Origin of the sequence: Emticicia aquatica, from assembly GCF_923079645.1 — a bacterium.
GTDB lineage: Bacteria > Bacteroidota > Bacteroidia > Cytophagales > Spirosomataceae > Emticicia > Emticicia aquatica.
Window position 1 is genome coordinate 980,415 of record NZ_CAKLPY010000001.1, and the last position, 57,671, is coordinate 1,038,085.

Consider the following 57,671-nt stretch of genomic DNA (forward strand, 5'->3'; position numbering starts at 1 on the left):
GAACTTTTGGACTTTGTTTTGGCATAAAAACTCGTCCAAAAACGGAAGTTTATGCGTCAATTATGGTTCAAAGAAGACGTTTTAAATTGTTTAATTTTATTCCTTTTTATTTTGTTTATGATATTTCTTATACCGAAGATTTTAATCCGAACGGTCGAACCAAAAAATACTTTGAGAAGAGTATTTTACGATTTAATTTGGCTGAACAATTACGCCGAAATGTATTGAAATACAACAAAATGATTGCCGAAAATGCCATTAAAACAGCAGGTTTACGTGATGACCATAAAGAAACAGAAGTAGAGCGTCCGAGTACTAAAAAAGTACATCAATGCAAACACTGCTTTACCATTTATGATGCTGACTTTGGCGATTTAGTTAATAATATTCCTGCGGGAATACCTTTTTCAAAGCTTCCAACAAGTTATATTTGCCCAACTTGCGAAGCAGAGAAAAAAGATTTTAAAGCCATTGAAGTGAAAATTGAATGGATGAATATGTAATTATTATTGCTGATTAAATCAATCCTGTAAGGTTTTTGTATCCCTGTAGGATTTTTCGTTTTAAATTAATAATCAAGCACAGATTTTCGTTAGTTTTGTAAGCGATAATTAATAAACAAAACTATGTTGAAGCATTTCTTATTTTTATTTCTTTTTCCAGTCTTTTCTTTTGCACAAACAATTGCTTTTTCAAAGCCCGATAGTTCGGATATATTTATTCAATATGGCGATGAAGAAATAATTCAGAAAGCTAATGATCTAATACAAAAACCCGAAAGCCAAGTTTTTTTGACGGAATTTAACAAAAAATTTCCTAATACTTTCGAGAAAGAAATTCGCTATAAACAGCTATTAACTGCTAATGTCGATGATTGGGAAATACAATTGTATGACGAACGTAAAAATCAATTGAATTTTCTTAAAAACTATACAAATCTTTCACCCGAATTTCAAAAGTTAGTAGAAAGTAATATTCGATGGAATTATTGGCATTTGTTACTTTCATACGCAATCATTCGCAGCAACCTCGATACCAAACTTACTAGAGTAGTATCACTTCCAGCAGTAATGACCGAAGAAATAGACCCTACAAAAGTAAATGATGAAACTGCCTTATTATCAGAAAGTTATCGTAATTTTTTACCTTTTTTTGTAACATATTTTAATTCACAAGACCAAAAATTTGTAAAATATGCAGACCAAGTAAAAGCAATTACTGATAAAGGTAATATAGCCCAAAAATATTTAAAAGGTAAAGTTTTAGATTACACATTAACAAAACTAATTCACGATAATTGTGAGAGACTTTCTGCATCGTCAGCCAAATTTTGGATAAGTCAAATTGCTGCGGATAGTTACCGCAAAATGCTGTTGTTACATTGCAAAGAAACGCTTAATAAAAAAGAAGAAATTGCCAAAAAGAAAGATGACAATAAAGATAAACTACCGCTTGGCTCAGGCGATTATCCTGTTTTATATGGACTTGATGGTAAACAATTTAATTTTGCCAAATACAAAGGCAAAGTAATTTATGTTGATTTTTGGGCAAGCTGGTGCGGGCCATGTCGTCAGGAATTTCCTTTTTCTAAGAAAATGCACGATGGTTTTACAGAAAAACAAAAGAAAAATATAGTTTTTTTGTATGTTTCTATTGATGAAGACCCAAATAACTGGAAAAATGCAGTTGATAATTTAAAATTGAACAATGGCGACCATGGGATTTCAAATGGTGGATTTGGCTCTGGTGTTAGTCAAAAATACCAAATCAATAGTATTCCTCGTTACATGATTATTGATAAAAACGGCACAATTGTTCGTCCAGATGCTCCTCGTCCCAGTAATCCTGAAACCTTAGATTTATTATTTAAATTGATTGAATAATTGGTTGAATTTTATTTTTAAAATTTTGTTTATAGTATTGATACAAAAAGATAAATTTGTGTTAATTTTTACGTTTTAAAACTCCCTTTGGGATAAAATACCATGTTTAAATACATTCTGATAATATTTCTTTTAATAGCTTTTGTGCCAGCTATCCGTACTTTTTTGTTTAATATTTTGGTAGGAAATCAAATAGCAAAACAGCAAAAACGCTACAATGACTTCATGGAAAAAGAGCGTGGAAAAGAAGGTGAGATAAAAGTTAAAACCACTAAAACAAGTAATAAAAATACTGGATTTGATAGTGGTCAATATGTTGATTATGAGGAAGTTAAATGATTTTTTGAGCGATAACTTATGTTAAAAAAATATTTAATTCCAGCCTATCATTCAAGTCAAGTAAGTATCGCAATTTTAGTTTTACGACTTGGTTTAGCCTTCTTGATGATACCACACGGCTTTGATAAACTCCAAGAGTTTTTAGCAGGAAATCATGATTTCCCTGACCCGTTACACGTTTCACCAATCATTTCACACGGATTAACCATTTTTGCAGAATTATTCTGCTCAATTTTGCTACTTTTAGGCTTGTTTACTCGACCAGCTTTGATTATTCTGATTGGCTGCACGACAATTATCGCTTTCTCAATTCATGGTCAAGACCCTTTAAGTGACAAAGAACACGCACTTTTGTATCTGTTTGCATATATTGCCATTTTTCTAACTGGAGCGGGCAGATATTCGGTTGATGCTCGTCTTTTTAGATAAACATTTATGCTAAAAATAGCCTTCAATCAAATCTATAAACATCCACTTCCCGAAGGTCATCGTTTTCCGATGCTGAAATATGAGTTAATTCCTGAACAATTATTGTACGAAGGAACTTGTACTCCTGACAATTTTTTTTCGCCAGGTATTGTTGAAGAACATTGGGCGTTAGGGGTACATGAACACCAGTATTTCCACGATTTATTAAAGCTCAGTATTGACCCAAAAATGGAACGCCGCATTGGTTTTCCAATCTCAGAAATGCTCGTGAAGCGTGAACTGATTATTACTCAAGGAACAATTGATTGTAGTATTTTTGCTTTAGAATATGGCATTTCAATGAATATTGCAGGAGGAACCCACCACGCTTATGCCGATAAAGGTGAAGGTTTCTGTTTATTGAATGATGTGGCGGTTGCTTCATATTATTTGCTTGAAAATCAGCTAGTTAATAAGATTTTAGTGGTTGATTTAGATGTTCATCAAGGTAATGGGACAGCCGTTATTTTTAAGGATGAACGGCGAGTTTTTACTTTTTCGATGCACGGAAAGGAAAATTATCCATTGAAAAAAGAAGCCTCAGATTTAGATATTGAACTTCCAACCAATTGTGGTGATGAGTATTATTTGAGTTTACTTTATGAAAATTTACCTCGATTAATTGAACGAGAAAAACCGCAATTTATCTTTTATATTTCAGGCGTTGATATTCTTGCTTCGGATAAATTAGGTAAACTAAATATTTCAATGGAAGCTTGCCGTCGTCGTGATGAATTTGTTTTTGAACAGGCTATTAAATATAAAATTTCAGTAGTAGTTGTAATGGGAGGGGGCTATTCTCCCCGCATCGCTGACATCGTTGAAGCCCATTGTAATACTTTTCGTTTGGCAGAAAAAATGTACTTTTAATTAAAAAAACATGATTAATTTATCAAAATATATTGACCATACACTTCTAAAACCGACTGCAACTGAAATGGATTTTAGAAAACTATGCGAAGAAATTTATCAAAATAGTTTCTATTCTGCTTGTGTACCGCCTTATTATGTCGCTTTTGTTAAAGAGTTATTGGCTTATAGCGATGCAAAAGTTTGTACAGTTATTGGTTTCCCTTTGGGATTCCAAACAGCAGAAGTGAAAATGGCAGAATGCCAAAATGCCCTAAAAGATGGAGCAGATGAGTTAGATGTTGTCATGAATATAAGTGCTTTTAAATCAATGGCTTATGAAACTGTTAAGAATGAAATAAGCAATTTGGTAAATCTGGCACACAATCAAAATGCTTTGTTGAAAGTCATTATTGAAACGGCTTATTTAGATATTTTTGATATTCGCATTGCTTGCGAAATATGTGTAGAAGCTGGTATAGATTTTGTGAAAACTTCTACTGGTTTTGCTACAAAAGGTGCAGATTTGGAACAAGTAAAATTGATGCGAGAAATTTTGCCAAACAATATTCAAATCAAAGCATCGGGAGGAATTCAGACTTACGAGCAAGCAATTTCATTGATTGAAGCTGGAGCAACACGAATTGGAACTTCCTCAGGCGTGTCAATTGTAAGTGGGGGAGTTGGATACAGTGCTTATTAGTGTTCAATAAAAAAGGTTTTATGAAATTATTCATAAAACCTTTTTTTACCAAATTAAATTTAAAAATCAAGCTGCTTCTAATTTTTCAAGAATCAACGCTTCAATATATTCCCTAATTGAATCAATTTTGATTTGAGTGACAACATCTTGGGCAAATGCCAAAAGTTGTAAGCGAATCGCTTCTTTTTTCGGAATTCCTCGTGATTGCATATAAAATATTGCTTCGTCGTTGAGTTGACCTGTTGTTGTTCCATGAGAACATTTTACGTCATCTGCCCAAATTTCCAATTGCGGTTTTGTATTCATAGTAGCTTCGTCAGACGTAACTACATTTCTACAATTTTGATAAGCATTTGTTTTTTGAGCATCTTCTCTTACGAAAATTTTGCCATTGAAAACACCAGTGGATTTATCCATCAAGATACCTTTATAGAGCTCGTTGCTTTCGCAATTTGGTTTTTGATGGTCAACTAAAGTATGATTATCAATGTGTTGTTTGCCATTTGGTACGTATAAACCATACAAATGGCTTTCTATATGTTCGCCATCTAAAACTACATTGAGGTTGTTTCTAACAAACCCACCATTCAAAGTGGCGGTTGCTGCATAAAAGTAGCTACGCCCCTTTTGATAAACTTGTGTTGTTCCGATATGGTATGATTTATCACTCTCATTTTGTACTTTATAATAATCAACCATTGCCGATTCTCCAACGATGATTTCAGTAACAGTATTTACAAAAGCTGCTTCATCGCCAACGGTACGATACGCTTCAGCAATTTTTACTTGAGAGTTTTTACCAACAATAATCAGGTTTCGAGGCTGTGAACCCACATTTGCCACACGAGCATCTGAAATAAAACGAATTATAATTGGCTCTTCAACTACTTTATTATCAGCTACTTGTACAACTACACCATCATTTGAAAGGGCGGTGTTGAGAGCTGTGAAAGCATCTGTTTGGTAGTTAGCATATTTTCCGAAATAACCTTCAATAAGCTCTGGTTGTTGTGCAAGAGCTTCAGAAAAAGGAATTACTTTAAGTTTATCTTCAGGAGTGGAAATTTCTGAAATCTCAGCATTATAAACTCCATTGATAAAATACAAAACATTGCCATTGAGGTGTGGTAATGGAATTTGTTCGAGGTCAGATTTATTAAAATCGGTTTTTGTATGAAAATCGAATGTTTGTTTAATTAAATTACTCACATTCGAGTACTTCCATTCTTCGTGGCGAATGGTTGGAAAACCCAATTTATCGAAGTTTTTCATGGCTTCACTACGCACTTGATGAATGGGCATAGTGCTTTTTCCATTCAAAATTGCCTGTGATAACTGAAAATCAGCTATTAAATGTGCTTTTAAACTATCTTTATTTTCTATGGAATTCATTACTCAAAATTATCTATAATCTTTTTTTGAAAAGTTTATTGGCTATTTCGGAACTTCCGCAATGGCTTCTAACTCTATTTTGTACCCAAAATGTAATTCATTGACTGGTATTATTGAACGTGCTGGTCGGTGTTCACCAAAAAAAGCAGCATAAAGTTCATTGACAATGCCCCAATATTCTCCGCTTGAAATGTAAACGGTTGTTTTTACAACATGATTAGCGTCTAAACCTATTTCTTGTAAAATCTGCGTTAAATTATCAAAAACTACTGCCAATTGTTGTTCAATACTTGATTCAATCGGTAGTTTTTCTGATGATTTGATTTTTATTGGTAAAATCCCAGAAGTAAACAAAAATCCATTACTAACAATTGCTTGCGAGTAATGCCCAACAGGTTTTGGACTATCAGAAACTTGGATTTTATTCATATCACAACAGCATTAAAAAACTTAGGCTACTTCTAAAGCATCCACTTCATTTTTAATCCAATCGTAGCCTTTTTCTTCCAGTTCAAGAGCCAATTCTTTTGTGCCAGATTTTACGATACGACCTTTATAAAGTACGTGAACAAAGTCTGGAACGATGTAATCTAATAAACGCTGATAGTGAGTTACGACGATGAAAGAACGATTTTCGTTACGCAATTGGTTTACACCTTCAGCCACAATGCGAAGAGCATCAATATCAAGGCCAGAGTCAGTTTCGTCTAATATTCCTAAACTTGGCTCAAGCATTGCCATTTGAAAAATTTCATTGCGTTTTTTTTCTCCACCCGAAAAACCTTCATTGAGAGAGCGTTTCAGAAGAGCATCATCAATTTTTACTAATTTTGCTTTTTCTCTCATTCTTTTCAAAAATTGAGCGGCATCAAGTGGTTCTTGACCGTGGTATTTTCTGATTTCATTGAGAGCAGTTTTTAAGAAGTTAATGGTAGTTACTCCTGGAATTTCAACTGGGTATTGAAATGCTAAGAAAATTCCTTCAGCAGCACGTTTTTCAGGAGCTAAATCAAGTAAATCTTTACCATTGAATGTAACAGAACCATCGGTAACTTCGTAGTCTTCACGACCAGCCAAGACCGATGCTAAGGTGCTTTTTCCAGAACCATTTGGACCCATAATTGCGTGAACTTCACCTGGTTTTATCTCTAAATTGATTCCACGTAATATTTCTTTTTCCTCTATTCTGGCGTGTAAATTACTGATAGTAAGCATTTTATTCTTTTGCGTGTTATAAACTGTTTAGCGACTCACGAAAGGGTTTTCGTGTTGTAATTAATTTACAAAGATACAATCAAAATAGCCAAGATGCTATTCTTTATCTATAATAACTCTAAATAATGATTAGTTGTTCCGCGTTTGTAAGAAAAACTGTATTTTTTTTGTACTTTTCTAAGAAACTACTTCATAAACCTTAACTGCAAGTGCCTTATTTTTGAGATTTATCTCGCCAACTTCTTGACAAGTAAATGATTCTTTAACAATCATGTAGGCTTCTTCGCTCAGTAGAATTTGGCTTGGTTTGGCCGCAGATTGAAGTCTTTGGGCTGTATTTACAACATCCCCGATAACGGTATAATCTAGTCGTCTGAGTGAAGCCGAACCAATATTTCCAGAAATGACTTCTCCTGTATTAATTCCGATAGAAACTTTTGGTAAATATGTAATATGACTTGGTAAACTTTCTTCGATTGAATCTATTTTTGTTCTTACTGCTAAGGCAGCTTCAATGGCACGGTCGAGATGATATTCACCTTTAAAAACAGCCATTACTGCATCGCCCATAAATTTATCAATGTGTCCGCCTTGCTCCATAATTTCTTTGACCATTGCATCAAAATATTTGTTAATTAAGTTGACAACAGTGTCAGGAGCTTCTTTTTCGGAAATAGACGTAAAGCCACAAATATCAATAAAAACAATGGTTGCTTCAATCGTTTCGTTAGCTGTAAGCGATGATTCAAATTCATGGCTGCCCATAAACTTTAGAACGTTTTCATCGACATACATTTTCAAAATATTATTTTCTTTGATTGCCTGCAAAGTTTCTCGAATCTGAATCACGTGCCTGAGCGTTTTCTCGACTGTCAATTCTAAATCCTCAAAATTGATTGGTTTGCACAGAAAATCAAATGCCCCACGATTCATTGCCAAACGAATATTATCCATATCACCATACGCAGAAACTATCACTGATTTGAGCAAAGGATTTTGTTCAGAAAGTTTAGTTAGTAGCGTCAATCCATCCATTTCTGGCATGTTGATGTCGCTCAAAACCATATCAATATCAGGGCTATTGTGCAGCAAACGTAGGGCTTCAGCTCCGTTTTGAGCGAAGCAAAATTCGTAAGTTTTTTCTCGTATTTGTCGGCGGAATTTTTGTTTGATGAGGATTTCTAAATCAGCCTCATCATCAACAACCATTATTTTGGCGTTCATAAAGAGCTTTTGAGTTTTTGTTTGAGTTCAGTAAAATCTAACGGTTTTGTCAAGAAATCATTTGCTCCTAAATTCATGGCTTGGTCATGACTTTCCACGTCGCCATAAGCTGTTATCATCATAATAGTTGGAGGTGAAGAAGGAGATTTTGAACGAATTTGTTTCAAAAGTTCGATACCACTCATACCTGGCATATTGATGTCTGATAAAATCAAAATCGCTTCTAAATTCTGACCTTTAAGGTATTCAAGTGCTTCTTCCCCCGAACCGCTAAATGCAAAATCAAATTCACCCGCTTTTATTTCTCTACGGAAGCGTTGTTCAAATAAGGTTCTTACATCTTCTTCATCATCTACAACTAATATTTTCATTGGAAATATTTTTGGGGTTACTAATTTTTAAACATTTATCAAATCATTTTCAAATATAAGGTAATTTAATTACAATTTTTTATACCTTAAGTTTGGTCCAGTCTTAATTAATGTGGCATTTGTTGTTAATCAGAAATTAGGTTCGCCAAATGGTGGACAACTTAGTTTTGGTTCATTCTGACTATCCATTCCATCAAAAGTTGAGAAAATACTTGTTGACAAAGTATTTGTTTCTGAATTGACTCCACGAAAAATCAAATGAAAACAATTGTAGTCATTAGGCGAAACCGCTTTCATAAAACCATACGTTATTCTTAATTTATCACAACCCTGATTTTCCAAAATAATTAAATCGTCTAGTACTTTTTCTAGTCGCATATATGTGCCAAAAATAATGAGATGATTGTCATAAAGTGGCTTAAATGTTTCTTTGAAATGGCTTCTCATTTTATTGAGTTGGGCTTTGGTTTCAATATTATTATCCAAAGAAGCATTTTTACCAGAAAAAACATGAGGAGAAACCCTGAGTGGTTTATCTTGAAGATTTGCAGTGGCCGAATGGTCAAGTCTTACACCCCACATCGAAAGGTCAAAGTTATGTTTATTGCCAATTGTTTCAAGGCCATAAAAAACACCTAAATGCGTCAGTTTTCTTCCGCCACTTTCTTGATTAATAAATTGGGAAATATTGTTTTTTGCCTCTGAAATAGGCAAAATAATGGTTTTAAAAGTAGTATTTGTTCTTGTTGCTTCAGTTGCCAACATCTTTTCTACATTGGTAAGCTTATCCTGCGTGATTGGAAAAATTCCGTCTTTTTCTCGGAGGCTTTCTCGTAGATTAGCAATATTTAAACTCGATTGGGCAAGAGAAGTATAAGAAATAACTAAAAAAACTAAAACAGTCTGTATGATTCTGATTTTAAAATTAGGCATTTCCTTTTATGAGATTTAAAGGTTTATAAGCAATGAAATAAAGTTTTTACAAAACGACTATATTGTGATAATAAACGTAGTTCCTTGACCCTCAGTGCTTTCCACTTCAATTGTTCCACCATGCCCTTTCGTAATTATATCATAAGCCAAACTTAGACCTAAACCTGTTCCCTCTCCAGCGGGTTTAGTGGTAAAAAAAGGTTGAAATATTTTTGCTTTAATGGCCGAAGACATGCCTGTGCCATTGTCGGTAATTCGGATTTCGACCTTTGGTGAGGGATTTGTCAAATAACGCGTACTTACGGTTACTTTTGGTTTAAAATTTTCTTGATTTTTGAGCGAAGCCGACGCATAAAACGCATTATTAAATAAATTCAATAAGACACGGCCAATTTCTTGCGGAATGACTTCGATTTTTGGTAAATTTTCATCGAAATCAGTCTTAAAATCGGCGTTAAAAGTTTTATCTTTTGCTCTTAAACCGTGAAAACTCAATCGGATGTATTCATCGGCGAGTGCATTTATATCAGTCAATTCTTTTTCTCCAGCACTCGTGCGTGAATGTTGTAACATTCCTTTTACAATACTACTTGCTCGCTTACCATGATGATTGATTTTTTCTTGATTTTGGGTCAAATCACCAATAATTTCATCTATATATACTTTATCTTTTTCAGGAATTTCGAGTTTTTCGATTTCTTCTTTCAATTCTTTTGCAATGTCAATGCTTAATTCTGAGAAATTATTCACAAAATTTAATGGATTCTGAATTTCATGGGCAATTCCAGCGGTGAGTTCGCCTAAACTAGCGAGTTTTTCAGATTGAATTAATTGCACTTGCGTAGTTTTTAGGTCGTGAAGTGCTTTTTCTGCTTTATCTCTTTGCGTATCAATTTCTTCCTTTTGAATATGCAATAAATGATTTGCACGATGCTTGTTTTTATTGTTTCGATAAAGGAAAAATACCACAATCAAAACCATAATGAGTAGCACCAAAAGTGCGTAAATTTTTATTTCACTTTCCAACGCTTTTTGATGCACTTCAACTTTACGTTGCACTTGTGACTCTCTTTCTTGTTCTTCATAAGCCAAACGCTCAATTTGTCGCACCTGTTCTTGACTAAAAAGGCTATCTTTATCTGCTGTTGTAATTTTATAGTAATGCAATGATTCTTTCAAATCATTCTTTTTTTCATAAATTTCAGAAAGCAGTTGAGCCGAAAAGATAGCTGTTTGAAGATGGTTATTTTGGTGTGAATGAATTAAAGCTTTTTTTGCGTAAAAGATGGAAGAATCTGTTTGATTAGTAGCTTTAAAAATAGATGCTAGGCCATAAAATACTCGACCTTCATTAAATGCTGCTTTTAAAGAAAGACTTTTTCGAAAATAAAATAATGCCGAATCCTTTTGTTTTAATTCCCAAAATGAGCTGCCAATGTAATAAGTAATCGTTGGTAATTGAAATGTCAAATTGTTTTTGAGCGAATATTTATAAGCATTTTTGAAAAAATAAAGTGCTGAATCATTTTTTTTCATGTCTTTATACACAAAACCCGAAGTCAGATTCAATGGCATTTCACTAGCTGAAATATGCAATGAATCTTGAATTTTCTTAGCTTTTGATAAATATTCTAAGGCAGTTTTGAATTGTTTTCGATTCGTATAAAGTAAAGCAAATTTTAAGTTGATAGTTGTTAATTCTTTTGGCATATTATTTTTTTCACTCAAAAACTTCGCTTCAGTAAGTTTAAAAAGTGCTTCAGAATAATCAGAAGTGCCAAGCATAATTTGAGCTGATGAAATGGCAGAAAGAATTTTTCCTTTGTCGTACCGTAGTTTACTAGCGAGTATCCACGCATCACGGCCATAGCGAAGTGCCAAAATTGGATTAATATTTGTATAAAATCCAGTCAATTTTTCCAAAATCAAAACTTTGGTCGTATCATTTGCTTGCTTGCTCAAAACTCGCTTTAAGCTATCGCCAACGGTTGGGTTTGACGGTTGAGCAAAAGCTATTTTTGTTGCCAATGATATGAAAAATATGTACAAAAATCTTTGCATATTTTATGTTATTTAAGGGGAAGTTTTATTGTGAAAGTAGTGCTTTCGCCTTCAATACTTTCGACTTCGATTGTGCCACCGTGGCCTTTGGTTATAATATCATAGCTCATAGAAAGTCCCAAACCTGTTCCTTGACCCGTCGGTTTTGTGGTAAAAAATGGCTGGAAAATTTTTAATTTCACATTTTCAGGCATTCCACTACCGTTGTCTTGAATCTTAATAATGAGTTCATTATCAATTTTTTCTGTAATAATTATAACCGTAGGTTTGTAGTTCTGAATATTTAATTTAATTTTTTGTTGCACAGCATAAAACGCATTATTGATTATATTAAGCAATACTCTTCCAAAATCTTGAGGAATCACTTCTACTTTTGGTAAATTTGTATCTAAATTTGTTTTGAAATCTGCATTGAAAGTTTTGTCTTTTGCACGAAGGCCGTGATAGGACAATCTTAAATATTCATCAACCAAAGCATTTATATCAATTAATTCTTTTTGCCCTGAACTTGTGCGAGAATGTTGTAACATCCCTTTTACAATGCTTGCTGCACGTTGTCCATGATGCGTAATTTTTTGTTGATTCTGACTTAAATCTGTTAAAATTTCAATGATATAATTTTTGTCGAAATTGTCTTTTTCGAGTTCTTCTGTAATTTCTTGACAAAGTTCAACCGAAACCTCCGAAAAGTTATTGACAAAATTCAAAGGATTCTGAATCTCATGGGCAATTCCTGCGGTGAGTTCGCCCAAAGAAGCCATTTTTTCAGACTGAATTAACTGTGTTTGAGTAGTTTTTAATTCTACAAGAGCTTCTTCTAAAGATTCTTTTTGTTTGGTAAGTTCGGCAGTACGTTCGGCAACTTGGTATTCGAGTTCTTGTTTTTTTGCTTCCAGTAAACGTCTTTCTTCTTCTTCTTTTTGTTTTTCAAGGCGTTCTCTTTTTCCTTGTCTTTGGGCGTAGAAACTAAAACCAATTACCCAAAAAATGGCAAAACTTCGTATTGGGTCAAAAAAATACAAGTTGTTTTTGTGAAAATTTGGTGTGAGAAGGTGAAAAAAATCGTAAATAAATAATACAGCTGCTAAGGGAATAAATGCTATTTCCATCATTCTACGAGCTACGGGTAATTCTTTTGCTAAGAAAAGTATATAAAGCACCACAATCGTGATGAGTTCGTAGAAATAATCTTTGAAAAATGAAAAATTTAGTAATTCTCCCAGTAATAATACCATGAATGTCCATAGCCAAGAAAATTTCAATACACGAAATACTTTCGGATGTCGAGTTTGTATTTCTAAATAACGCCCTAGAAACTGCATCAAAAAATGAGCGATAACCACTGAGGGCATTATATCGGTGTAATCTATATTCATCATAATCTTTAGCTTGGTTTTATAAGCATGATTTTTAACTCAATCCACGTATTTTATCATTTTGAGAGCGAATTCTTTGGCACAAAATTCTCAATACACTTCGAAGCAATTCGTTGCGTTCTTCCATCAAATCAAAGAAATCTTCTTGGTCAATTCTGAAAAGCAGCACATCATTTTTTGCAATAGCTGACGCTGAACGAGGTTCTGCGTCCAAAAGGGCCAATTCGCCAAAAACATCTCCTTTCATAAATGTAGCTAACAGTGTTTCATGGTCATATATATCGATTTCTCCTGCATAAATAATGTACATACAATTGCCAATTTCGCCTTTTTTGAAAATAATCTTTTCTTCATTGAAAGAAATTTCTTTCATAATTGGAACAATCGAAGTCAATACATTTTCGGGCGTTTCGGCAAAAAGTTGTGTATTTTTCAATACAATTACTCGTTCGAGTTCGGAGATTGACGCTATTTCGTGCGAGTGACTCATATCAGTTTTGTTAAAATATTTTTCAAATTCAGGTTGTTGTTTAAAGAAGGCATTAGTTAAAATTGCTTGATGAGCTGCTTCTTTTAATATTTTTTTAGGATGATTGAGGTAGCTTTCAAAAAGTTTGATTTCATGTAAAGAAAATTTACTTTTGGCAGGTTTCCATGCTTGTATAGCTTGTGCAATTGTCCAACAGCCAAAAGCGGTTTCTCCTTTTTCTAAAATCAAATGTACGATTGGTTTTACTTTTACGTCTTTACCTAAATATGCTTTAAAAATGACTGCTTTTTCCTCATTTTGAGTTTCGTCAAGCAATGCATGAAGACATTTATAAATATCTCTAGGAATACTATTATCTAAAATTTCGAGGGCATTAGCTCTTTTTTCTCTTGATGAATGTTCCACACCCAACATAGCATCATGCACAATATCTTTGTCATAAATGAGCATAAGGAGGTAGAAAATTCTATCAGAAGATTGTCCTAATTCGTACTGTAAATTGTCATTGGGAAGCTTCCCAAAACCATTCAATAATTGAAATGATTGCTCTAATTCTGCTTGTAAAAGAGTTAAAAAATAGTCATTATGACTATCAATTTCAGCATAGTTTCCGAGTGCTTTTAGAGCGGATGTTTTTATTTCTAGTGGTTTATTGTGCATAAATGCTAGCAATAAATCATAACTTTCCTCTGATTTGTATTTTTCGCAAAACGTTACTATTTTTTGCAAAATATATATATTTTTATTGTCTTTGAGTTTGACTATTTCGTCTAAACTTTTATCACCCAAATTGATTAATTGATGCAAAGCTTTTTTTGCATGATGATGATTCGACAAAAGTGACGTAAGCTCATTTATCAATAGGGATGTTCCTAAAACTCCTGCCGCCTTAATGCCATTTTCTATTAGATTTTCATCTTTTAAACACGATTGAACAAATAATTCATGTTCTTTTAGTTGCAATGTTTTAATTACATTCAGTGCTGCAATTTTTTCTTCTGGTTTACTTTTCGAATCACAAAGTGCTAATAATCGTTCTTTTGCTTGACTATTTTGTGCTGTCAAACTACCAATTAAAACGCCTTCTGTTAAAGCAATATCATCGGAATAAAGTAATTCTTGCAATCTACCATTATCAAAAATGTTGGCAGCACTTAGTATTTGAATACCTAACTTTCGACAAACATCATTTTGTTCTTGAAAAACATTGTCTAATAAAATCGTTAAAATATTTTTGGCAGGTTTATTTCGCTCAAATTCCAAAAGGATTCTTAATCGCACTTTATCAGACGAGTTTTGCAAGAGTTGTGGCAAATATTTTTCGAGTTTTTTGTGGTCATATTTTGTAATCCAATCAATCGCACTAATTACTTCTTCGGGTTTTTCGCTGCTAATATTTTTCAAAATCACTTGAAAAGCCTCTTTTTGCATCACCAATTCATCGCTTTTCAAGAACCTTTTACTTAAAGCACTTTTTAGTTCAATAATATAATGTTTAAACGCACGACTTAAAAAATAAAAAGCAACAAATGCCGAAAACACCGTTAAGCCAAACTCAACCCAAGTGAAAGAAAAATCGAAATAGTATTCAGCAAGGAGCAAAAGCCCAGCAATTCCCATACCTAATGGTTCGTAGAAACCTTTGGCGAGTGTATGTCCTTTGAGACGTTGGTGCGTTGAAAGCGGTTGAAACATGACCAAAAAAACAGGGTCAAAAAGTGTTCGACGCATGACTTCAAAAAGTAAATAGGCGGCACTAAAATCCATCAAAAGTGAAGCCTCGTCATTTCTGAATGAAGATAAAATTACTAAAACGGCCGAAATGATAACCGTACCAATTGGCAAGAAAAGCAAGGCGTTTCGTAAACCAAATCGGTCAATTGCTCTACTAGAAAGTACCAGTTTTACAATGGTTGAAATAGAATAAGTGATGGCTAAAAGATAACCAACAAACGCAATAACATCATGTTGGCTATGAAATTTATATTTAACGTTTACAAAAAAATTATACTCAATCCAAGTGGCCGAAATTGCCACCGCCACCAAACCAATACACATTTCAAATACTAATCGACTACCACCGAAAAGCTTGGTAATGTACTGAGCTTCGGTTTTTTTTCTGACTCTTTCGGCAGTCATTTCTGGCATTTCGGTAAGTTCAAATGTGCGTTTTTGTGTAAAAAACGCTAATAAAAACGTTACAAATGCAACCGAAATTAATATTGCCAATACTGAAGTAGAATGAATCAAGACTGTCAGAATAGCACCAATTGCTTTCGCTGGAACATCCCCTGAGCCAATTACACTAAAAATCCGCTTGCTTTGACGCACATCAAAAACTACTGCCGAAACACCCCAAAATTCAAGATTCACCAATAAATAAATAATACGAAAGCCAACCATTATTCCGATAGCGGTAAATATTGTATGACTCAAAAAAACCACAATTACCATTATTATTGACATCAACAAAACCGCTAAAAGTACTCGGCTACTGAGTTTTTGTAATAAATAATGATGTTCGTAATATTCGTAAATTTTACCAACGCCCATCATTGCTATTGTTGATAGAATGTAGGCAATTGGCAATGAAAATTCGGGATGATTTTCGAGCAAAATAATATTAGCCGAAACGTATATTAATACCGTTCCGATGCTAATGAAAAAATTATGAAGAAAAAATAAAATTAGCTGCGATTGTGCTTTATTTCGAGTAAACAAATTGGCCATTGTGGGTCTTAAATGTGAACGCCGCAATTTAGGAATTTTGATTGAAAATCTTTTGAAATAAGCCTAATCATTTGTAATATTGCAAAGTAGTATGACGATTTTACAGAAAAATATCGAAAAAAATAGCCATTGGCTTGTAGAAAATTGTAGCATCAATTCTACTGGCTTATATCGTCATTTCCGAAAACCGCACCGAATTTCTGTTTTCTTCTTTCAATTGCTCGCCTTCATGGCAAACTTTGGGTTTTACTAATTTTTATTGTGTTTAGCATTTATCCGTTGGCATTTTGCTATCGGAGCCGTTTCCTATATATTTCAAGGAAAAAATTAAACTTTACATTAATATTCTTCAAAACATCAAACTAATAGCAAAGCTAGTAGTTAACGCAATTATCACATGAGCAATAATATATTTGTATCTTCTGAAGTAGGCACTTTACGTCGTCTCATTATTCATAGTCCTGACAGTGGTTTGGGCAAAGTTGTTCCGTCAAAAGCACAAGATTGGCTTTTTGAAGACATCGTTCATCTTGAAACCATGCGACGAGATGAATATGATTATTATGTAAAAATTCTGCTTTATTTCCTTGATAGCGTTAAAGTTAAGGGAAAACTCAAACGCATTGATTCCGATAAATCAAGGGATTTTTACAAACCTTGCAATAAAAAATATTTTAATTCTGAGAAAGTCATCGAATTTGAGAAATTACTTTCAGATATTTTAAAAATCTCAGCCGTTCGTACCCAATTGATTGCTGCCGTTTGTGCAGTGGAAGAATGTTCGTTTCAATTCCAAAATGAAATGGCTCAAATGCCCATCATCGACTTAGCAAAAGTATTGATAACAGGTATTTTGCCAAATAATAAAATGCTTTTTCCGCCAATTCCGAACCTGATTTTTACACGAGATATTGGTATTATGGTAAATGAACATTTATTGCTCAATAAACCAGCAAAATATGCTCGTACAAGAGAATCACTTTTGGCAAAATATGTTTTCTTTAATCATCCAATGTTCAAAGATTTACAAGGCAAAATCATAGAAATTACAGAAGACGAAAATCATTTTTTATTACCAGAAGAAGAGCAAGAAGGAAGGCTAAACACACTCGAAGGCGGTGATGTGATGATGGTTGCCCCGAATCATTTGCTGATTGGTGTCAGTGAACGAACGTCAGTTGAGGCCGCTCGTCAAGCCATTGATTTACTTTTTGAAAGAAATGTTGTTCAGAAAGTTACGATAGTGAAAATTCCACAAAAACGAGACTATATGCACATCGACACTGTCTTTACGCAAATAAAACGCAATGTGTGGGTATTGCTTGGGTCTTTAGGCAGAATCAAAGAAGAAGCCGAAAAACAATCGATTTGGGAAGAATTGGGTCAGCAACCAAGCTATGAAACACTTACTATCAAACAATTTATCAATAAAGATGGTGGCGTGAAAGTAAAAGATTTTGCCAATTTGGAAGACTTACTTTCGTCAATTACAAAAGATGATTTGGATTGCTATGACGAAGTAAAATTTGTATATTCGGGCAATAATGAGTTTCCTTATGGTGCAAGAGAGCAGTGGACTGATTCGTGTAATTTGCTTGTTGTAAAAGAAGGCGTTGCCATTGGTTATGACCGTAACGACAAAACTGCCGAGGCTTTTCGTGATGCAGGTTTTCAGACAATTCGAGCAGCAGATTTACTTGAAAAATTTGAAAATAATGAACTTCCACCCGAAACTTTGACAAATACAATTATTATGTTGCCATCCGCAGAGCTTTCAAGGGCAAGAGGTGGCTCACATTGTATGAGTATGCCAATTTTTAGAGAAATGCTTTAATTTCGAGTAAATATTAATTTCTAACCTAAGAAATGTGCATTTATTGTTCTTATATTCTAACATTCAAAATTAGATTTTATGCAAGCTCAAACCACATCCAATATATTAATGATTCGGCCTGTAAATTTTGCTTTCAATGAGCAAACCGCCGAAAGTAATGCGTTTCAAGATGTTAAATCTAAATCTTGGACAAATAATATTACACAGCAAGACGCTCTCCAAGAATTTGATGCAATGGTGAGCCAGTTGCGTGCCGCTGGTGTAAATGTCATTGTTTATGATGATACCTTTGAACCACACACGCCTGATAGTATTTTTCCTAATAACTGGATTTCGTTTCATCATAGTGGTAAAGTGTGTTTGTATCCGATGCAAGCCGAAAACCGTCGTTTAGAACGTAGAACTGATATAATTGATGATTTGCGAAAGCATTTTCATGTTGAGGTTGTACTTGATTTTACGCATTTCGAGAAAGAAGGAAAATTTCTTGAAGGGACAGGAAGCTTGGTTCTTGACCGAATGCACCGTACGGCTTATGCGTGTATTTCGCCCCGAACTAATGCTGATGTTTTGGATGCTTGGGCAAAACAAATGAGGTATCAATTAGTAAAATTTACTTCGGTTGACTCGCATGGAAAAGAAGTGTATCATACAAATGTTGTCATGTGTATTGGAGATACATTTGCGGTTGTTTGCCTCAACTCAATTCCAGATTTTGACGAGCGATTAATGGTCAAAGAAGCCCTTGAAAGTAGTGGAAAACAAGTGATTGAGATTAGCTTGGAGCAAATGAATAATTTTGCAGGAAATATGTTATTGGTCAAAAACAAAAAAGGACACCATATTTTGGTCATGTCAACATCGGCTTTTGAATCATTGACTCACGCTCAAAGAATTGAACTAGAAGAATATGCCGCTCTTCAACATTTCGACCTCACCATGATTGAAACCTGTGGCGGAGGCTCGGCTCGTTGTATGATGGCGGAAGTTCATTTGCCTGAAAAGTGATATTTTTATTTATGGAAAAATCAATAAATTAAAAATATTTATATATTTGTAGATATTTTTGATTTATTGATTAAATAATAGATAAATAATGGCTCAAGTAATTACAGGAGATATTGTAAAATCATCAAATCTTGATGCTGAAAAACGACTAAAACTCCGTGAAGCATTCGATTATTTATCGAGTATTTCCGAAGGAAAGTATGATTACTTTATTCGAGGTGATAGCTTTCAAATATTGCTTAATCAAAATGCTTTAAAGGAAGCTTTAACTATCAAAACCTATTTATTCGTAAAATTGGGTGTGCAAGTCAAGATTTCGATTGGAGTAGGGAATGTAGAGTTTTTGAACGAAAAAATTTCTGATTCTGATGGCGAAGCTTTTTGGTTATCTGGTAGAAAATTAGACGAAATGAAAGTCAAAACAGCATTTTTACGGATTTCTACGACAGAAACTCAAAAAAATGAAGAATGGGAAATTCATTGCTCAGTTATTGATTATTTGCTCGAAAACCAAACAGCCAATCAAGCAGAAGTTGTTTTTTGGCTTTTACAGCAAAAAAATCAGCAAGAAATAGCCACGATAATTAATATTGGTCAGCCTTCGGTAAGTAACCGAATAAAGAATTCGGCATGGAATATCATTGAAAAAATGTTAAATCGCTTTCAAAATGTCTAACCTTTTTACTACGGAACAAGCACTGGTTTTGTTGAAACTGATTTTTGCTCATTTACTCACTGATTTTTTCATGCAGCCGCTCAATTGGGTAAAAGACAAAGAAACCAAGAAAATAAAATCTGTTAAATTATTTTATCATATCCTTCTGACATTTTTGGTAGTTTGGCTTTTTTCAAGAAACTTCTTGGTATCTATTTTCATCGGAATTACTCATTATTGTATTGATATTTGGAAAGTTTATGCGAAGGATAAAAGCATAAAAACGTTTCTTCTTGACCAAATATTACATTTTACTATCCTGATTATCAGTTGGTTATTTATTATTGATGGATTTACGCAATTTGTAGATTTATCGACCAATATCCTTATTGATTTTAAAATATGGGCCTTACTAACAACGTATCTTTTTTGTACTTTTCCATTAGGTATTATTATTGGCATTGCTACAAAACGTTGGCGAGACGAAATTAAAACCAATAAACAAGATAGCCTTGATGAAGCAGGAAAATGGATTGGAATTTTTGAAAGAATATTGATTTTGACTTTTGTGATCAATAATCAATACGAAGCAATTGGGTTTTTAATTGCTGCCAAAGCATTACTTCGCTTTCGTGAATCCGACCTCAAATTGACAGAATATGTTTTAATCGGAACGCTTATTAGTTTCACATTGACTATTTCTTTAGGAATCTTCTTAAAAATGGTTCTTTAAAAACTTATTTAGATTAAAATTTCGTATATTTAGTCAGTCAGATGACAATTCTACTCGTAGAAACTTCACAATTTTATAGCATAATTCAATCCTTAAACTCATGCAGCACGTAGTCATTATTGGAAATGGCATTAGTGGTATCACTGCCGCTCGACATATTAGAAAACTTTCTGATTGTAAAATAACTGTTATTTCTGGCGAAACAGACTATTTTTTTTCTCGAACAGCCCTCATGTATGTTTACATGGGACATCTGAAATTTGAACATACCAAACCTTATGAAGATTGGTTTTGGGAGAAAAATCGCATCGAATTGAAGCGAGCTTGGGTTAAAACCATTGATTTTGAAGAAAAAAAGCTCTATTTCCGCATTCCTAATGAAGATGATAAAGAAGCAAAAATTGGCGGTTCTATAAGCTACGATAAACTTATTTTGGCACTAGGTTCAACTCCCAATAAATTTGGTTGGAAAGGTCAAAATCTCAGAGGCGTGCAAGGACTTTATAGTTATCAAGATTTGGAAAGTCTGCAAGAAATTACGCCAAAAATCAATCACGCAGTTATTGTTGGAGGAGGATTAATTGGCGTTGAATTGGCTGAAATGTTGCATTCTAAGGGAATAAAAGTGACATTTTTGGTGCGAGAAAGTAGTTTTTGGAATGCTATCATGCCATCCGAAGAATCGAATTTGATTGCTAAACATATTGCTGAAAATCATATAAAACTACAATTTTCAAGTGAATTAGAAGAAATTATTGGCGATGAAAATAACCAAGTAAAAGCAATAAAGACAAAATCAGGAGAAATAATTGATTGCCAATTTGTAGGCTTAACTGTTGGCGTTAGTCCAAATATTAATTTTTTAAAATTACCACAAGGAAACATGATTGGCAGAGAAAAACCAGCTTTTATACTCGGAGTAGGTGGTTTAAAGCTTAATCGTGGCATTTTAGTGAATGAATATTTAGAAACGAATTTACCAGATATTTATGCTATTGGCGATTGTGTGGAACACGAAAATCCACCGAAAGACCGTAAAAATTTGGAGCAAATTTGGTACACAGGTCGAATAATGGGAGAAACAGTGGCAAGAACAATTTGTGGAAAACCGACGAAATACCAACCAGGAATGTTTTTCAATTCTGCCAAATTTTTTGACATCGAGTACCAAACTTACGGACAAGTTCCCAACATACTTTCTGAAGATTTTAAAACGTTTTATTGGGAACATTCATCAGGTAAAATTTGTGTCAGAATCAATTATGAAGCTAATAGAAAGGCTGTTACGGGTGTGAATACTTTTGGCATTAGAATGAGACACGAAGTTTGGGATGAATGGATTTCTACTAAAAAAACAATTGAATACGTTTTGGAAAATCTGCCAAAGGCCAATTTTGACCCCGAATTTTTCAAGCAATACGAAGCCGAAATAATGGAAAAGTACAATCAGGAAACAGGAAGTAATTTGAAACTAAAATCGAAAAAAGGAATTTTTTCAAAAATATTTTAAGCCATGATACAAAAACTCGGACTCATTATTTTTATTGCGGCTTTTGGATTATTCGTCGGAACTTTAGGCATGAATGACTACGTTTTGACGAATAAAATTTTAGAAAAAAATGTCAAAGCAGACCAGTTAGTTGATGCCCAAAAACAATTTGCTTCGATGTTTAATAAAAATTATTCAAGCCTGTTTGCTTTTGCTTATGACTTAACTTCTGGAACAAATACGCTAAATAATACTTATGATGCACAACAAGCTTGGGATAAAAAGTATTTTGAGGATACAATTTTGGCAATTGTCAAAGATTCTGCAAACGGATATTTAGTCGAAAATAAAGAAATAATGTTTTTATTAACTTTCGGATTGGCAATTTTAGGAGCATTTCTTCTTATAATTCCAGAAGTTAGAAAGTTGGCTGGAATCAAAAATAATGGAATTTATTTCAATCCAGCTATGAATCGTAAATGGCTTGGTGTACTAATTGGTACTTTTTTGATATTGTTTTATGTCGCCTTGTATTTTAAACCACAATATATTGCCAATTGGATAATGATTGTTGATCCCGTTAGTAGGCTTATCAATGGAGGAGAGGCAAGCCGTTGGTTTATGTATGGATTTCTTTACACGATTTCAGTATTAATAATGGGTATTAGATTTATCATTAAATATAGGCACTCTAAATACCAAGTAATCAGGACTTTATCAATTATGTTTTTTCAGACTTGTATTGCTTTTATATTACCAGAAATCATGTCAAATCTGAATCTTCCTTCGGCTGATTTAAAAAATATGTGGCCGCTAGACTATTCTTTTTTCTTTAATTATCGTCTTGATAAACTGATTGCTGGTGGCACTTTTGGTATTTTTTTATTGGTATGGGGAATTGTACTTTTTGTAGTTGGTGTGCCAGTAATGGTTTATTTTTTCGGAAAAAGATGGTACTGCTCATGGGTTTGTGGATGTGGAGGATTGGCAGAAACCTTAGGTGACCCTTTTCGACAACTTTCTGATAAATCATTGAAAGCGTGGAAAATTGAACGATATTTAATCCATGGCGTTTTAGCATTTGCCATCATTATGACAATTGGTGTGCTTTATACTTATTTTACAGGAAATTATAATTTATTAGGATTTATTCCAACAGAATCACTCAAATCAACTTACGGATTTCTAATTGGTTCAATCTTTTCAGGTGTTGTCGGAACAGGATTTTACCCTTTAATGGGAAACCGAGTTTGGTGTAGATTTGGCTGTCCATTAGCAGCATATCTTGGAATAATACAAAGATTTAAATCAAAGTTTAGAATTACCACGAACGGTGGGCAATGTATTTCATGTGGTAATTGTTCGACACATTGTGAAATGGGAATTGATGTTCGAGCTTACGCCCAAAAAGGACAAGATATTGTACGCTCTTCGTGTGTTGGTTGTGGTGTTTGTTCGGCAGTTTGCCCAAGAGGTGTACTCAATCTCGAAAACGCTGCAACTGGAACAAGAATAATGATTGCTCCAGATATTTTATTAGGAAATGAAATGTTGAAGTAAAATGCCATAAAAAAGCCTCATAATCAATAGACTATGAGGCTTTTTTGTATGATAGTTTTTCAATCAACCATTTTTAATTCATTTTCCCATTTTGCAACAACAGCTGTAGCGACAGCATTTCCTGCGACAGAAGTAGCCGAACGCCCCATATCTAGCAACCAATCAACTGCAAATAGAAGAATCAAACCTTCTGCTGGAAGATTAAACATTGACATCGTTCCTGCAATTACTACTAATGATGCACGAGGTACACCTGCAATTCCTTTACTGGTAATCAAAAGCGTAAGCATCATGGTTACTTGTTGCCCAATACTTAAATCAATGCCGTAGGCTTGAGCTATAAAACCAACGGCAAAAGTCATGTACATCATAGAGCCATCTAAGTTGAAAGAATAACCTAAAGGCAATACAAAACTCACAATTCTTTCTGAAATACCAAATTTTTTGAGTTGCTCAATCTGTAAAGGCATCGATGCTTCTGAGCTTGCCGTGCTGAAAGAAAGAAATAATGCGTCTTTTACATAAGAGAGCAGTTTCCAATAGGGAACTTTCACGACCATACAAATGGCGGGTAAAACAACCAATATGAAGAAAGCTAGTGTTGCGAAGAATGTGATGATTAAGTAAAGATAACCGCTCAAAATACCCAAACCTTTTTGGGCAATAACGGCTGCAACTGCACCAAAAACGCCATAAGGAGCAAAGCCCATTACGTAACTAACAATTTTGAACATTACTTCTGAAACGGCATCAAGGGCTTTTATTAATATTTTTCCATGTTCACCAATGGCTGCCGTTGCAATGCCAAAAAATACCGAAAATACTACAATTTGTAAAATTTCATTCGTTGCTAATGCTTCAAAGAAACTTTGCGGGAAAAGATGTGTAATAAAGTTTTCCATCGTCATTTTCTTCGATTCGATGCCAGTATCAGCCCCTGCCGTTGGCAAATCAATCTGCATCATTCTGCCTGGACGAAGTACATTGACTGCCACTAAACCTGTAAGCAAAGATAAAATGGTAGCAAAATAAAAATAGCCAAGTGTTTTTGCCCCGATTCTACCAACAAGTTTAAAATCACCGAGTTTAGCAATGCCAACGGTCAAGATGGAGAAAATCAATGGCCCGATAATCATTTTTATCATCCGCAGGAAAATCTTACTCAAAAGATTGAGGTAAGTACTCGCAGAATTGAGTGAGGTGGCATCCTCCTTAAAAGATTGATTCAATACATAGCCGACAATAATGCCGAGCGTCATGCCGATGAAGATTTTCCAAGTAATGTTTAATTTCATAGTAGTAGCACCCTTGTCCTGAAAGGAGTTTTTTTTAGGTTAATGAATACTCCTATTTTAAAGGAGAATTTTTTCTTTGGTTAGAAAAATACTTATTTCCCTTCAGGACAGCCACGATTAGGCTAAGGGGTTTTTAAATATTTTTCGATAAATTGGTTTGCGATAAAGGAATTGAAGATACAAGATAGGATAAAAAATGTAATCTGTCAAAATCGTTGGTGTACGAAATTCTATTTCGTCAATAATTTTGCTTTCAGAACCATTTTTTACAATTCGATGCTTGTGTTTCCAGTATTTTAAGAAAAATGGAAGTTGAGTTCCTTCATCAATAAAATAACTTTCTGCTACCGAATAATAAGAATCTGTAATTTTACTCACCCAAAGTTGCCGTATAATAAAAAAGTTTAGTTCAAGTGTAACTTTTTCACCAACTTTCTGTCCAAATGAAATAAGTTTGACAGGAGGAAAAGGTGGCGACAATTGCATAAGCAGTTTGTTATCAAATTGTTCCCAAACTTGTGTAACGGACTGATATACAGGTGTTTCAATGGTTATTTTCATTTTTTTAGTTTTTTTGAGAGAGAAAAAATTTAGAATTAGGAAAAATAAAAATGAATTTAGGGAGTATTGAAACCGATATACCGTAAAATACGTATATAAAATCAGGGGTTTTTACGCTAAAATAATTAAAAATACTTTAAGACATTTGTACTGTTCTAGTAACCCAAAATATAAAGGATATGTTTACTTTTTTAGAAATCAAAACAAGTATTGGGCATTTATTCATGATGTTCCCTCTCCAATTTTTATTGGTGGGAGTGTTGATTATGTTGGGATTGTATGAATTGTATTATACACTTGGATTTGAAAGAACTTTCGGTCAAAGAAAATATATTAAGTAGATTTTGTTTCATCATAGTGGTTAGGGTTGTATACAAAGAGCCGTCTCATTTGAGATGGCTCTCTTGTTTATTTTTGATGAAAAATTATTTCAGTAATCAATAAAAGAATATGAAAGGAGTAAAAAAAGAAAATCTTCCTACAAAAGTTTGTCTAACATGTGGAAGGCCATTTGTTTGGCGAAAAAAATGGGAGAAAGTATGGGAAGAAGTAAAATATTGTAGTGATGCTTGTCGGCACAAAAAAGGACATTCAAAGTAACTCGTCGGATGGGTTCCAAAACTTTTCTTGAAAATCAATTATTTGGTCATTTTGTATGAGAATGCCTTCGTTTTCTAGTAATTCTTGCATTAAATTTCCACCAAAATGGTGTTTTCCAGTTAAAACGCCATTTCGATTAACAACTCTGTGAGCAGGTACATCTGGCATTGAATGACAGGCATTCATTGCCCAACCAACCATTCTTGCACCACCTGTACCTAAATAACGAGCAATTGCTCCATAGCTGGTTACTCTTCCCATAGGAATTAGCCGAACTACTTCATAAATATTGTCGAAACTATTTTCTAGTGATTTTTTCAAGATAATTCAAATTTCTTTACGACAACATATAAATGCTGTCGTAAAGATTATTGTTCAAGATTCTTTTTCTTCAATTTCTTTTTCTAAGGTTGCATACCATGTTTCACCATAAGTTCGGATGAGGGGTTCTTTTAAGAATTTATAAACTGGTACACCGAGTTTTTCTCCTAACGAACAGGCATCGCTACAAATTGACCAACGGTCATAATTAAGTGCATGATAACTTTCATATTTTGTAATCCGAATGGGGTATAAATGGCAGGAAATGGGCTTTTTCCAAGAAATTTTCCCGTCAAGATAAGCTTGTTCGATACCACATTTCAAGATTTTGTTTTCGTCATAAATAGCATAGGCACATTCTCTATCGCCAATAGTAGGAGTGGAGTAGTCTCCTTCCCAGTCTTTGATATAAGTACCTTGCTCTTCAATAGCTTTAATTCCTTTTGGAGAAAGATAAGGCTTTACTTGTTCATAAATTTCTTGTAAAATCGGCAACTCAGCTTCTTCAAGTGGAGCTCCTAAATCACCTTCTACGCAACATGCACCTTTGCATTTTTCTAAGTCGCAAACAAAAAGTTTATCTGCAACATCATCACTAATGCAAGTATTATCAATTAGAATCATTTTTATGTTCTTAAAAACTATTTTTTTATTATTAATTTCTGCCCAATCTTAACATTTTGGTCGGTCATTCCATTCCATTCTTGTATTTGTTTCATTGACACGCCATAACGTTTGGCTATACTATAAAGTGTCTCTGTTTTCAAAACTAAGTGTGTATTTGTAGCAGTTGAAGCAATTGGACTTGGTTTTGTTTCAACAGGTATTGTGGCCGTTTTAGAAGTTGGCTTTACAATCAAAGTTTGCCCAACTTTCACTCGTTCGCTAGTCGTAATATTATTCCACTCTGCTAAATCTTTCACCGAAATGTTGTATTGTCGAGCAATGCTATAAAGCGTTTGACCTACATCAACATTATGAACACTTGTGTTTGAAACTGGTACAGGCGTTTTGGCTGGAGTAGTTTTTACAGGAGGTGTTGGTGTTATAATTTCAGGTTGTTTGGTTGGCGGTGTTTTTTTAGGTTCTGGACGAACGTCATCAGTATCTGAAATAACAATTATATCATCCTCATCTTTGTCTTTAGGCGTAGCATTTTTATTTCCTTCTTCTACAATAATGCTTTCAGGGACTTTTGGTTTTGGCTCAGTTTTTTTAGTTTTTTCTTCGCTTTCAGACTCTCTTGCATCTTTAACCAAAATCTTTTCTTCATATTGCTCATTTATTGGCACTTTTTCCAATTTCTCTTCTTCTTTGTCATTAATAAACTCATTTGGCTGGTCTTTTGGACGTTTTTTTTGTAAATAAATAACACGTCCTTTCTGAATACCAGTAGCTGTACTCATTCTGTTTAAACGAAGAAGGTTTTTCAAACGAATGCCATAAATCTGTGAGATTTGCCAGATTGTTTGACCAGATAAAACAACATGAAGCGGTATTGGCCCTTTGCGACCTTTCTTTTTTAAGTAATAAACTTTGCCTTCTTCAACCATTTCGTTGTTACTCATATCATTGTAACGAAGAAAATCTTTAATTTTCATTTTTCCTCCTCTCGCTAATGATGCAACATCATCGCCAGGTTTGGCAAGAATCCCTTTTTTTCCATTTATTTCATAGAAAATTGGTTCTTCTTCGTTAGCTGTGGCTTCAGTTGTTCTTTTTAAAACAGGAAAAACACCTTCAATTGATACAGATTCAGGTTGATTATTGATTTTTGTTTGAATACTTTCCAAATTATCAGCACCAACCAAAATTGCCACAGAATAATCTTTATCATCAGGAATGGTACTTGTTTGTAGCCATGAATTATATTTTTTTAACTCATTGACATCAATACCCAGTGCCGAAGCAATTTCGTTAAGTGTTTTTCCTTTTGCTTTTTTATATTCAACAAAAGATAAACGTGATTCTTTCAATCGGTTAATTCGGTATTCAAAAGCAATGCGATGTGCAATTGTTTTGATTAAATAGCGGTCAGTTTGAGCATCAAATGTAACTTCGGTGGCTGAAGCCCAGTCTGCTGGTACTATTTTACTCACGCCAGTAGCTCCTAACGAATACGAAAAAAGGGTAGAAATCCAGTTTTTATAAATAACGTTGTTGCGTTTTAAGTACGCAGCAGCTGCTTTTGTAGAAGCATAAATATTTTTTCGTTCATCAACGTCGTTATCAACTCTCAAACCTAATTCTTGAGCGGTAGGAGCTTTCATTTGCCAAAAACCAACCGCTTTTGAAGCTGAAATGGCATCAGGTAACAATGAACTTTCTGCAACGGCTAAATATTTAAAATCTTCGGGTACTTGTTCGGTTTCTAAGATATTTTCAATAATCGGAAAATACCATTGAATACGCTCCAATTTATCCAAAAGGTATTTGTTTTCTGGTTTAAGAAGGGCAGTAATTTCTTTTTGAACCGATTTTTGTGCATCAGTATCAAGATTAACGATAATTCCAGCAAATTCTATTTTTTTGGGAACTTCAGGAAGGGTAATTTGCTGAGCAAATCCTCCTTGAAAGCATAGTGCTAGAAGTAAAAAAGCAAGTGTTTTTTTCATTTTATTAGGAAATATTTGGGTTCGATTGAAATCATTTCAAGCAGTTTATAAGAATAGATGCAGATAAATATAAAAAAGTTTTTAAAATTATTTTCTATTCGAGTTTTCTAACTACCATTAATCCATCTCGAATTGGGAGTAAAATATTTTCTACTCGATTATCATCATGCAATTTTTGATTGAATGCTCGGATTGCGAGTGTATCTTTATCTTTTTTGCTATAATCAGCTACTTTTCCGCTCCACAATACATTATCAGAAATGATATATCCGCCTTTTCGCACTTTTTCAAAAACCAAATCGTAATAATTTGCGTAATTCAGTTTATCAGCGTCAATGAAAACCAAGTCAAAAATCTGATTGAGTGTAGGAATAATGGTTAGAGCATTGCCGATTTGAAAGTCAATTTTATTATTCAATGGCGATTGACTGAAAAAATTGCGAACAAAATCTTCTAATTCTTCATTCACATCAATTGTCAAAATTTTGCCATTTTCTTGCAATCCTTCTGCCAAACAAAGTGCCGAATAGCCCGTATATGTTCCAATTTCAAGAATATTTTTGGGTTGAATCATCTGCGAAAACATTGATAAAAGTCGCCCCTGAAAATGCCCCGATAACATTCGTGCTTGTAAAACTTTGGCGTGTGTTTCTCGGTTTAGATTGGTTAAGACCTCATTCTCGGCTGATGTATGTTCAACACAATATTGGTCAATTTCAGGGCTGATAAACTCCATCTTGTTTTTCTAAAATACTAAATTTGTAGGTGTAAATATTACAAAATTATTGCTTTTTTCAAAAAACCTAACAAACTAAGTTATTTATTTTGAAATAATCAAATTTATAATACAGGTAATTTTTTCAGAAAATATTGAAAATATAATATATAAAATAATTTCAGAATAAATCATATTTTATTCTGAAACATTAATTATTTATGAAATTTTATTTGATTTTGCTCGCAAACTAAAATCAGCAAGAACCAAAGCTGCCATTGCTTCAACAATCGGTACAGCACGTGGTAAAACACAAGGGTCGTGTCGGCCTTTTCCTGAAACAATTACTTTTTCGCCAGCCTCATTTACGCTGTCTTGGTCTTGCATAATTGTTGCCACAGGTTTAAAGGCAACTTTAAAATAAATGTCTTCACCATTTGAGATTCCTCCTTGAATACCGCCTGAAAGATTAGTTTTCGTATGAACTTTTCCATCTTCACCTACAAAAAACGTATCATTGTGTTGCGAGCCGTAAAGCTCAATTCCATCAAATCCACTGCCGTATTCAAAACCTTTTACAGCATTTATTCCTAACATAGCTTTACCCAATTCGGCGTGAAGTTTATCAAAAACAGGCTCACCCCAACCAACCGGAACGCCCTTGATGACGCAAGTAATAATCCCGCCAATCGAATCACCTTTTTTGCGAGTTTCGTCAATATAATCAAACATCTGTTGAGCTATAGTTTCGTCAGGACAACGAACGGCATTATCATCGGTTTTTGACAAGTCAAGTTCCCAATATTGTTTATTGAGTTTCAATTTGCCAACCTGTGAAACATACGCTTGAATTGTGATTTTATGAGAACCAAGAAAAATCTTTGCTAAAGCACCAGCGGCTACACGAGCGGCAGTTTCACGAGCTGAACTACGACCACCGCCTCGATAATCACGAATACCGTATTTGGCAGTATAAGTATAATCGGCATGAGAAGGGCGAAATTGGGTTGAAATATGGCTATAATCTTTTGAACGTTGGTCTTCATTCGGAATAACCATTGCGATAGGTGTTCCTGTTGTTTTTCCTTCAAAAACTCCTGAAAGTACTTGAAATTCGTCAGATTCTTTGCGTTGAGTGGTTATTCTCGACTGACCAGGTTTTCGTCTATCTAATTCATTTTGAATGAAATTTTCATCAAACTCAATTCCAGCAGGGCAACCATCAATGACAACGCCAATGGCTTTTCCATGTGATTCTCCGAAGGTTGAAATTTTAAAGATTTTTCCGTAGGTACTACTCATTTAAGAAATATAAATTTTTGTGAATGACTATGCTTAAAACTGCTTTTATGCGTCGTTGCTATTTTTATTTTTACTGTTCCAATTAAACAAATACAAACTACCTATTATCATACAAATAATGATGAGATTTAAAATATTCTTCATCACTTCTTGATAGTTGGTTTCAATGTGAGTTGTATCAAGTTTTTCAATTCCTGCAAAAATATCATTTGACGAATCCGAATCTTTATTCGCAATGGTTTTGCCTAAAACCTTAATTTTTATTTTAGATTTTAAGGTATCATATTTTTCTGTTTTTGTATTGAAAAACACCCAATAGAAATATTTATCGAGTTGATATTGTCCCGAATCTTTTGGCAAAATTCGGTAGCGAAATTGCTTTTCACGGGTTGGTTGAGCATTAGTATGAATTTCTTTGATTTCGGGTGGATAAAAATCAAAAAAACTGTCGTTCGATGGAGGAGTCGTATTAACTGTTGAAAAATTGCCATCACCCACAATACGGAAAGAGTAACTGAAACTTTTGCCTGTATTGGGCTGATGCGTTTCAATTTGTTCTCCTAAACTAAAGTTTCCTGCCGAAACTTTGTCTTTTAAAGGATGTTCTGGTAAGTCTAAAACATTGATAGTCTGAGGAATATCAGTAAAATTAACGGTTTCTTTGGCAGTATTTTTTTTACTGGCTTGCAGCATTTTTAAACTTACAGCAGGAATATTGACGGGTTTATTGTTGAGAGGAAAATAAAGAGCCTCAAAAAACTTGTAAGCCAAATATTTTTTGCCATTAATGGTACTTGGTTCACCCACAAGGTTTGTAATCGTAATGCGTTCTTCTAAACAATCTGTCGATTTGATTTTTTTTGCGATGGCATCAACTTGGGCATTCAAATCATCAGGAAAATCCATTTGAACGGTATTGTTTTCAGCTACATAAAAAGCCAGAAAAACTCTAAATCCTTCACCAACATAAACTTTACTTTTATTGACAGTCATTGCTAAAAAAGCATTACGGCCACTTTTTTCGATGAGAGTTTCAGTTTTTTCTTCCTCAACAACCTCTTTTGGTTGTGTAACAATTATGTTAAAAGCTTCAGAATTATACTCTTTCCCATTAACATTTAGCGTAAATGAAGGTATTTTGAAATTACCTTCTTTAATTGCTGTATAACTTTGGGTAATGGTATAGCCAACAGGATTTTTGGAAAAAACCTTTTGTTTTGCTCCCTTGGTGAAGTTAGGAAAGTCAGGAAACGAGCTAACCGAAGATTTATCCGTATTTTTAATGATTACTTTTACTGTAAAGTTTTCATCAATGAGGATATTTCTTTTTCCTAGTTCAATTTTTACTTCTTCTTGTTGTGCCAAAGTAAAATTGGATACCAATAAGAGTAAAAAAACGCATAAAATATGTAAATTCGCCCTATTCATTTGACAAAATTAACCACTATTCTGTTTGATTACTATGATTCGCTATATTTTTAAGAAAAAAGCCTGTTTACTGCTCATATTTGTAGGAATAAATACCGTTGATGCTCAATGGAAAAAACAAAATTCGGGTACAGATGCATCTTTTCGTTCGATTCATGCCATTAATAAAAAAGTAGTTTGGGCGGGAGGAAGCAAAGGAACTGTTTTACGAACTACTGATGCAGGAAAAACGTGGCAAGTAATAAAAGTTAAAGATGCCGAAAAATTAGATTTTAGGGATATTTATGGAGTAAGCGAAAAAATCGCCTTCATCATGAGTGCTGGAAATGCAGAAGATGGGGCTGCAAAAATATTTAAAACCATCGACGGCGGAATTTCATGGAAAGTAATGTTGAATTATACTCAAAAGGGTATTTTCTTTGATTCAATGGATTTTTGGAATGAAAATGAAGGAATTATAATCGGTGACCCAATTGACGATAAACCATTTATAATAAGGACTTTAGATGGCGGGAATTCTTGGAATAGAATTGATAAAGCCAAATTACCAAATGTGTTAGAAGGTGAAGCTTCTTTTGCAGCTAGTGGTTCTTGTGTGGCGATTCAACCTAATGGGAAAGCTTGGATAAATACACAAAGTAGAGTTTTTTTTACGCCTGATAAAGGCGAAACTTGGGAAGTTTACCAAACTCCTTTCAAAAAAGGGCAAACTTCGGGCATCTTTGGGCTGCATTTTTGGAATGAAAACCAAGGAATTGCCGTAGGCGGCGATTATAAAAATGACAAAGAAAAAACTAATAATATAGCGATTACTAACGATGCAGGAAAAACATGGACTTTTTTAGCAACAGCTCAACCCGATGGACTAAAAGAAGGTGCATGGTATTTGCCAAATAAAAAAATGCTTTTGGTTGGAACATCAGGTACTAGCCTTTCGGAAAAAGAAAATACTGCATGGAGAGCCATTGATAATGAATCATTTCACGCAGTATCTTGCTTCAAAAATGCTTGTTGGGCGATAGGCGGTAAAGGCAATTTAGCTAAATGGGGAAATTAAAATAAACCATTTAACCTAATTCATTTGCTTCTTTCGTCGATTTTTAATTGAATATAATATGAAATTAGAAGGCCAGCTCCGCCAAAAACTAAAATTAACGCTGGATAAAGGGCTTCATGGTCTTGTTTTACACTTGCAATCATATTAGCAACGAAAATACCTAATCCAACGCCTACAAAAAGGCAACCCCAACGTAATGCGGATGCTGGATTAACTTTTGAACTTTGTTTTTGTGGCAATGTTAGACCTTTTTCAATCATGGCCATTTTTTCATCGTTATCAAATTTTCTTAGAATAATCATCAGGCCGACAAAGCCTAAAATAGCTGTAATTGGAATAGACATTGCTACAATTGCTGCACGAGGGTCCATATTTTATTATGTTTAAATGGTGAAATAATGTTTTGCTGATAGGATGCAATTTGATTTTAGGAGGTTACAGATAAAATAAAAATATTTTTTTGGTAATTTGTGTGTAACCTTTTTTTAATACTTGCATCAAATTGATTGTGAATGATAATCAGAAAGATATAACCCTAATCAATCGTATTCGTAATGGCGAAAAATCGGCGTATAAAGAGCTGATAAATCGTCATAAGGATTATGCGTTTACGGTTGCATACCGAATTCTGAATAGTCGAGAAGATGCAGAAGAAGTAGCCCAAGATGCTTTTATGCAGGTTTTTGGAGCTTTAAATGCTTTTAATGCCGAATCAAAGTTTACTACTTGGTTTTATCGAATCGTTTTTAATGCAGCTTTGATGCAGAAACGAAAAAAACGTATTTTAACTGATGATATTGACGCTTCTTCGGAAGCCTTTATGATGAGTAATTCAAATAATTCGGACGAAGATTTACAGAAAAAAGAACGACGAAAAGCTATCGAAAAAGCCTTACAAAATCTTTCTGCCGACGACGTAACTATGATAACTTTATTTTATTTAAAAGAACAATCATTAGAAGAAATTGCCGAAATTACACAAATTAGTGCCGAAACGGCTAAAGTAAAAATTCATAGAGCCAGAAAACGTTTGGCCGAAGAAATGAAAAAAATGTTGAAGGAAGAAGTAAAAAGTTTATTGTGAAATAGACGCTAAATGAAGAAGAAAATGCTAACAGACGAACAAATATTCGATATATTAGATGGTTTTGCTACGGAGGAAGTTCGTGAGCAACACAATTATTTATTAGCGAATTCGACCGAATACCAAAAATATTTTAATGAATTAGAAACATTACATTTTGATTTAGCCGAATTACCAATTTTACAACCTTCGACTGAATTTACACAAAATGTTTTAGCTAATATTTCGTACGAAACCGCCAAGAAAAAATCTTGGTCAGAGAAATTAGTCTTGATATTTATCAGTTTGATGGTAATAAGTCTGTCATTGACTTTTATTTTAATACTTTTTTATGTTCCAGCTTCAACAATAAAAATTGATGTGCCACAACAATGGTTTGAAATGACAAAAACTTTTTTAACCGATACTTTAGTCAAAGTTTTACTTTTAGTCAATTTGATAGTTTTATTAGTGATTTTTGATAAAAAAGTGTTAAAGCCATATTTTAGTCAACGAAGAATGACTTTAAGTTAAATCCATTAAAAAGCTAAAACCATGTTTTTTGAAGCCCAATGATTCATAAAACTGATGTGCTTTTTCTCGACGAAGGTTGCTCGAAAGACTCATTTTGTAGCAACCTTTTTCTTTGGCATAATTGAGAGCATATTCCATCATTAACTTACCGATTCCTTTGCCCTGCATTTTGGGTAGTACGCCAACATCTTCCACAACTGCTGACGGTGTTCCTAAATGAGCCATATTTTCCATGATCAATAAAGCAAAAGTGCCAACAATTTCATCCTCAAATTCAGCGATAAAGACTTTATAATCAGGATATTGCTTTTGCTTTAAGAAGATTTCTTGGGCATTTTCTACCGATAAAACTTTTCCATTATCTAAAGCTTGAGCATAAATAAACAAAATTGCCGATAGATCTTCAAGTCTTGCAAGGCGAATGTTGAGGTTCATGATTTATTTTGAAACATTTATCTAAAACACTAAGTTAACCAATTTAAGCAAAAAATAGGAAAGTGAGTAGAAGAAAAAATAAAAATATTACCCTATCTCCACGTCAGGGATATGATGCTGAAGATTACTATTATGAGAATGGTTTTATGGTCTTTACAGAGGCGTATCATTTAAAAAGAGGCTATTGTTGCAAAAATGGATGCCGTCATTGCCCTTACGGGTTCAAAAAAAATTAGGGGATACTTTTTTCTTTCCAAAAAAATGTGCAATTTTGCACTCCGATTTAGGAATTAATCTTTTTTTCATAGAAAATATTTCATAATACAATGGCAAAGGTTTGTCAAATCACTGGTAAGAAAACGCAAGTCGGTAATAATGTATCGCACGCAAACAATAAAACTAAGCGTAAGTTTTTCCCAAATCTTAAAACTAAGCGTTTTTTCTTAGAATCAGAAGGTGTATGGGTTTCGTTGAAAGTTTCAACTTCAGCACTTCGCACAATCAACAAAAAAGGCTTAGAAGCTACTATTGTTGATGCTGCTCGCAGAGGAACGTTAGCGTTATAATACTCAAATCCGTAACGGATGAAAGAAATTGAAGCATGACTAATAAAGTCATGCTTTTTTCTTGTTCAATATTTCTACTTTTTTAATAATTTCGTATAAATTTCCAAAAGAACTCAAGCTAAAAAAATAAAATGATTCATATCAACGAAGCAACGGCTTATATTCAATCAAAAATCGGAGATTTTAAACCACAATTTGGTATTATTTTGGGTACTGGCTTAGGCAAACTAACTACCGAAATCGACATTGAGTTTTCTCTGAATTATGAAGATATTCCTCATTTTCCAATTGCTACTGTTGAATTTCATACAGGGAAACTCCTTTTTGGAAAATTAAGCGGGAAAAAAGTTGTCTGTATGCAAGGCCGCTTTCACTATTATGAAGGCTATTCGATGCAACAAGTAACATTTCCAGTAAGAGTAATGAAAATGCTTGGAATTGAGCGTTTGTTTGTTTCAAATGCCTCTGGCGGAATAAATCCAATGTTTAATGAAAGCGATTTGATGATTATTGAAGACCATATTGCATTGTTTTTGCCAGAAAATCCTTTGATTGGTGCAAATATTATGGGAGACCGTTTTCCTGATATGAGTGAACCTTATGACTTAGGAATGATTGAAAAAGCGAAGCTCATAGCTACACAAAATGGCATTGAAGGTGTGCATAGCGGTACTTATGTGAGTGTAACTGGCCCAAATCTTGAAACAAAAGCTGAGTATAAATTATTAAGAATTTTAGGAGCTGATGCGGTAGGAATGAGTACCGTTCCCGAAGTTATTGTGGCTCGCCAAATGAATTTGCCAGTTTTTGGAATATCGGTTATTACTGATATGTGTATTCCTGAAACATTAAAAAAGGCCGAAATTGAAAATATTTTAGCAGCAGCTTTCAAAGCCGAACCAAATATGACCTTTATAATTAAAGAATTAATAGGTAGTTTATAAAAAACAGAATGCCTTCACAAGTTACTTGTGAAGGCGTTCTGTTTTTAAGCGAAAACTAATTTCTTCATATATTCTGCATCTGCTTCAGCAGCTTTTAGCGGAGTTGTATTGTCAAAACGCTCTTGCTCGACAATAAAATATTCAATACCATTATTTTTTGCGGTATTTAATAATTTAGGGAAATCAATGCGGCCAGTTCCGATGATTGTTGAGCCACCAACAGGCCAGAATGGGTCAGTTGATTTTTCTTTTGCTTCGATTTCTTTTAATTTTTCTTCTTTATAAAGGTCTTTCACGTGGCACAAACGGAAACGGTCTTTATATTTTGTTAGCCATTCGTCTGGATTTTCGCCAGATTTTACAATCCAATACAAATCTAATTCAAAATCTACTAATTTTGCGTCTGTTCCATCCAAAAGAATTTGTTCTGGAGATGTTCCGTCAGCAAATTTTTTGAATTCAAAATGATGGTTATGATATCCAGCTTTCAGACCTGCTTTTGCACAAATTTCGCCTTGACGATTTAATCCTTCTGCTGCTTTCTTCCATTCGTCGGCTGTTTTCAAAGTTCCCAAAAATGGATTAATTAGATATTTCATGCCAATACTTGCAGCATCATCAACCAATTTTTTAAATTCGCTCTCGGTTTCTTTCTTCATCGTAAAATCAGGATTACAATGCGTACTAATTAAACTCATGCCGAGTTCATCCATATAAGTTTTGAATTCTTTGGCGGTCATGCCCCAAAAAACACCTTTATCGCTTTGAAAACTTTCGATTTGCTTGTAGCCGTAGCTTGCCAAAGATTTTAAAACACCTTTTGGGTCTTTAATCATATCTTCTTTGACGGTCCATAATTGTAATCCAAAATCTTTTACAGAAGGTTCTGTTATTATTGATGAAGTTGCTGTTGAGTCAGAGGTTTTTTCTTCGGTTTTAGAAGAAGGAGTGCAAGACCATAATTCGTTAGCTATCAAAGGAGTAGCTGCAAGAAGTCCTGTTTGACGTAGGAAATTTCTACGATTTACTTTCATGGTATTTTGAGGTTATAGGGTTAAGTTTAAAGGTAATTTTTGAAAAGAGAAAGGTAAATATAAATATTTAATCAATGATATGATTTCATAAAGGCTCATTTTTTTCTTATTTTGTAAATATTTTACGCAATTGACCACAATATGTACGCAAAAGTAATTTTACAAGCAGGAAAAGAAATCGCAGTTAAGCGTCTTCATCCTTGGGTATTTTCGGGAGCAATTGCTCGCACCGAGGGCAATCCGACTGATGGTGATGTAGTTGAAGTGTTGGATAAAAAAAATAATTATCTCGCCACAGGTCATTATTATAAAGGAAGTATTGCCGTTAAGATTTTTTCTTACCATTCGACCGAAATTAATGATATTTTTTGGTTAGAAAAACTTCAAATAGCTTATAATCTTCGCCAAACAATTTCATTTCAAGGCGGTGGAGGTGTTGTTAATTGTTATCGTCTCATTCATGGCGAAGGAGATGGCTTTCCTGGATTAATTCTTGATTTTTATAAAGGAGTTATCGTTTTTCAGGCACATACGATTGGAATGTGGCGTGAAAAAGAAAAAATTGTTTCAGGTTTAAAGCAAATTTATGGAGAAAATCTGATAGCAATTTACGATAAAAGTAGTGAAACATTGCCCGCAGAGTTTGCTAAATCAATGCAAAATACCTATTTGTTTAATAATTCGGCCTCTGAGCTTTTACCGCATGAAGTTCAAGAAAATGACAATAAATTTTTGATTGATTGGGAAACTGGACAAAAGACAGGTTTTTTTCTTGACCAAAGAGATAATCGTGCTTTATTGGCTCAATATGCTAAGGGCAAAAAGGTGTTAAATTCTTTTTGCTATTCGGGAGGGTTTTCAATTTATGCTTTAAAAGCAGGAGCTAAATTGGTTCATTCGGTTGATGTTTCTAAAAAAGCAATCGAATTGGTTAATCAGAATGTTGCTTTAAATTTTGGTGTAACTGACAAACACGAAGCTTTTGCAGAAGATGTTATGAACTTTTTGAAGAAAAGTGAACAAACAGACGATGCAACACTTTATGATTTAATTATACTTGACCCACCAGCTTATGCCAAAAATATAGCCAAACGCCATAATGCCGTACAAGGATATAAAAGATTAAATGTTGAAGGAATAAAAAAATTGGCTAAAGGTGGTATTTTGTTTACATTTTCATGCTCACAAGTAGTTGACCGAGATTTATTTTATAATACCATTGTTTCGGCAGCTCTTGAAGTTGGAAGGCAGGTGCGGGTTCTGCACCATTTAACACAAGGAGCTGACCATCCTGTAAACCTATTTCATCCCGAAGGCAGTTATTTGAAAGGGTTGGTACTTTATGTTGAATAAATGAATAACGAGACGCTGAATTTCAGCGTCTCGTTAATGTGTCTATTTTCTAAACATCTTCAATAATTTAGTAACCGTAGTACTAATTTCTTTATCGGTGTCTATCAAATCATTAACCGTCTGAATGGCGTGAATAACCGTACTGTGATCACGGCCACCAAAATGATAACCAATTGATTTCAAGGAGAGATTTGTCAATTCTTTGGCCAAATACATAGCAACTTGTCGGGGCAGTACAATTTCTCGTAAGCGGCTTTTTCCTTTTAAATCTGGAATTCTTACCTTATAATATTCTGTTATTGCTTCAATAATTGTATCAACAGTGACTTCCCTTTCCGAATCTTTCACTAAGTGCCTTAATGTTGTTTTGGCTAATTCCAAGTCGATTTCACGCCTTGTAAGCGATGCTTGGGCTAAGAGAGAAATCATTACGCCTTCCAGTTCACGTACGTTTGTGTCAATACTGTGAGCTAAGTACTCAATCACTTCATAAGCAATTTCAATACCTTCTGCTTGCACTTTTTTCTGAATAATTGCAATACGAGTTTCTAAGTCGGGTGTTTGAAGGTCGGCGGTTAAACCCCATTTAAAACGTGACAAAAGTCGGTCTTCAACACCTTCCAATTCTCTTGGTGGGCGGTCAGAAGTCATTACTATTTGTCGGCCCGATTGGTGCAAATGATTAAATATATGGAAAAAAGTTTCTTGTGTTTTTTCTTTTCCAGACAAAAATTGTACGTCATCAATAATAAGAATATCAATCTGCATATAAAAACTCATAAAATCTTGCAGACTATTATTTCTGATAGCATTGATAAATTGGCTCGTAAATTTTTCGGATGAAACATACAAAACAAACTTTCCACCTGCTTTATTTTTCATAAAGTTGCCAATCGCCTGTACTAAATGCGTTTTTCCAAGCCCAACACCACCATAAATCATTAATGGATTGAATGATGTAACACCAGGTTTAGAGGCAACTGCAAAACCAGCTGCTCTGGCCAAACGATTGCAATCACCTTCAACAAAATTATCGAATGTATAATTAGGATTTAGATAAGAATCGAGGCTCAATGAATCCAAATCCTTCATTTGGAAAGGATTTTTCACAACATCGGCATTCGGATTATCGGGTTTTGCGTATTGAGTGCTATTTACGGGCGGCATATTGACCGCAATTTGAGGCTCATTTTTTTGACGATTGCCGCTATCAATCACAATAGAATATTCCAACATACCATCACGCCCGATGGCATAATCCAATGATTTGCGAAGTAAATGCACGTAGTTTTCTTCAAGCCACTCGTAAAAGAATTGACTTGGTACTTGAATGGTTAGCTTTTTTCCTTCCAACTTAGCGGGTACAATCGGCTCGAACCAAGTTTTATAACTTTGTTCAGAGATACTTTCCCGTATCATTTTTAGGCAATTATGCCACACTATGTCCACCTCACGTTGCAAATTAATACTTGGGTTTTTGGGAGTTTCTAAAGCGGTCATTTCTTAGTCAAATTCAAAAGGGTTGCAAAGATAACAAAAATTATGACCTAACCATTAAGTGAAATTTGAGATTTTTAATCTAATTTCAAAGTATTTAACAAACAAAATTTTTCAGAATAATATTTGCCTAATAAAAGTACAAACCTTATTTTTACATTTACGTAGTACAACAAACATTATCTTAGAAAAATACAATTTCACTCATGAAACAAACGCTGTTCTCCGAATTTCCAGAAATCACCAAAAATGATTGGATTGCTCAAGTAACTAAAGATTTGAAAGGAAAAAATTTCGATGATACGCTAGTATGGCATACGTTCGAAAATTTAGATATCCAACCTTATTATTCTCAAGAAGATTTGCAAAACCTGCCAATTGAACAGATTCAAGCAGTACAAAAAAACAAAAAATCAGCCAATTGGCAAAATCGTCCTTTAGTAAAATATACGAATGAAAAAGAAACTAATCTTCTAGTTATCAGTAATTTACAGAAGGGAGCAGATGCCGTCATTATTGACTTTGGCAATATAGACATTAATCAGATAGATTGGGTTAAATTACTTAATAATATTAAATTAAGCGATAGCCCTATTTATTTTAAAACGCTTCAAAGCCTTGATGTTTTAGCTAATCTTACAAAATTTGTCCATTACCAACCCAAAGGTGGGCTTTATACTGATATTATTGCAAGTACTTTTTCCAATGAATCACTCGAATTGACAATTAACACTTGGGAAAATACAAAAAAAGCAATTCTTCAAACCAATCAATATCCTAATTTTCAAGCATTTACTGTTTCTTCTCATCTATTTCATAATGCAGGTGCAAATGCTGTGCAAGAATTAGCGTTTACACTGGCTTCAGCAGTCGAATATTTAGATAAATTAACCGAATTAGAACTAAGTCCCGAACAAATTATTACAAAATTTGAGTTTTCGGTTTCTATCGGAACAAATTATTTTCTAGAAATAGCAAAACTTAGAGCTTTAAGGTATTTATGGAGTAAAATTTTGGATTCATATAATTTTTCCGACTTAATTAATAATTGCTTGGTTCATTGTCAAACTTCTAGTTTTTATGATTCAGCATTGAGTCCATATACAAATATGCTGCGAGCTACAACTGAAGCCATGTCTGCGGTAATGGGCGGTTGTGATTCGTTAACGGCTATGGCTTATGATTCATCAATTTCTGAACAAAGTACGGAACTTGGTGAAAGAATTGCTCGTAATATTTCTGTTTTGATGAAAGAAGAAGCCCATCTTGATAAAACAATTGACCCTTCCGCTGGTTCTTACTATATTGAGAATCTTACCTATCAACTAACGTTGGAAGCGTGGAAATTGTTTCAAAAAATAGAAAGTTTAGGTGGTCTCTTAGCGGCATTTAAGCAAGGTTTTGTACAAGATGAAATCAATCATTCGTACCAAGCAAAAATACAAAACCTTCAAAAAGGTCAAGTGATGGTTGGCGTGAATAAATTTAGAGTCGAACCAGAAATTGATAAAAAAAGTAGTGAAAATGAATTTTTGAAAGAAAATGCACTACAAAATAAACGCATTTCGGAGGTATTTGAATAAACTTTAAGTCATAAATAATAATTGTTGTTCAATCATTAATAAAATAACCGACTTGAAAATTCTTCTCGCTCCCGATAAATTTAAAGGTTCAATGGATGCTCCCCAAGTTTGTCAAGCAATGGCAGATGGTATTCGTATGGTTTCGCCTGAAATCGAAATTGTAAGTTTGCCAATGGCAGATGGGGGCGAAGGCACGCTAGATTTATTATTGTGGTATTCGGATGGAATAAAAAAGAAGGCAAAAGTACACGACCCGCTCGGACGAATCATTGAGGCCGAATACGGAATTTCAGCAGATAAAAAAACGGCATTTATTGAAATGGCAACGGCATCGGGTTTAGGGTTGTTAAAAGCTGATGAACGTAATCCATTGAAAACAAGTACATTTGGTACTGGCGAAATTATAAAATTAGTTATTGAGGCAGGAGTCGAAAATATTATTTTAGGTATTGGTGGAAGTGCCACTAACGATGCAGGGATTGGCATGGCTCATGCATTAGGTTGGCAGTTTTTTGATGAAAATAAACAAAACCTTGAGCCAATTGGCGAAAATTTGATGAAAATTACCAAAATAATTCCTCCTCAGCATTTTTCCGTAAATATCAACGTTTCGGTCGCTTGTGATGTAACGAATCCACTTTTTGGAGAAAATGGGGCTGCCTTTGTTTATGCCCCACAAAAAGGAGCGGATGCTAAAATGGTAACGCAATTAGATGCTGGTCTGCAAAATATTGACAAGATTTTCGAGCGAGATTTTGGTAGAAAACTGGCAAATTTGTCAGGAACTGGAGCCGCAGGTGGATTAGGATTCGGAACGATGGCTTTCTTGAATGCAACCTTAAAAGAAGGGGTAAAATTGCTGATGGATTTTTGCGATTTTGATAAAAACCTCAAAGATGTAAATTTGATAATCACAGGTGAAGGAAAAATTGATAATCAAACTTTGCAAGGAAAACTAATCAAAGGCATTACTGACCGAGCAAACAAAGCAAACATCCCGATTGCGGCAATTTGTGGTACTTTATCGGTTTCTCCACAAGAATTACAACAAATAGGCATTAAATATGCAACGTCTATCTTAAATAGCCCGATGACTTTAGATGATGCTCTAAAATATGGACATGAAGGTGTGCGGAATGCGACCTATTATTTGGTAAATTTGCTGCATCATTCCAAAAGGAAGTGACAGAATGCTTTCGATGATTGGAAAACATTTTGTTCTTTTTATCTCATTCAAAATTAACACAATGAAAGTAACAGGTTTTACCATTATCCGAAATGCACGCAAATATGATTATCCAGTAGTTGAGGCTATAACCTCTATTTTACCCATTTGTGATGAATTTGTGGTGGCTGTTGGAGACTCAGAAGATGGAACTTTGGACTTGATAAAATCAATTGATTCTGATAAAATTCGTATTATCGAAACTCTTTGGGATGATTCAATGCGAAAAAATGGTCGAGTATTAGCCATTGAAACAGATAAAGCTTTGGCCGCAGTTAGTGCTGATTCAACATGGGCTTTTTATATTCAAAGTGACGAGATTGTACATGAAAAGTACCATCAAGCTATCAAAGAAGCCATGATTACCTATCAAAATGACCTTTCAGTTGAAGGTTTACTTTTTAAATATACACATTTTTATGGCTCATATAAATATGTAGCAGATTCTCGAAAATGGTATAGAAATGAAATCAGAATCGTTCGTAACACCCAAAAAGTAGTATCTTATAAAGATGCACAAGGCTTTCGGAAAAACGATAATACAAAATTAAAAGTTAAGCCAATAGATGCCTATATTTATCATTATGGTTGGGTAAAACCTCCCGAAAAAATGACAGCAAAAGTACGAGGCTTGTCGTATTTTTGGCATACCGACGAAGAACTTGACCAACAACAACCCGCCAATCAAGCATTTGATTATTCGGGAATTGATTCTTTAATTCTTTTTGAAGGAACACATCCCAAAGTCATTCAACCACGTATTAATAATATGAGTTGGGCATTTGATTTTGATATTAAGCAAAAAAAGTATTCGCTGAAAAACTTGATTTTAATGAAAATTGAAAAGCTAATAGGCTGGAGAATAGGGGAGTACAAGAATTACATTAAAATTTGATTCATAAACTAAATTGATTGAGCTATTCTAACGAAGCTCCAGTAATAGTGAAAAAAGAACCCGAAAATAATAATAGCTGGTTGGTATTTACACAAATTGGCTTACAAATGGCTTTAACGATTGGGCTCGGAACTTGGGCTGGGTATTGGCTTGATGGCAAAATGTTGAATAAAAATCCGATGATGACATTAATTTTTTCACTTTCATCCATTGGTATTTCATTGTATAATGTCATTCGACAAATACCTAAAAACTAGTGACTTAAAAATGATTAGAACTTCCATATTAACAGTTATTTTAATAATTGTATTTTTCTTAGCCAAATATATTGGATTAGATTTTTTATTACACCAAAAGAAGTGGTTAATATTAGGTTTCTTTGTGGCATTCTCAGTCCTCTTTCATAGAGTGATTGAGTTCGGTTTAAGAGAAAAACAGAAAAATTTTATACCCTTTTACCTTTCTACGGTAGTTCTTCGACTGATTTTAAGTCTTGTTTTTATTGGAGTTGAACTTTACTTAGGGCTGCAAAATCAAGAATTGTTTATTCTTAACTTTTTTGTACTATATTTATTTTATACAATATTTGAGATTTGGAATTTAAGTCGTAACTTGCGGCAAAATTCAGGAAAGTAATAAAATTACCATTTAATTGACAGAATAATTAAAATAATATGTTGCGTACGATTACAAGTAAACTCCTACTCATTCTTTCATTATCGGTATTTTCGATAAGTTTTTCTTTCGCACAAGAAGGCCATGAGGCTCATCACGAAAGTAAAGAAGCTGCCCACGAAGAAGAAAAATTTGACATTGGTCAAATGATTATGCACCACATTTCTGACTCGCACGAGTGGGAATTTGCTCATGGTTTAGTAATACCATTACCTGTTATTCTTTACACGGAAGCCAATGGTCTTGAGATTTTTTCATCAAGCAGATTCGCCGAAGGTAACGGAGTGTATAATGGATACATCAATAACCACGAACACATTCATCGCTTAAACCCTCAAGGTGGATTAGACGAAGAAGTACACGTTTGGGATTTTTCGATTACTAAAAACGTAGCTTCACTTTTGTTGAGTGCCGTTATCTTGATTTTATTGATGACAACTGTTGCAAAAAGTTTCAACAAAAATCATGGAAAAGCACCAAAAGGAATTCAATCATTCGTTGAGCCTATTATATTTTTTATCCGTGATGAAGTTGTTAAACCCAATATCGGAGCGAAATATGAGAGATATTTACCCTATTTGTTAACGTTGTTTTTCTTTATTTTGATTAACAATTTGTTAGGTTTGATTCCAGGCGGAGCGAATTTAACAGGTAATATTACAATTACTTTGTTTTTAGCTGTAGTTACTTTTGTTATTACACATATCAATGCAAACAAACATTATTGGTTACACTTGGTTAAACCAGAAGGTGTGCCAACGTTGATGTTGCCGTTGATGTGGGTTGTTGAGATTGCGGGTGTATTTATGAAACCAATGTCATTGACAATTCGTCTTTTTGCCAACATTACGGCGGGGCATATTATTATTTTGAGTTTATTAGGTTTGATATTTATCTTTAAAAGTTTTGCAGTAGGTGGTGTTGTTACATTATTTACATTGTTTATGAATGCAATCGAATTGTTGGTTGCTTTCTTACAAGCTTTTATATTTACCCTATTGACATCAATGTATATCGGAAGTGCAATCGAAGATAGCCACGAAGCCGATCATGGTCATTGATTCTTAGTTTAAAGTCAATGTTTTTTTAATTTGCATTTTTTGTTTCACTTATATAAATTGTTTTATCATGTCTTTTTTACAAGTTCTTTTACAAGCTGCCACTGATGGTGGACGTGGATTCGCAGTAATGGGTGCTGCAGTTGGTGCTGGTCTTGCTGCAATCGGTGCAGGTCTTGGTTTGGGTCGTATTGGTGGTAGTGCATTGGAAGGCGTTGCTCGTCAACCAGAAGCTGCTAACAAAATCCAAACGATGATGATCATTATCGCAGCCCTTGTAGAAGCCGTTGCGTTATTTGCAGCTGTTATTTGTTTGTTGATTTCTTTCAAATTAGCGTAAGAATCAATAGCAAACAAGCATTTGAAAAGTGATAACCTGCTCCGTTCGCATTAGGCGTCGGTGCAGGTTTCATACTTTACCCTTGACAATTTTGCTAAAAAATTACACATTAATTATTACTAATTTTTATAATTTTATAATAACATGGAATTGCTAACCCCAGCCATTGGTCTGTTGTTTTGGATGGCATTAGTTTTCGGAATTTTAGTTTTTTTTCTGAAAAAATTTGCTTGGAAACCAATCCTCTCTTCTTTAAAAGAACGTGAAGATTCAATCGAATCAGCCCTTCGTTTGGCAGAAGAAACACGTGCCGAAATGGCAAAATTGAAGTCTGATAATGATAAAATTTTGGCAGAAGCTCGTGCAGAACGTGATAAAATGATTCGTGATGCAAAAGGTATTACCGACAAAATGATTGCTGACGCAAAAGAAAAAGCAGTAGCAGAAGGTAATAAAATCATTTCGGATGCTCGTGAGGCTATCCAGCAAGAGAAAACAGCTATGGTTGCTCAGATAAAGAAAGACATGGCGAGCTTCTCAATTGAGATTGCAGAAAAAGTAATACGCAGAGAGTTGTCTGACAAGAAATCACAAGAAGCTTTGGTTTCAACTTTGATTTCAGAAGCAAACTTAAACTGATTTGAGTAAGGTTTTACTTTGGTAAAATAACTCAACTGGAACGTATATATTATTCATGTAACATATATATGCCTACCTTTTTTACAATACTCATTTTTTTGCAAAATTAGTGCAAACTTTTGCGAAATTTGTTAAACAAAATTTGTTTTATTGAAACACTCGGTTGTAAATTTGTATTATTACATTAAACAAGCAATCGAGAACTCGCTCGAAATACAATGGCAGATTCAATAGTTGCTTATAGATACGCTAAGTCTTTGTTTGACTTAGCAACAGAGAAAAAAGTTGTCAGCGAAGTTAATGACGACATGATTTCGTTTAAAACGGTCTGTGATGAAAATCGCCAATTTTTAGTTGTGTTGGGCAATCCAATTGTTCGTCACGAGAAAAAATTAGCTATTTTGAAAAAAACATTCGAAAAAAATGTTCATCCCGTTACTTTTTCGATTTTCAGTGTCTTAACTAAGAAAAACAGAGAAAATCTGCTTTATTCAATTGCTGAAGAATTTGATAAATTATACAACGAGCAGAAAGGTATTCAGAAAGTAACCATCACAACCGTTACTCCTTTGACTACCGCTCAAAAAGCTGAGTTTACGAAGATTGTGGCAGGTGCAACTGGAAAACAAGTTGTATTAGAGGAGAAAGTAAACGAAAATTTAATTGGTGGTTATATATTGAGTATCGGTGATACACAGATTGATACCTCAGTTAGAAAAAAATTAAACGAATTAAAGTTATCATTAGCTTAATTCAAACTTACGAGTTAGCTCGTCTTAAAAAGTATTAGTTTTCATGGCTATAAAGTTGAGAAATCCCCCACCCATAGGTGGGGTTTTTTCTGTTATACCGATTCGTTTTATTTTATGCAATGAATTTCAAGAATTTCATCCCAGCGGGTAGTAAAATTTTGTGAAAGTCTTTCTTGTTGCATTTTCCATTTTCTTTCAGTTCCTTGAAGTGCAATTTTGACTTTTCCTCGACCGAATGTTAAATTCATTTTATCCATTGCCTTCATAACTTTTTTGTGCTTTTGTGCATCAAATTCTTCAAAAAGCCCTGTTTGTATCTGATTTTCCGGAACTATTTCATTTACTAAAACTCCCGCTTTTTTGTACCGATATCCCTCCTTATAAATCTTTTTAAGTGCAATTTGAGCATATTTTAAAATTTCAATGCTACTATTTGTTGCAATAGGTAATTGAACTACACAACTTTTGGCATACTGAGGGTCTGTTTGAATAAAAGGATTTGTAGTGATAAATACCATTAAAACCTTTGCACAGCTTTTTTGTCTGCGAAGCTTATAAGCACAACTACTTGCAAAATTTGCAACGGCTTCTTCTAAAATAGGGAAGGTGCTTACCATTTTCCCGAATGACCTAGAGTTTAAAATATTTTGTTTGTCACGTATCATTTCGAGAGCAATACAAGGATTGCCTAATAACTCTTGTTTGATGCGTATTCCTACAACTTTTAGGTGTTTTTGAATCCAAATATCATTGGTTAGAGTAAAATCTTTTGCTGTATAAATCTTGTTGGTATTAAGAAGCTTCGCATACCTTCGACCGATACCCCACACATTTTCTATCTTAGTCTTTAGCAAGGCGTCCTCAATTTTTTCTGGAGAATCTATTAAATAAACACCTTTCATGGAAGTGTTTTTTTTTGCGATTAAATTGGCCATTTTAGCGAGTGTTTTGGTTGGAGCAACACCTAAACTAATCGGGATACCAGTGTTTTGAGAGACTGTTTTTCTTATTTTCTCAGAATAAAACTGAAGGTTTTCATAGTCAAATCCTTTGAAATTCAAGAAAGCCTCATCAATTGAGTAGATTTCCATTTCGGGAGCAAATTTGCCTAATTCCATCATTACCCGATTTGTCATATCGCCATAAAGCGTATAATTTGAGGAAAATATTTTTACGTCAAATTTCTTTACAATTTCTTTAATTGTAAATGCTACCGCACCCATCGGAATGCCAATCGCTTTGGCTTCGTTTGAACGAGCGATTACACAACCATCATTATTTGATAGAATAACGACTGGTTTACCGTTTAGAGCTGGGTTAAAAACTCGTTCACAAGAGGCATAAAAATTATTGCAATCGACTAAAGCGAACATTTATGGGGCTATTTTAACATTTTCTTAATTACATAAGTAACAATTCCCCAAATCTTGAAGTCGTTATCTTCATTTACTTCAATAATTGGGTATTGTTTATTTGCAGGTACCAATAAGCATTTGTTATCTTGTAACCGAATGCGTTTGACAGTAAACTCTCCATCAATAAAACATACAGCAATCATTCCATTACTTGGCAGGATTGATTTGTCGATGATTAGCACATCACCGTCGTAAATTCCTGCTTCAAACATTGATGTACCTTTTACCCGTCCATAAAAAGTTGAACTAGGGTTTTTGACCAATTCTTGGTTTAAATCCAAAGTAAGGTCAAGATATTCCTCTGCTGGAGATGGAAAACCAGCTGAAATTCCACTGTCAACAAAAGGCAGAGACAACTCAGATGAGATATTGGCCGAGTAAAAGTCGATATTTAGTGACTTATTTATTAAATAAGCATATTTCATAAAACAATGTTTTCTAAAGGTAGCAACTGTTTACTTAAAAAGTGAAATGTTCTTTGTAAAAATATCTAAAAAATCAATCCCTTTTTGGATAATCACGATAAAATACTTTATTTGTTTACTTTTTCTTGATTAAAGTTTATCAAAACTTTTTGACCAAATAATTAGAAAAAGGAAGACTTAAAATGTGATATTTTATGAAAAACAATATTTTTTCATTGATACTTTTTTTTGGAATGCCATCTTTTGCCCTTGCACAAAATGATGCCATATTGAATTCGGTGCTTATTTTTCCAACCCAAGAAAAACACGTTCATGCAAGCAGTATTGTGGGTTTGCCTAATGGAGATTTGTTGGCAGTTTGGTTTTATGGAAGTGGTGAACGAACCGCTGATGATGTAAAACTCATGGGTGCAAGGCTCAAAAAAGGTGAGAAAAGTTGGTCTGAACCTTTTCAAATGGCTGATACGCCAAATATTCCTGATTGTAATCCTGTACTTTTTTTGAATAGTGAAAAGAAACTTTTTCTAGTTTGGATTGCGGTGCAAGCTAATAAATGGGAACAGTCGATTTTACGTTTTAAAACTTCCACCGACTATTTAGAAAATGGTCCTCCAGTTTGGAATTGGCAAGATAATATTTTACTTAAACCTGATGAGAGTTTTGCGAAGGAAGTTGCCAAAAAACTGAAAGAACTTCCTGAAAGTTCGGCTGGTTGGGCAGGTTATGCACCTAAATATGATGATTTGATAACTGCGGCATCAAATGATATTACCAAGCGTAGTATGGGCTGGATGACACGTATTAAACCTTTATTGTTGGACAATAAACGAATCGTTTTGCCTTTGTATTCCGATGGTTTTAATATGTCAATCATGGCAATTTCGGATGATGACGGCTTAACTTGGCGACCGAGTTTACCAGTTGTTGGTCGTGGCCCTATTCAGCCTGCTGTAGTTAGGAAGAAAAATGGAAATTTAGTGGCTTTGATGCGTGATAGCGGTGATGACCCGCCCCGTGTGCATTTCAGCGAATCGACTGATAGAGGAGAAAGTTGGACAGCTACTATCAAAACGACAATTCCGAATACAGCAAGTGTTGAATTATTGGTTTTACAAGATGGGAGATGGGCATTTTTGGGAAATGATATTGCAGATGGGCGTTATCGGTTGAGTTTTTTTCTTTCGGATGATGAGGGTAAAACATGGAAATGGAAAACCCCACTCGAAAATGTAGAGCCTAATAAAGGCAGTTTTTCGTATCCATCTTTGATTCAAACGCCTGATGGTTTATTACATATCACGTATTCTTATCATGCAGAAAAAGACAAAAAGTCAATCAAATATGTTGTTTTAGATGTAAAAAAAATGGTAAAGGAATAGATTTGCTATTGCCGAATTATACATACAATTAGCTGACTACTGCTATCCAACAAAATGATTTTTATTTGAGCGATGAAATATTTATTTTTAGTTTTTATTAGTTATTTTCTGTTTTTAGGCTGTAAAACCATGAATTATTTACCAGAAAAACAACTCACGCACGATTTGAGCTATAATCATGATTTAGATAACAATGATAATTTTTCGCCAGATAATCAATGGCTAGTTTATGATACTCGCACTGAAGAAGGAGGCATTGCAGCTTCTGCAAAAATAGAAAAAGTCAATATTGAGACCAGAGAAAAAATCATAGTTTATCAAGTAGCAAATAACCATGAGTGGGGGCCTGGTGTTGGTGCAGCGAGTTATTCTCCAACTGAAAATGCGGTAGTGTTTATTCATGGATTAGCAAGTGTTACAGAGAACAATCCTTATCAACAATGGCGGCGAACTGGTGTAATCATTGATGAGGCTAATGTAGAAAAACCTATTTTCATGGATGCCCGTGATATTTATTTTCCTTATACAAAAGGAGCTTTACGAGGTGGAACGCATCGACATGAATGGAGCGGCAACGGGCAATGGATTGGTTTTACATACAATGATGCCATTATGAAGGCATTAGAAGACTCAACAGGAGAAAAACGTAATTTAAGAACGATAGGCGTTGCAAAAAAAGATAATCCAGTTTCAGTAAAACAGAATAATAATGGAGAAAATATTGCTGGCGAATGGTTTAGTAGTATTGTTGTACGAGTTGTTGCGAATCCTAAATTTGGCTCAGATGAAATCAGTAATGCAGCAGGTGACAGTTGGGTTGGGAAAAATGGATATTTAAAACCCGATGGAAAGCGGCAAATGGCCAGAGCGTTTATCGGTACTGTAAGGAATAAAAATGGAGAAAGTGTCGATGAAGTTTTCATTGTTGATATTCCAAATGAAATTGATGTTGAAGGAGAATACGGAGCATTAGAAGGTACAAAAAATGTTTTACCGATGCCACCAAAGGGAGCAACTCAACGAAGATTAACTTTTACGGCCGAATCTGAAAGTGCTGGTTGCATTGGTATTGTTCGCTCATCTCCTGAAGGCGATTTGTTGGCTTTTCTGGCAAAAGATAAACAAAACGTACGTCAAATATTCACGATAAATCCTAATGGCGAAAATTTAAACCAAATTACATTTCACAAAACTGATGTTGAAGGAAGTCTTCGTTGGCATCCGTCAGGGAAAAGTGTATTTTATATATGTGCAGGAAGTATTCATCAATGTGAAATAGGTTTTGGTGATTTTGAAACAAGAGTACAACAAATCTCCAAACCTTCGTATATTTCGCCGACAAACTTGGTTATATCTCATGATGGAAAAATATTAGCGTTTAATCGAGCAATAACTAGAGGAGACGGAGCAAAACATTCTAAGCAAATTTATATTATTAAGCTAAACGACTAGAAAATCTTTAGGGTTTTCAATCAAACACTATTCAACCTATATAAACTAATGAATATTCTACCAAAAGGCTTATGGCCAGTTATGATTACACCATTTACAAACAGTAATCATATTGATTTAGATGGTTTGGAAAGACTCACCAATATGTATTTGGATGCTGGTGCAGATGGTATGTTTGCCAATTGTTTGTCGAGTGAAATGTACCAACTTACTTCCGAAGAACGGCTGCTTTTGGCGAGGAGCGTAGTAAAATTATGTGAAAATAAAGTGCCAGTTGTAGCAACAGGAACTTTTAGTCGAGACCAATTGGATAACGTCGAATTTATCAAAAAAATGTATGATACAGGTGTAAATGCCGTTATTTTGATAACAAGTTTACTGGTCGAACCTGATGAAAATGAAAGTATTTTGAAGACTCGAATAGAAAAACTGATGTCAGAAACTGGTAATATTCCTTTAGGCGTTTATGAATGTCCGATACCTTATAAACGGCTATTGAGTCCAGCAATGATGCAGTGGCTTGCTTCCACAGGAAGATTTATTTATCATAAAGATACAAGTTGTAATTCGGTTTCTTTGCAGCAAAAATCGGAGGTTGTAAAAGATACAAATTTTGGACTATATAATGCGGATACTACAACAGCACTTGATTCGCTTGATTTTGGTTCTAGAGGTATTTCTCCGATTTCAGCTAATTTTTATCCTGAACCTTATAGTTATTTGTTGAAGGAATATTTTACACATGGACGAACTGAAAAACTCAATCGTTTACACGCTTTTCTAACGATGATGGATAGGGTGACACACACTTTTTATCCTTATTGTGCTAAATTTTTCTTACAAAAAAGAGGACTGAAAATTGGAACGACTACCAGAATTCCAACCGAAACGCTGCCAAATGTAGATAATATTCGATTAAATGCCTTGATGGATTCTTTTAAAGCTTTGGCTGAGATGTTTGAAATCAAGTTAGTACTGTAATCGTTTTATTTGACCTAAATTTATTATATGCATCAGCTAATTTGACCAAATTAGTTAGTTTATTTTGATATATTCGCATAAAAATAAACTTTCATGCCAATTTTATTACCCTTGTGATTTTTTCGTGTTTTTAGAAATATATTTTGTATTTTTTTGAAAAAATATATTTCTGATATTTGTGTTTCTATTGTTTTTTATTGGATATTTATTAGTGAAATCCAATGTTTATGTTAGAAGTTGATTTTTAAGAGATTGATAATCAGTAGCTTATGGTTATTGACATTTATTAAAATATTTGCTTAAAGATTAAAATTAATTTTTAAGCAAGTATTTGTACCAATAACCTTGCACGGTTTTTGCTATATTTTATTAAATCTACCAAATTTTATGAAAGGAATTGTATTTACAGAGTTTATCGAAATGGTCGAAAAACAATTCGGCTATGAAATGATTGATAAAATCATTCTCTCATCCGATTTAAAATCGGGTGGTGCTTATACTACTGTCGGTACTTATGACCACAAAGAAATGAGTACTTTGGTTCATGCTTTAAGTACTCGAACCAATATTCCCGTTGCTCAGTTATACAAAATTTATGGTAACTATTTATTCAAAATATTATATAAAAACTATCCATTTTTATTTGAGAAATCAACCAATGCGTTTGAGTTTTTAGAAGGAATAGATAATCATATTCATATTGCAGTAAAAAAATTATATCCAGATGCAGAACTTCCAAATTTTGAAATAACAAGGCTATCCAACAACGTGCTAGAAATGATTTATCATTCCGAAAGGAAGATGTCTGATTTCGCAGATGGATTAATTGAAGGTGCTCTCGAACATTTTCAAGAAAAAGCTACTGTTCAAAAAGAACTTTTAGTAGAAGACGGTTCAAAAGCAAAATTTATCATTAGCAAAGTATGAGTAACGAAATTGAAGTCCTCAAACGACAAGTAGAACGTGAAAAAAGGGCTAGGCATGAGGCAGAAAAGCTTTTGGAAGAAAAAGCTTTAGAGCTATACTATGCAAATGAAGATTTAAGAAGCTTAAATGAATCGCTCGAAATGCAGATTCAGGAACGAACTCAAGCACTAAGATTGAGCGAAGAAAAGTATCGAGGTATCATTGAGAATATGGATTTGGGCTTGATAGAAGTAGACAAAGATGACCTAATTCAAAAAGTTTACAAACGATTTTCTTGGCTGACAGGATATGAAGAAAGTGAATTAGTTGGGAAAAAAGCCTCAGATGTATTACTTCCCGATGAATCTTTTAAAAGATTTATTGCCGAGCAAAATGCTAATCGTTTAGAAGGAGAACCGGGTGTATATGAAGTGCCAATTAAAAAGAAAAACGGCGATATAATATGGGTAATCGTGAGTGGAGCTCCAATTATTGACGGGAAGGGAAATGTACTCGGTTCGGTTGGAATTCACCTTGATATTACAGAGCGAAAAAGAACACAAGAAGCATTAGAAGAAGCCCGTGAAGTAGCTGAAGATGCTCGAAGAGCAGAAAAACGTTTCTTGGCAAATATGAGCCATGAGATTCGTACGCCAATTAATGCTATCATTGGCATGACTCATTTGCTTTATGATACAACTCCGAGCAAAAAACAAGTAGAGTATTTGAGTGCAATTCATTACTCAGCCGATTTATTATTAAGCTTAGTTTCGGATGTACTTGATATTTCTAAAATTGAGGCAGGTGAAATGCACTTATCTGAACAGACTTTTAGTCTCAAAGACTTGATAAACAGCGTTTTACAAACTTTTAGGCTTAGACTACAAGGCAAACAAATCAGCTTAATTTTTGAATTTGACGATGAAATCGAAAATGACGTAATTGGTGATTCAACCTTTTTGACCCAAATTTTAATGAATCTGTTGAGTAATGCAGTGAAGTTCACAGAAAAAGGGAAAATCGGGGTTCAAGTATCATTATTATGCCGTTTGGGAGATTTATTGATGACTGAGGTGAGAGTTTTTGATACTGGAATTGGCATTCAACCCCAAAATTTAGGAGGTATTTTTGAAAGTTACAGACAAGAACACCAAGAAACCAAAGTTAAATATGGAGGAACTGGACTCGGTTTGGCCATTGTAAAACAATTAGTAAACCTACATGGAGGCGAAATTACTGTTGAAAGCAAAGTAAACGAAGGGTCGGAATTTACATTTACTTTACCATTAAAAGATAGTGGTTTACAGACGCAAAAATTACAATCAATCGCTATTGATATTTCAGAAGATTGGAAAAATTATAGAGTTTTAGTGGTTGAAGATAATCTGATAAACCAAAAATATGCTGATGGTATTCTTTCAAAATGGAAACTTGACCATAAAATTGCTAATCATGGGAAAGAAGCTTTAGAAATATTAAAGAATGAAGCTTTTGATTTAATTTTGATGGATATACGAATGCCCGAAATGGATGGCTATGAAACTACGGTTGCTATTAGGAAAATGGCGGGAAATCCTAATCAAAATATTCCAATTATAGCATTAACGGCTTCGGCATTGAGCGAGGAAATTGACCAAGCGTATGAATCGGGCATGAATGCACACTTGACCAAGCCATTTACACCAGGTCAATTGAGAACAATTTTAGAACAAAAATTATTTCTAAATATTGACAGACCAATTCTTGAAAAAAAGGATGAAAAAGTAATTCTTGATAAATTACAGCCTGATTATTTAGAGAAAATTTATGGAAATGATAAAAGTTATGCTGCCGAAATGTTTGATTTGTTTATGAAAACCGTTCCAGCACAATTTGAAAAATTAAAACCATTAATTGAAGAAAAAAACACTGTCGAAGTGGGTAAATTAGCTCATCAACTAAAGCCTTCATTTACAATGGTTGGTTTACCAGAGATTACTGAAAAATTTCAAGAATTTGAGAAAATAGTGAAACAAAATGAAGATTTTTCGGCAGTTGAAAAACTTTTTTCTGAATTAGAAACAACTTTTAATCAGAAACTTTTTTTGATTGAAAATGAGTTAATCTGTTTGAAAAAATAACGCTAAAAAAGCATCATTAATAGAGTTATTGATGACTTAAACGCATTTCTTCACACACTTGAACCAACGTATTTGAAGTAAGATTAAGTGTTCTTTCAATTTTATCTACATCTATTTTGCTTTCATCTTTCCTTAGCATTTCGAGTATTCTGATAGGCTGTTTCAACGTATTTATTTGTAGCATATCAATAGAAGCCTTCATTTTGTGAGCTAATGAGCCAATTTGTTTCCATTTTTTTTGTTCAAATGCGTCATTCATTTGACTGATAATCTCTTCTGATTGCTCAATGAAAAGGTCCTCCATTTGCCTAACCTGTGCAGTATTTCCTTTCATCATTTGCATTAACAATAAGTTATTGTATGATTTTTCAAATACTTCTTCCTTAACATTTGGAGTAGAAATGGAATAATTTTGTGGCTGTTGAATATGAAGGATAAGTTTTTCTTGTAATTCGTCTGCTACAAATGGCTTTATAATGTAATCATTCATGCCAGCAGCCCTAAAATGGTCAACTTCATCCCGAATCAATAGAGCAGTTAATGCAATGATTGGAATTAACGAATCCTCTTGGCGAATAATTTTTGTTGCTTGAAAACCGTCCATTTCAGGCATTTGAATATCCATCAAAATACAGTCATAATGCTTTGCTCTAAACTTTTCGACTCCTTCTAAACCGTTTTGAGCTATTTCGACTTTTATTCCCCAACCTTCAAGTAGTTTTTGAGCAAAAAATTGGTTCATTGCATTGTCTTCAACCAAAAGTATTTTTTTGCCATACAGAACATTTGTTGCGGCATCTTGCTGTTTTTTCTCAATTAAAGGCACTTGACTGATAGGGAATCCGACCACAAATGAAAATATAGAACCATTGATGCCATCACTTTTTACTCTTAAATCACCGCCCATTAGCTCAACTAATTGTTTGGAAATACTCAAACCTAAGCCAGTTCCACCATATTTTCGGCTAATACTAGAATCTTCTTGTGTGAAACTCTCAAAAATAAGTTTCTGTTTTTCACCAGTGATTCCTTTTCCCGTATCCAAAACACTAAATTCTACCACAAGAGCATTATTCATTTTTGTTACTTGCCTTGCTTCGATGACAATTTTACCATTATCAGTAAATTTGATGGCATTGCTTACCAAATTGAGTAAAATTTGACTCAATCTAATTGGGTCTCCGATGAGTGTG

At 34.1% G+C, this 57,671-nt stretch carries 58 protein-coding genes (2 of these 58 cut by a window edge); 34 read left to right on the forward strand and 24 right to left on the reverse strand.

Annotated features, from left to right (window positions below):
* From MJQ71_RS04245 to deoC, 6 genes are all read left to right on the forward strand, one after another.
* Positions 1–503, forward strand: partial view of a rubredoxin domain-containing protein gene (locus MJQ71_RS04245; protein ID WP_238804776.1) — the end only. Its footprint begins 970 nt before the window's first position; only the last 503 of its 1,473 coding nucleotides appear in the window; its start codon lies beyond the left edge, outside the window; its stop codon occupies positions 501–503.
* A gap of 123 nt (positions 504–626) precedes the next feature.
* Positions 627–1,883 carry a TlpA family protein disulfide reductase gene (locus MJQ71_RS04250; RefSeq protein WP_238804778.1) on the forward strand — a complete coding sequence of 419 codons (1,257 nt, stop codon included), beginning with the start codon at positions 627–629 and terminating at the stop codon, positions 1,881–1,883.
* Positions 1,884–1,985: 102 nt separating this feature from the next.
* Positions 1,986–2,222 carry a DUF4834 family protein gene (locus MJQ71_RS04255; protein WP_238804780.1) on the forward strand — a complete coding sequence of 79 codons (237 nt, stop codon included), beginning with the start codon at positions 1,986–1,988 and terminating at the stop codon, positions 2,220–2,222.
* A gap of 18 nt (positions 2,223–2,240) precedes the next feature.
* Complete coding sequence (locus tag MJQ71_RS04260; protein ID WP_238804782.1) at positions 2,241–2,651, forward strand: DoxX family protein; 411 nt, start codon at positions 2,241–2,243, stop codon at positions 2,649–2,651.
* 6 nt (positions 2,652–2,657) lie between these two features.
* Positions 2,658–3,560: a histone deacetylase family protein gene (locus MJQ71_RS04265; RefSeq protein WP_238804784.1), complete on the forward strand. Its 903-nt coding sequence runs from the start codon at positions 2,658–2,660 to the stop codon at positions 3,558–3,560.
* Positions 3,561–3,570: 10 nt separating this feature from the next.
* Entirely contained in the window at positions 3,571–4,242 is a 672-nt protein-coding gene (gene deoC / locus MJQ71_RS04270; protein WP_238804786.1) for a deoxyribose-phosphate aldolase, read from the forward strand.
* Between the two features lie 66 nt (positions 4,243–4,308).
* Here deoC and sufD read toward each other — a convergent pair whose 3' ends face one another.
* The 9 genes from sufD to MJQ71_RS04315 all read right to left on the reverse strand — a co-directional run bounded on the left by sufD (position 4,309) and on the right by MJQ71_RS04315 (position 16,034).
* A complete protein-coding gene (gene sufD, locus MJQ71_RS04275) occupies positions 4,309–5,634 on the reverse strand; it encodes a Fe-S cluster assembly protein SufD (RefSeq protein ID WP_238804788.1) in 1,326 nt (441 codons plus the stop codon).
* A gap of 42 nt (positions 5,635–5,676) precedes the next feature.
* Positions 5,677–6,063, reverse strand: coding sequence for a RidA family protein (locus MJQ71_RS04280; protein ID WP_238804790.1), 387 nt, complete (start codon positions 6,061–6,063; stop codon positions 5,677–5,679).
* Between the two features lie 21 nt (positions 6,064–6,084).
* Positions 6,085–6,849, reverse strand: a complete 765-nt coding sequence (sufC, locus tag MJQ71_RS04285; protein WP_238804792.1) for a Fe-S cluster assembly ATPase SufC — start codon at positions 6,847–6,849, stop codon at positions 6,085–6,087.
* A 177-nt stretch (positions 6,850–7,026) separates the two neighbouring features.
* Positions 7,027–8,073, reverse strand: a complete 1,047-nt coding sequence (locus MJQ71_RS04290) for an adenylate/guanylate cyclase domain-containing protein (RefSeq protein ID WP_238804795.1) — start codon at positions 8,071–8,073, stop codon at positions 7,027–7,029.
* A complete protein-coding gene (locus MJQ71_RS04295; RefSeq protein ID WP_238804797.1) occupies positions 8,070–8,444 on the reverse strand; it encodes a response regulator in 375 nt (124 codons plus the stop codon). The genes MJQ71_RS04290 and MJQ71_RS04295 overlap by 4 nt, the downstream gene beginning before the upstream one ends.
* A gap of 129 nt (positions 8,445–8,573) precedes the next feature.
* Positions 8,574–9,377 carry a hypothetical protein gene (locus tag MJQ71_RS04300; protein ID WP_238804799.1) on the reverse strand — a complete coding sequence of 268 codons (804 nt, stop codon included), beginning with the start codon at positions 9,375–9,377 and terminating at the stop codon, positions 8,574–8,576.
* Between the two features lie 57 nt (positions 9,378–9,434).
* A complete protein-coding gene (locus tag MJQ71_RS04305) occupies positions 9,435–11,405 on the reverse strand; it encodes a tetratricopeptide repeat-containing sensor histidine kinase (RefSeq protein WP_238804801.1) in 1,971 nt (656 codons plus the stop codon).
* Between the two features lie 41 nt (positions 11,406–11,446).
* Positions 11,447–12,817, reverse strand: a complete 1,371-nt coding sequence (locus MJQ71_RS04310; protein WP_310587515.1) for a sensor histidine kinase — start codon at positions 12,815–12,817, stop codon at positions 11,447–11,449.
* A gap of 31 nt (positions 12,818–12,848) precedes the next feature.
* Complete coding sequence (locus MJQ71_RS04315) at positions 12,849–16,034, reverse strand: cyclic nucleotide-binding domain-containing protein (RefSeq protein ID WP_238804803.1); 3,186 nt, start codon at positions 16,032–16,034, stop codon at positions 12,849–12,851.
* Positions 16,035–16,125: 91 nt separating this feature from the next.
* Between MJQ71_RS04315 and MJQ71_RS04320 the strand changes: the two genes are divergently transcribed.
* The 7 genes from MJQ71_RS04320 to MJQ71_RS04350 all read left to right on the forward strand — a co-directional run bounded on the left by MJQ71_RS04320 (position 16,126) and on the right by MJQ71_RS04350 (position 23,313).
* Complete coding sequence (locus MJQ71_RS04320) at positions 16,126–16,287, forward strand: hypothetical protein (protein ID WP_238804805.1); 162 nt, start codon at positions 16,126–16,128, stop codon at positions 16,285–16,287.
* A 144-nt stretch (positions 16,288–16,431) separates the two neighbouring features.
* On the forward strand, positions 16,432–17,868 hold the full coding sequence (locus tag MJQ71_RS04325; protein ID WP_238804807.1) for an arginine deiminase family protein: 1,437 nt from the start codon (positions 16,432–16,434) through the stop codon (positions 17,866–17,868).
* A gap of 78 nt (positions 17,869–17,946) precedes the next feature.
* Positions 17,947–18,876: a citrulline utilization hydrolase CtlX gene (ctlX, locus tag MJQ71_RS04330; protein ID WP_238804809.1), complete on the forward strand. Its 930-nt coding sequence runs from the start codon at positions 17,947–17,949 to the stop codon at positions 18,874–18,876.
* A gap of 88 nt (positions 18,877–18,964) precedes the next feature.
* Complete coding sequence (locus tag MJQ71_RS04335) at positions 18,965–19,552, forward strand: SatD family protein (protein ID WP_238804811.1); 588 nt, start codon at positions 18,965–18,967, stop codon at positions 19,550–19,552.
* Positions 19,545–20,264, forward strand: a complete 720-nt coding sequence (locus MJQ71_RS04340) for a DUF3307 domain-containing protein (RefSeq protein ID WP_238804821.1) — start codon at positions 19,545–19,547, stop codon at positions 20,262–20,264. The genes MJQ71_RS04335 and MJQ71_RS04340 overlap by 8 nt, the downstream gene beginning before the upstream one ends.
* A gap of 100 nt (positions 20,265–20,364) precedes the next feature.
* Positions 20,365–21,774 (forward strand): NAD(P)/FAD-dependent oxidoreductase, encoded by a 1,410-nt coding sequence (locus tag MJQ71_RS04345; RefSeq protein WP_238804823.1) that lies wholly within the window; start codon positions 20,365–20,367, stop codon positions 21,772–21,774.
* A gap of 3 nt (positions 21,775–21,777) precedes the next feature.
* On the forward strand, positions 21,778–23,313 hold the full coding sequence (locus tag MJQ71_RS04350) for a 4Fe-4S binding protein (protein WP_238804825.1): 1,536 nt from the start codon (positions 21,778–21,780) through the stop codon (positions 23,311–23,313).
* 59 nt (positions 23,314–23,372) lie between these two features.
* Here MJQ71_RS04350 and MJQ71_RS04355 read toward each other — a convergent pair whose 3' ends face one another.
* On the reverse strand, positions 23,373–24,608 hold the full coding sequence (locus MJQ71_RS04355; RefSeq protein ID WP_238804827.1) for a dicarboxylate/amino acid:cation symporter: 1,236 nt from the start codon (positions 24,606–24,608) through the stop codon (positions 23,373–23,375).
* A gap of 117 nt (positions 24,609–24,725) precedes the next feature.
* The gene (locus tag MJQ71_RS04360; RefSeq protein ID WP_238804829.1) at positions 24,726–25,169 is read right to left on the reverse strand and encodes an SRPBCC family protein; all 444 of its coding nucleotides are present in this window, start codon (positions 25,167–25,169) and stop codon (positions 24,726–24,728) included.
* Between the two features lie 450 nt (positions 25,170–25,619).
* Between MJQ71_RS04360 and MJQ71_RS04365 the strand changes: the two genes are divergently transcribed.
* Entirely contained in the window at positions 25,620–25,769 is a 150-nt protein-coding gene (locus MJQ71_RS04365) for a DUF2256 domain-containing protein (protein ID WP_238804831.1), read from the forward strand.
* On the opposite strand, the gene MJQ71_RS04370 is transcribed toward MJQ71_RS04365, so the two are convergent.
* The 6 genes from MJQ71_RS04370 to MJQ71_RS04395 form a co-directional block, all read right to left on the reverse strand.
* Entirely contained in the window at positions 25,761–26,090 is a 330-nt protein-coding gene (locus tag MJQ71_RS04370; RefSeq protein WP_290370156.1) for an MGMT family protein, read from the reverse strand. The genes MJQ71_RS04365 and MJQ71_RS04370 overlap by 9 nt on opposite strands.
* Before the next feature lie 54 nt (positions 26,091–26,144).
* Positions 26,145–26,714 (reverse strand): DUF3109 family protein, encoded by a 570-nt coding sequence (locus MJQ71_RS04375; RefSeq protein ID WP_238804833.1) that lies wholly within the window; start codon positions 26,712–26,714, stop codon positions 26,145–26,147.
* Between the two features lie 17 nt (positions 26,715–26,731).
* Positions 26,732–28,705 carry a lytic transglycosylase domain-containing protein gene (locus MJQ71_RS04380; RefSeq protein WP_238804835.1) on the reverse strand — a complete coding sequence of 658 codons (1,974 nt, stop codon included), beginning with the start codon at positions 28,703–28,705 and terminating at the stop codon, positions 26,732–26,734.
* Between the two features lie 94 nt (positions 28,706–28,799).
* A complete protein-coding gene (locus MJQ71_RS04385; RefSeq protein WP_238804837.1) occupies positions 28,800–29,441 on the reverse strand; it encodes an O-methyltransferase in 642 nt (213 codons plus the stop codon).
* A gap of 198 nt (positions 29,442–29,639) precedes the next feature.
* Positions 29,640–30,722, reverse strand: a complete 1,083-nt coding sequence (gene aroC, locus MJQ71_RS04390) for a chorismate synthase (RefSeq protein WP_238804839.1) — start codon at positions 30,720–30,722, stop codon at positions 29,640–29,642.
* A 45-nt stretch (positions 30,723–30,767) separates the two neighbouring features.
* A complete protein-coding gene (locus tag MJQ71_RS04395) occupies positions 30,768–32,087 on the reverse strand; it encodes a BatD family protein (RefSeq protein ID WP_238804841.1) in 1,320 nt (439 codons plus the stop codon).
* A 97-nt stretch (positions 32,088–32,184) separates the two neighbouring features.
* Between MJQ71_RS04395 and MJQ71_RS04400 the strand changes: the two genes are divergently transcribed.
* Entirely contained in the window at positions 32,185–33,207 is a 1,023-nt protein-coding gene (locus MJQ71_RS04400) for a WD40/YVTN/BNR-like repeat-containing protein (RefSeq protein ID WP_238804843.1), read from the forward strand.
* Between the two features lie 20 nt (positions 33,208–33,227).
* Here the strand turns inward: MJQ71_RS04400 and MJQ71_RS04405 are convergent, their stop codons facing one another.
* Positions 33,228–33,578: a DUF6249 domain-containing protein gene (locus MJQ71_RS04405; protein ID WP_238804845.1), complete on the reverse strand. Its 351-nt coding sequence runs from the start codon at positions 33,576–33,578 to the stop codon at positions 33,228–33,230.
* A gap of 137 nt (positions 33,579–33,715) precedes the next feature.
* Between MJQ71_RS04405 and MJQ71_RS04410 the strand changes: the two genes are divergently transcribed.
* Entirely contained in the window at positions 33,716–34,291 is a 576-nt protein-coding gene (locus MJQ71_RS04410) for an RNA polymerase sigma factor (protein WP_238804848.1), read from the forward strand.
* A gap of 12 nt (positions 34,292–34,303) precedes the next feature.
* On the forward strand, positions 34,304–34,804 hold the full coding sequence (locus MJQ71_RS04415) for a hypothetical protein (RefSeq protein WP_238804850.1): 501 nt from the start codon (positions 34,304–34,306) through the stop codon (positions 34,802–34,804).
* On the opposite strand, the gene MJQ71_RS04420 is transcribed toward MJQ71_RS04415, so the two are convergent.
* On the reverse strand, positions 34,796–35,239 hold the full coding sequence (locus tag MJQ71_RS04420; protein ID WP_238804852.1) for a GNAT family N-acetyltransferase: 444 nt from the start codon (positions 35,237–35,239) through the stop codon (positions 34,796–34,798). The genes MJQ71_RS04415 and MJQ71_RS04420 overlap by 9 nt on opposite strands.
* Before the next feature lie 86 nt (positions 35,240–35,325).
* Here MJQ71_RS04420 and MJQ71_RS20865 point away from each other — a divergent pair, with 86 nt between their 5' ends.
* The 3 genes from MJQ71_RS20865 (at position 35,326) to MJQ71_RS04435 (ending at position 36,749) form a co-directional block, all read left to right on the forward strand.
* Positions 35,326–35,475, forward strand: a complete 150-nt coding sequence (locus tag MJQ71_RS20865) for a C1orf53 family protein (RefSeq protein ID WP_310587525.1) — start codon at positions 35,326–35,328, stop codon at positions 35,473–35,475.
* A 90-nt stretch (positions 35,476–35,565) separates the two neighbouring features.
* On the forward strand, positions 35,566–35,805 hold the full coding sequence (gene rpmB, locus MJQ71_RS04430; protein WP_238804854.1) for a 50S ribosomal protein L28: 240 nt from the start codon (positions 35,566–35,568) through the stop codon (positions 35,803–35,805).
* Between the two features lie 131 nt (positions 35,806–35,936).
* Entirely contained in the window at positions 35,937–36,749 is an 813-nt protein-coding gene (locus MJQ71_RS04435) for a purine-nucleoside phosphorylase (protein WP_238804856.1), read from the forward strand.
* 44 nt (positions 36,750–36,793) lie between these two features.
* Here the strand turns inward: MJQ71_RS04435 and MJQ71_RS04440 are convergent, their stop codons facing one another.
* Positions 36,794–37,783: a sugar phosphate isomerase/epimerase family protein gene (locus MJQ71_RS04440; protein WP_238804858.1), complete on the reverse strand. Its 990-nt coding sequence runs from the start codon at positions 37,781–37,783 to the stop codon at positions 36,794–36,796.
* A gap of 141 nt (positions 37,784–37,924) precedes the next feature.
* Between MJQ71_RS04440 and MJQ71_RS04445 the strand changes: the two genes are divergently transcribed.
* Entirely contained in the window at positions 37,925–39,136 is a 1,212-nt protein-coding gene (locus MJQ71_RS04445) for a class I SAM-dependent rRNA methyltransferase (RefSeq protein WP_238804860.1), read from the forward strand.
* Positions 39,137–39,178: 42 nt separating this feature from the next.
* Here MJQ71_RS04445 and dnaA read toward each other — a convergent pair whose 3' ends face one another.
* Positions 39,179–40,636 carry a chromosomal replication initiator protein DnaA gene (gene dnaA, locus MJQ71_RS04450; RefSeq protein WP_238804862.1) on the reverse strand — a complete coding sequence of 486 codons (1,458 nt, stop codon included), beginning with the start codon at positions 40,634–40,636 and terminating at the stop codon, positions 39,179–39,181.
* A gap of 203 nt (positions 40,637–40,839) precedes the next feature.
* Here dnaA and MJQ71_RS04455 point away from each other — a divergent pair, with 203 nt between their 5' ends.
* The 8 genes from MJQ71_RS04455 (at position 40,840) to atpH (ending at position 47,800) form a co-directional block, all read left to right on the forward strand.
* Positions 40,840–42,216, forward strand: a complete 1,377-nt coding sequence (locus MJQ71_RS04455; RefSeq protein WP_238804864.1) for a methylmalonyl-CoA mutase family protein — start codon at positions 40,840–40,842, stop codon at positions 42,214–42,216.
* A gap of 52 nt (positions 42,217–42,268) precedes the next feature.
* Positions 42,269–43,402, forward strand: a complete 1,134-nt coding sequence (locus MJQ71_RS04460) for a glycerate kinase (protein ID WP_238804866.1) — start codon at positions 42,269–42,271, stop codon at positions 43,400–43,402.
* A 61-nt stretch (positions 43,403–43,463) separates the two neighbouring features.
* A complete protein-coding gene (locus MJQ71_RS04465; protein WP_238804868.1) occupies positions 43,464–44,336 on the forward strand; it encodes a glycosyltransferase family protein in 873 nt (290 codons plus the stop codon).
* A gap of 17 nt (positions 44,337–44,353) precedes the next feature.
* Positions 44,354–44,593, forward strand: coding sequence for an AtpZ/AtpI family protein (locus MJQ71_RS04470; protein WP_238804870.1), 240 nt, complete (start codon positions 44,354–44,356; stop codon positions 44,591–44,593).
* Positions 44,594–45,010: 417 nt separating this feature from the next.
* Positions 45,011–46,072 (forward strand): F0F1 ATP synthase subunit A, encoded by a 1,062-nt coding sequence (gene atpB / locus MJQ71_RS04475; RefSeq protein ID WP_238804872.1) that lies wholly within the window; start codon positions 45,011–45,013, stop codon positions 46,070–46,072.
* A gap of 67 nt (positions 46,073–46,139) precedes the next feature.
* Entirely contained in the window at positions 46,140–46,409 is a 270-nt protein-coding gene (gene atpE / locus MJQ71_RS04480; protein WP_238804874.1) for a F0F1 ATP synthase subunit C, read from the forward strand.
* Positions 46,410–46,553: 144 nt separating this feature from the next.
* Positions 46,554–47,048 (forward strand): F0F1 ATP synthase subunit B, encoded by a 495-nt coding sequence (locus MJQ71_RS04485; protein ID WP_238804876.1) that lies wholly within the window; start codon positions 46,554–46,556, stop codon positions 47,046–47,048.
* A gap of 218 nt (positions 47,049–47,266) precedes the next feature.
* The gene (gene atpH, locus MJQ71_RS04490; protein WP_238804878.1) at positions 47,267–47,800 is read left to right on the forward strand and encodes an ATP synthase F1 subunit delta; all 534 of its coding nucleotides are present in this window, start codon (positions 47,267–47,269) and stop codon (positions 47,798–47,800) included.
* 107 nt (positions 47,801–47,907) lie between these two features.
* Here the strand turns inward: atpH and MJQ71_RS04495 are convergent, their stop codons facing one another.
* Both MJQ71_RS04495 and MJQ71_RS04500 read right to left on the reverse strand, forming a co-directional pair.
* Positions 47,908–49,173, reverse strand: coding sequence for a Y-family DNA polymerase (locus MJQ71_RS04495; RefSeq protein WP_238804880.1), 1,266 nt, complete (start codon positions 49,171–49,173; stop codon positions 47,908–47,910).
* Between the two features lie 8 nt (positions 49,174–49,181).
* A complete protein-coding gene (locus MJQ71_RS04500; protein ID WP_238804882.1) occupies positions 49,182–49,640 on the reverse strand; it encodes a LexA family protein in 459 nt (152 codons plus the stop codon).
* A gap of 194 nt (positions 49,641–49,834) precedes the next feature.
* On the opposite strand from MJQ71_RS04500, the gene MJQ71_RS04505 reads away from it, so the two are divergent.
* The 5 genes from MJQ71_RS04505 to MJQ71_RS04525 all read left to right on the forward strand — a co-directional run bounded on the left by MJQ71_RS04505 (position 49,835) and on the right by MJQ71_RS04525 (position 56,478).
* Complete coding sequence (locus MJQ71_RS04505; RefSeq protein ID WP_238804884.1) at positions 49,835–51,019, forward strand: sialidase family protein; 1,185 nt, start codon at positions 49,835–49,837, stop codon at positions 51,017–51,019.
* Between the two features lie 129 nt (positions 51,020–51,148).
* Positions 51,149–52,471 (forward strand): DUF3748 domain-containing protein, encoded by a 1,323-nt coding sequence (locus MJQ71_RS04510; protein ID WP_238804886.1) that lies wholly within the window; start codon positions 51,149–51,151, stop codon positions 52,469–52,471.
* 48 nt (positions 52,472–52,519) lie between these two features.
* Positions 52,520–53,452 (forward strand): dihydrodipicolinate synthase family protein, encoded by a 933-nt coding sequence (locus tag MJQ71_RS04515; RefSeq protein WP_238804888.1) that lies wholly within the window; start codon positions 52,520–52,522, stop codon positions 53,450–53,452.
* Positions 53,453–53,839: 387 nt separating this feature from the next.
* Complete coding sequence (locus tag MJQ71_RS04520) at positions 53,840–54,379, forward strand: heme NO-binding domain-containing protein (protein WP_238804890.1); 540 nt, start codon at positions 53,840–53,842, stop codon at positions 54,377–54,379.
* The gene (locus tag MJQ71_RS04525) at positions 54,376–56,478 is read left to right on the forward strand and encodes a PAS domain-containing hybrid sensor histidine kinase/response regulator (RefSeq protein WP_238804892.1); all 2,103 of its coding nucleotides are present in this window, start codon (positions 54,376–54,378) and stop codon (positions 56,476–56,478) included. The genes MJQ71_RS04520 and MJQ71_RS04525 overlap by 4 nt, the downstream gene beginning before the upstream one ends.
* Before the next feature lie 25 nt (positions 56,479–56,503).
* Here MJQ71_RS04525 and MJQ71_RS04530 read toward each other — a convergent pair whose 3' ends face one another.
* On the reverse strand, positions 56,504–57,671 hold the end of the coding sequence (locus MJQ71_RS04530) for a PAS domain-containing hybrid sensor histidine kinase/response regulator (RefSeq protein ID WP_238804894.1). Its footprint extends 1,295 nt past the window's final position; the window shows 1,168 of its 2,463 coding nt (coding positions 1,296–2,463); its start codon lies beyond the right edge, outside the window — the gene reads right to left on this strand; the stop codon is at positions 56,504–56,506.

Coding starts and splice junctions, on each gene's coding strand:
- aroC (WP_238804839.1), bottom strand. CDS start 30,722: ATGAGTAGTACCTACGGAAAAATCTTTAAAATTTCAACCTTCGGAGAA.
- rpmB (WP_238804854.1), top strand. CDS start 35,566: ATGGCAAAGGTTTGTCAAATCACTGGTAAGAAAACGCAAGTCGGTAAT.
- MJQ71_RS04515 (WP_238804888.1), top strand. CDS start 52,520: ATGAATATTCTACCAAAAGGCTTATGGCCAGTTATGATTACACCATTT.
- MJQ71_RS04465 (WP_238804868.1), top strand. CDS start 43,464: ATGAAAGTAACAGGTTTTACCATTATCCGAAATGCACGCAAATATGAT.
- MJQ71_RS04345 (WP_238804823.1), top strand. CDS start 20,365: ATGCAGCACGTAGTCATTATTGGAAATGGCATTAGTGGTATCACTGCC.
- MJQ71_RS04325 (WP_238804807.1), top strand. CDS start 16,432: ATGAGCAATAATATATTTGTATCTTCTGAAGTAGGCACTTTACGTCGT.
- MJQ71_RS04400 (WP_238804843.1), top strand. CDS start 32,185: ATGATTCGCTATATTTTTAAGAAAAAAGCCTGTTTACTGCTCATATTT.
- sufC (WP_238804792.1), bottom strand. CDS start 6,849: ATGCTTACTATCAGTAATTTACACGCCAGAATAGAGGAAAAAGAAATA.
- MJQ71_RS04295 (WP_238804797.1), bottom strand. CDS start 8,444: ATGAAAATATTAGTTGTAGATGATGAAGAAGATGTAAGAACCTTATTT.
- atpE (WP_238804874.1), top strand. CDS start 46,140: ATGTCTTTTTTACAAGTTCTTTTACAAGCTGCCACTGATGGTGGACGT.
- MJQ71_RS04505 (WP_238804884.1), top strand. CDS start 49,835: ATGAAAAACAATATTTTTTCATTGATACTTTTTTTTGGAATGCCATCT.
- MJQ71_RS04500 (WP_238804882.1), bottom strand. CDS start 49,640: ATGAAATATGCTTATTTAATAAATAAGTCACTAAATATCGACTTTTAC.
- MJQ71_RS04510 (WP_238804886.1), top strand. CDS start 51,149: ATGAATTATTTACCAGAAAAACAACTCACGCACGATTTGAGCTATAAT.
- MJQ71_RS04350 (WP_238804825.1), top strand. CDS start 21,778: ATGATACAAAAACTCGGACTCATTATTTTTATTGCGGCTTTTGGATTA.
- MJQ71_RS04525 (WP_238804892.1), top strand. CDS start 54,376: ATGAGTAACGAAATTGAAGTCCTCAAACGACAAGTAGAACGTGAAAAA.
- MJQ71_RS04495 (WP_238804880.1), bottom strand. CDS start 49,173: ATGTTCGCTTTAGTCGATTGCAATAATTTTTATGCCTCTTGTGAACGA.
- dnaA (WP_238804862.1), bottom strand. CDS start 40,636: ATGACCGCTTTAGAAACTCCCAAAAACCCAAGTATTAATTTGCAACGT.
- MJQ71_RS04360 (WP_238804829.1), bottom strand. CDS start 25,169: ATGAAAATAACCATTGAAACACCTGTATATCAGTCCGTTACACAAGTT.
- atpH (WP_238804878.1), top strand. CDS start 47,267: ATGGCAGATTCAATAGTTGCTTATAGATACGCTAAGTCTTTGTTTGAC.
- MJQ71_RS04300 (WP_238804799.1), bottom strand. CDS start 9,377: ATGCCTAATTTTAAAATCAGAATCATACAGACTGTTTTAGTTTTTTTA.
- MJQ71_RS04335 (WP_238804811.1), top strand. CDS start 18,965: ATGGCTCAAGTAATTACAGGAGATATTGTAAAATCATCAAATCTTGAT.
- MJQ71_RS04445 (WP_238804860.1), top strand. CDS start 37,925: ATGTACGCAAAAGTAATTTTACAAGCAGGAAAAGAAATCGCAGTTAAG.
- MJQ71_RS04485 (WP_238804876.1), top strand. CDS start 46,554: ATGGAATTGCTAACCCCAGCCATTGGTCTGTTGTTTTGGATGGCATTA.
- MJQ71_RS04365 (WP_238804831.1), top strand. CDS start 25,620: ATGAAAGGAGTAAAAAAAGAAAATCTTCCTACAAAAGTTTGTCTAACA.
- MJQ71_RS04385 (WP_238804837.1), bottom strand. CDS start 29,441: ATGGAGTTTATCAGCCCTGAAATTGACCAATATTGTGTTGAACATACA.
- MJQ71_RS04520 (WP_238804890.1), top strand. CDS start 53,840: ATGAAAGGAATTGTATTTACAGAGTTTATCGAAATGGTCGAAAAACAA.
- MJQ71_RS04260 (WP_238804782.1), top strand. CDS start 2,241: ATGTTAAAAAAATATTTAATTCCAGCCTATCATTCAAGTCAAGTAAGT.
- MJQ71_RS04265 (WP_238804784.1), top strand. CDS start 2,658: ATGCTAAAAATAGCCTTCAATCAAATCTATAAACATCCACTTCCCGAA.
- MJQ71_RS04435 (WP_238804856.1), top strand. CDS start 35,937: ATGATTCATATCAACGAAGCAACGGCTTATATTCAATCAAAAATCGGA.
- sufD (WP_238804788.1), bottom strand. CDS start 5,634: ATGAATTCCATAGAAAATAAAGATAGTTTAAAAGCACATTTAATAGCT.
- MJQ71_RS04320 (WP_238804805.1), top strand. CDS start 16,126: ATGACGATTTTACAGAAAAATATCGAAAAAAATAGCCATTGGCTTGTA.
- MJQ71_RS04375 (WP_238804833.1), bottom strand. CDS start 26,714: ATGATTCTAATTGATAATACTTGCATTAGTGATGATGTTGCAGATAAA.
- MJQ71_RS04280 (WP_238804790.1), bottom strand. CDS start 6,063: ATGAATAAAATCCAAGTTTCTGATAGTCCAAAACCTGTTGGGCATTAC.
- MJQ71_RS04440 (WP_238804858.1), bottom strand. CDS start 37,783: ATGAAAGTAAATCGTAGAAATTTCCTACGTCAAACAGGACTTCTTGCA.
- MJQ71_RS04415 (WP_238804850.1), top strand. CDS start 34,304: ATGAAGAAGAAAATGCTAACAGACGAACAAATATTCGATATATTAGAT.
- deoC (WP_238804786.1), top strand. CDS start 3,571: ATGATTAATTTATCAAAATATATTGACCATACACTTCTAAAACCGACT.
- MJQ71_RS04405 (WP_238804845.1), bottom strand. CDS start 33,578: ATGGACCCTCGTGCAGCAATTGTAGCAATGTCTATTCCAATTACAGCT.
- MJQ71_RS04420 (WP_238804852.1), bottom strand. CDS start 35,239: ATGAACCTCAACATTCGCCTTGCAAGACTTGAAGATCTATCGGCAATT.
- MJQ71_RS04250 (WP_238804778.1), top strand. CDS start 627: ATGTTGAAGCATTTCTTATTTTTATTTCTTTTTCCAGTCTTTTCTTTT.
- ctlX (WP_238804809.1), top strand. CDS start 17,947: ATGCAAGCTCAAACCACATCCAATATATTAATGATTCGGCCTGTAAAT.
- MJQ71_RS04310 (WP_310587515.1), bottom strand. CDS start 12,817: ATGATGAATATAGATTACACCGATATAATGCCCTCAGTGGTTATCGCT.
- MJQ71_RS04455 (WP_238804864.1), top strand. CDS start 40,840: ATGAAACAAACGCTGTTCTCCGAATTTCCAGAAATCACCAAAAATGAT.
- MJQ71_RS04355 (WP_238804827.1), bottom strand. CDS start 24,608: ATGAAATTAAACATTACTTGGAAAATCTTCATCGGCATGACGCTCGGC.
- atpB (WP_238804872.1), top strand. CDS start 45,011: ATGTTGCGTACGATTACAAGTAAACTCCTACTCATTCTTTCATTATCG.
- MJQ71_RS04315 (WP_238804803.1), bottom strand. CDS start 16,034: ATGGCCAATTTGTTTACTCGAAATAAAGCACAATCGCAGCTAATTTTA.
- MJQ71_RS04290 (WP_238804795.1), bottom strand. CDS start 8,073: ATGAACGCCAAAATAATGGTTGTTGATGATGAGGCTGATTTAGAAATC.
- MJQ71_RS04380 (WP_238804835.1), bottom strand. CDS start 28,705: ATGAAAAAAACACTTGCTTTTTTACTTCTAGCACTATGCTTTCAAGGA.
- MJQ71_RS04340 (WP_238804821.1), top strand. CDS start 19,545: ATGTCTAACCTTTTTACTACGGAACAAGCACTGGTTTTGTTGAAACTG.
- MJQ71_RS04255 (WP_238804780.1), top strand. CDS start 1,986: ATGTTTAAATACATTCTGATAATATTTCTTTTAATAGCTTTTGTGCCA.